Annotated in this window: 50 protein-coding genes and 7 pseudogenes (1 of these 57 running past the window's edge); 23 read left to right on the top strand and 34 right to left on the bottom strand. The window is 50.6% G+C overall.

What is annotated here, in order from left to right:
* Nucleotides 1–511, bottom strand: partial view of a dTMP kinase gene (locus CRI63_RS13490; RefSeq protein ID WP_135519779.1) — the 5' portion only. The gene continues 203 nt to the left of window position 1, outside the view; 511 of the gene's 714 nt are visible here — the first part of the coding sequence; its start codon is at nt 509–511; the stop codon falls past the left edge of the window.
* A gap of 173 nt (nt 512–684) precedes the next feature.
* On the opposite strand from CRI63_RS13490, the gene CRI63_RS13485 reads away from it, so the two are divergent.
* Nucleotides 685–1,377, top strand: a complete 693-nt coding sequence (locus tag CRI63_RS13485; protein ID WP_135487245.1) for a dTMP kinase — start codon at nt 685–687, stop codon at nt 1,375–1,377.
* A 47-nt stretch (nt 1,378–1,424) separates the two neighbouring features.
* Here CRI63_RS13485 and pitB read toward each other — a convergent pair whose 3' ends face one another.
* Nucleotides 1,425–2,924 (bottom strand): inorganic phosphate transporter PitB, encoded by a 1,500-nt coding sequence (gene pitB, locus CRI63_RS13480; RefSeq protein ID WP_130218134.1) that lies wholly within the window; start codon nt 2,922–2,924, stop codon nt 1,425–1,427.
* A 302-nt stretch (nt 2,925–3,226) separates the two neighbouring features.
* Nucleotides 3,227–5,086, bottom strand: coding sequence for a bifunctional glutathionylspermidine amidase/synthase (gss, locus tag CRI63_RS13475; RefSeq protein ID WP_135519777.1), 1,860 nt, complete (start codon nt 5,084–5,086; stop codon nt 3,227–3,229).
* 204 nt (nt 5,087–5,290) lie between these two features.
* On the opposite strand from gss, the gene yghU reads away from it, so the two are divergent.
* Nucleotides 5,291–6,157, top strand: a complete 867-nt coding sequence (yghU, locus tag CRI63_RS13470; RefSeq protein ID WP_135519775.1) for a glutathione-dependent disulfide-bond oxidoreductase — start codon at nt 5,291–5,293, stop codon at nt 6,155–6,157.
* Between the two features lie 122 nt (nt 6,158–6,279).
* Here yghU and hybG read toward each other — a convergent pair whose 3' ends face one another.
* The 10 genes and pseudogenes from hybG to yghX all read right to left on the bottom strand — a co-directional run bounded on the left by hybG (nt 6,280) and on the right by yghX (nt 14,308).
* Complete coding sequence (gene hybG, locus CRI63_RS13465; protein ID WP_000334896.1) at nt 6,280–6,528, bottom strand: hydrogenase maturation factor HybG; 249 nt, start codon at nt 6,526–6,528, stop codon at nt 6,280–6,282.
* 12 nt (nt 6,529–6,540) lie between these two features.
* Nucleotides 6,541–6,882 carry a hydrogenase maturation nickel metallochaperone HypA gene (gene hypA / locus CRI63_RS13460; RefSeq protein ID WP_000544957.1) on the bottom strand — a complete coding sequence of 114 codons (342 nt, stop codon included), beginning with the start codon at nt 6,880–6,882 and terminating at the stop codon, nt 6,541–6,543.
* A complete protein-coding gene (gene hybE / locus CRI63_RS13455; RefSeq protein ID WP_000134014.1) occupies nt 6,875–7,363 on the bottom strand; it encodes a hydrogenase-2 assembly chaperone in 489 nt (162 codons plus the stop codon). The genes hypA and hybE overlap by 8 nt, the downstream gene beginning before the upstream one ends.
* Nucleotides 7,356–7,850, bottom strand: a complete 495-nt coding sequence (locus tag CRI63_RS13450; protein WP_001221940.1) for a HyaD/HybD family hydrogenase maturation endopeptidase — start codon at nt 7,848–7,850, stop codon at nt 7,356–7,358. Before CRI63_RS13450 ends, hybE begins: the two co-directional genes overlap by 8 nt.
* Nucleotides 7,850–9,553: a hydrogenase 2 large subunit gene (gene hybC, locus CRI63_RS13445; protein WP_000083065.1), complete on the bottom strand. Its 1,704-nt coding sequence runs from the start codon at nt 9,551–9,553 to the stop codon at nt 7,850–7,852. The genes CRI63_RS13450 and hybC overlap by 1 nt, the downstream gene beginning before the upstream one ends.
* Nucleotides 9,550–10,728: a Ni/Fe-hydrogenase cytochrome b subunit gene (gene hybB / locus CRI63_RS13440; RefSeq protein WP_000017694.1), complete on the bottom strand. Its 1,179-nt coding sequence runs from the start codon at nt 10,726–10,728 to the stop codon at nt 9,550–9,552. Before hybB ends, hybC begins: the two co-directional genes overlap by 4 nt.
* Nucleotides 10,718–11,705: pseudogene (gene hybA / locus CRI63_RS13435) on the bottom strand (hydrogenase 2 operon protein HybA). Before hybA ends, hybB begins: the two are co-directional and overlap by 11 nt.
* A 2-nt stretch (nt 11,706–11,707) precedes the next feature.
* On the bottom strand, nt 11,708–12,826 hold the full coding sequence (gene hybO, locus CRI63_RS13430) for a hydrogenase 2 small subunit (protein WP_130208025.1): 1,119 nt from the start codon (nt 12,824–12,826) through the stop codon (nt 11,708–11,710).
* Between the two features lie 188 nt (nt 12,827–13,014).
* Nucleotides 13,015–13,302 (bottom strand): DUF2623 family protein YghW, encoded by a 288-nt coding sequence (gene yghW / locus CRI63_RS13425; RefSeq protein ID WP_001059136.1) that lies wholly within the window; start codon nt 13,300–13,302, stop codon nt 13,015–13,017.
* A 118-nt stretch (nt 13,303–13,420) separates the two neighbouring features.
* The gene (gene yghX, locus CRI63_RS13420) at nt 13,421–14,308 is read right to left on the bottom strand and encodes a YghX family hydrolase (RefSeq protein ID WP_135519773.1); all 888 of its coding nucleotides are present in this window, start codon (nt 14,306–14,308) and stop codon (nt 13,421–13,423) included.
* A 156-nt stretch (nt 14,309–14,464) separates the two neighbouring features.
* Between yghX and gpr the strand changes: the two genes are divergently transcribed.
* Nucleotides 14,465–15,505 carry an L-glyceraldehyde 3-phosphate reductase gene (gpr, locus tag CRI63_RS13415; protein ID WP_135410457.1) on the top strand — a complete coding sequence of 347 codons (1,041 nt, stop codon included), beginning with the start codon at nt 14,465–14,467 and terminating at the stop codon, nt 15,503–15,505.
* Between the two features lie 39 nt (nt 15,506–15,544).
* On the opposite strand, the gene CRI63_RS13410 is transcribed toward gpr, so the two are convergent.
* The gene (locus CRI63_RS13410; protein ID WP_000439331.1) at nt 15,545–16,039 is read right to left on the bottom strand and encodes a TIGR00645 family protein; all 495 of its coding nucleotides are present in this window, start codon (nt 16,037–16,039) and stop codon (nt 15,545–15,547) included.
* A gap of 190 nt (nt 16,040–16,229) precedes the next feature.
* On the opposite strand from CRI63_RS13410, the gene yghA reads away from it, so the two are divergent.
* On the top strand, nt 16,230–17,114 hold the full coding sequence (gene yghA, locus CRI63_RS13405) for an NADP(+)-dependent aldehyde reductase (protein WP_135519771.1): 885 nt from the start codon (nt 16,230–16,232) through the stop codon (nt 17,112–17,114).
* Between the two features lie 158 nt (nt 17,115–17,272).
* Here the strand turns inward: yghA and exbD are convergent, their stop codons facing one another.
* Together exbD and exbB are read right to left on the bottom strand one after the other, a co-directional pair.
* A complete protein-coding gene (gene exbD, locus CRI63_RS13400; RefSeq protein WP_130208035.1) occupies nt 17,273–17,698 on the bottom strand; it encodes a TonB system transport protein ExbD in 426 nt (141 codons plus the stop codon).
* Nucleotides 17,699–17,704: 6 nt separating this feature from the next.
* Nucleotides 17,705–18,439, bottom strand: a complete 735-nt coding sequence (gene exbB / locus CRI63_RS13395; RefSeq protein ID WP_130208037.1) for a tol-pal system-associated acyl-CoA thioesterase — start codon at nt 18,437–18,439, stop codon at nt 17,705–17,707.
* Between the two features lie 251 nt (nt 18,440–18,690).
* Between exbB and metC the strand changes: the two genes are divergently transcribed.
* Nucleotides 18,691–19,878, top strand: coding sequence for a cystathionine beta-lyase (gene metC / locus CRI63_RS13390; RefSeq protein WP_130223967.1), 1,188 nt, complete (start codon nt 18,691–18,693; stop codon nt 19,876–19,878).
* A gap of 139 nt (nt 19,879–20,017) precedes the next feature.
* A complete protein-coding gene (yghB, locus tag CRI63_RS13385; RefSeq protein ID WP_064529651.1) occupies nt 20,018–20,677 on the top strand; it encodes a DedA family general envelope maintenance protein YghB in 660 nt (219 codons plus the stop codon).
* A gap of 39 nt (nt 20,678–20,716) precedes the next feature.
* Here yghB and yqhC read toward each other — a convergent pair whose 3' ends face one another.
* Nucleotides 20,717–21,616, bottom strand: coding sequence for a DNA-binding transcriptional regulator YqhC (yqhC, locus tag CRI63_RS13380; protein WP_205713415.1), 900 nt, complete (start codon nt 21,614–21,616; stop codon nt 20,717–20,719).
* Nucleotides 21,617–21,809: 193 nt separating this feature from the next.
* On the opposite strand from yqhC, the pseudogene yqhD reads away from it, so the two are divergent.
* The 4 genes and pseudogenes from yqhD to yqhH all read left to right on the top strand — a co-directional run bounded on the left by yqhD (nt 21,810) and on the right by yqhH (nt 25,340).
* Nucleotides 21,810–22,975, top strand: a pseudogene (gene yqhD, locus CRI63_RS13375) (alcohol dehydrogenase).
* A 103-nt stretch (nt 22,976–23,078) separates the two neighbouring features.
* Nucleotides 23,079–23,906 (top strand): 2,5-didehydrogluconate reductase DkgA, encoded by an 828-nt coding sequence (dkgA, locus tag CRI63_RS13370; RefSeq protein ID WP_130218154.1) that lies wholly within the window; start codon nt 23,079–23,081, stop codon nt 23,904–23,906.
* 199 nt (nt 23,907–24,105) lie between these two features.
* Nucleotides 24,106–25,032: a YbjP/YqhG family protein gene (locus CRI63_RS13365; RefSeq protein ID WP_135519767.1), complete on the top strand. Its 927-nt coding sequence runs from the start codon at nt 24,106–24,108 to the stop codon at nt 25,030–25,032.
* Between the two features lie 50 nt (nt 25,033–25,082).
* Entirely contained in the window at nt 25,083–25,340 is a 258-nt protein-coding gene (gene yqhH / locus CRI63_RS13360) for a lipoprotein YqhH (RefSeq protein WP_060634551.1), read from the top strand.
* 42 nt (nt 25,341–25,382) lie between these two features.
* On the opposite strand, the gene CRI63_RS13355 is transcribed toward yqhH, so the two are convergent.
* Nucleotides 25,383–27,602 carry a YgiQ family radical SAM protein gene (locus CRI63_RS13355; protein ID WP_000095187.1) on the bottom strand — a complete coding sequence of 740 codons (2,220 nt, stop codon included), beginning with the start codon at nt 27,600–27,602 and terminating at the stop codon, nt 25,383–25,385.
* Nucleotides 27,603–27,850: 248 nt separating this feature from the next.
* On the opposite strand from CRI63_RS13355, the gene CRI63_RS13350 reads away from it, so the two are divergent.
* From CRI63_RS13350 to CRI63_RS13320, 7 genes and pseudogenes are all read left to right on the top strand, one after another.
* The gene (locus CRI63_RS13350) at nt 27,851–28,600 is read left to right on the top strand and encodes a FadR/GntR family transcriptional regulator (protein ID WP_135519765.1); all 750 of its coding nucleotides are present in this window, start codon (nt 27,851–27,853) and stop codon (nt 28,598–28,600) included.
* A 324-nt stretch (nt 28,601–28,924) separates the two neighbouring features.
* Nucleotides 28,925–30,397, top strand: a complete 1,473-nt coding sequence (locus CRI63_RS13345; RefSeq protein ID WP_135519763.1) for a mannitol dehydrogenase family protein — start codon at nt 28,925–28,927, stop codon at nt 30,395–30,397.
* Nucleotides 30,394–31,411: pseudogene (locus tag CRI63_RS13340) on the top strand (zinc-binding alcohol dehydrogenase family protein). Before CRI63_RS13345 ends, CRI63_RS13340 begins: the two are co-directional and overlap by 4 nt.
* 10 nt (nt 31,412–31,421) lie before the next feature.
* A pseudogene (locus CRI63_RS13335) lies at nt 31,422–32,430 on the top strand (Ldh family oxidoreductase).
* Nucleotides 32,431–32,502: 72 nt separating this feature from the next.
* On the top strand, nt 32,503–33,486 hold the full coding sequence (locus CRI63_RS13330) for a TRAP transporter substrate-binding protein (RefSeq protein WP_130218168.1): 984 nt from the start codon (nt 32,503–32,505) through the stop codon (nt 33,484–33,486).
* A gap of 41 nt (nt 33,487–33,527) precedes the next feature.
* Nucleotides 33,528–34,010, top strand: coding sequence for a TRAP transporter small permease (locus tag CRI63_RS13325; RefSeq protein WP_135519761.1), 483 nt, complete (start codon nt 33,528–33,530; stop codon nt 34,008–34,010).
* A gap of 10 nt (nt 34,011–34,020) precedes the next feature.
* Nucleotides 34,021–35,325: a TRAP transporter large permease subunit gene (locus CRI63_RS13320; RefSeq protein WP_135519759.1), complete on the top strand. Its 1,305-nt coding sequence runs from the start codon at nt 34,021–34,023 to the stop codon at nt 35,323–35,325.
* An 88-nt stretch (nt 35,326–35,413) separates the two neighbouring features.
* Here the strand turns inward: CRI63_RS13320 and ftsP are convergent, their stop codons facing one another.
* The 6 genes and pseudogenes from ftsP to ygiW form a co-directional block, all read right to left on the bottom strand.
* On the bottom strand, nt 35,414–36,826 hold the full coding sequence (gene ftsP, locus CRI63_RS13315; RefSeq protein ID WP_130218174.1) for a cell division protein FtsP: 1,413 nt from the start codon (nt 36,824–36,826) through the stop codon (nt 35,414–35,416).
* Nucleotides 36,827–36,899: 73 nt separating this feature from the next.
* Entirely contained in the window at nt 36,900–37,637 is a 738-nt protein-coding gene (gene plsC, locus CRI63_RS13310; RefSeq protein ID WP_000965725.1) for a 1-acylglycerol-3-phosphate O-acyltransferase, read from the bottom strand.
* A 234-nt stretch (nt 37,638–37,871) separates the two neighbouring features.
* A complete protein-coding gene (gene parC / locus CRI63_RS13305) occupies nt 37,872–40,121 on the bottom strand; it encodes a DNA topoisomerase IV subunit A (protein WP_135519757.1) in 2,250 nt (749 codons plus the stop codon).
* Between the two features lie 137 nt (nt 40,122–40,258).
* Nucleotides 40,259–41,236 (bottom strand): annotated as a pseudogene (locus CRI63_RS13300) (ABC transporter substrate-binding protein); the annotation flags it as partial.
* A gap of 24 nt (nt 41,237–41,260) precedes the next feature.
* Entirely contained in the window at nt 41,261–41,743 is a 483-nt protein-coding gene (locus tag CRI63_RS13295; RefSeq protein ID WP_135519755.1) for a GyrI-like domain-containing protein, read from the bottom strand.
* A gap of 51 nt (nt 41,744–41,794) precedes the next feature.
* Entirely contained in the window at nt 41,795–42,187 is a 393-nt protein-coding gene (ygiW, locus tag CRI63_RS13290) for an OB fold stress tolerance protein YgiW (RefSeq protein ID WP_096251400.1), read from the bottom strand.
* Nucleotides 42,188–42,338: 151 nt separating this feature from the next.
* Between ygiW and qseB the strand changes: the two genes are divergently transcribed.
* The 4 genes and pseudogenes from qseB to CRI63_RS13270 all read left to right on the top strand — a co-directional run bounded on the left by qseB (nt 42,339) and on the right by CRI63_RS13270 (nt 45,380).
* Nucleotides 42,339–42,998 carry a quorum sensing response regulator transcription factor QseB gene (gene qseB / locus CRI63_RS13285; RefSeq protein WP_130223937.1) on the top strand — a complete coding sequence of 220 codons (660 nt, stop codon included), beginning with the start codon at nt 42,339–42,341 and terminating at the stop codon, nt 42,996–42,998.
* A pseudogene (gene qseC / locus CRI63_RS13280) lies at nt 42,995–44,345 on the top strand (quorum sensing histidine kinase QseC). The gene qseB and the pseudogene qseC overlap by 4 nt, the downstream one beginning before the upstream one ends.
* A 109-nt stretch (nt 44,346–44,454) precedes the next feature.
* Entirely contained in the window at nt 44,455–45,036 is a 582-nt protein-coding gene (gene mdaB, locus CRI63_RS13275; protein WP_000065441.1) for an NADPH:quinone oxidoreductase MdaB, read from the top strand.
* 30 nt (nt 45,037–45,066) lie between these two features.
* Nucleotides 45,067–45,380: pseudogene (locus CRI63_RS13270) on the top strand (putative quinol monooxygenase).
* A 44-nt stretch (nt 45,381–45,424) separates the two neighbouring features.
* Here the strand turns inward: CRI63_RS13270 and CRI63_RS13265 are convergent.
* From CRI63_RS13265 to CRI63_RS13245, 5 genes are read right to left on the bottom strand one after another with little or no spacing between them, the layout of a single operon-like run.
* Entirely contained in the window at nt 45,425–46,312 is an 888-nt protein-coding gene (locus CRI63_RS13265; protein WP_000614953.1) for a MurR/RpiR family transcriptional regulator, read from the bottom strand.
* Complete coding sequence (locus CRI63_RS13260; RefSeq protein ID WP_135519753.1) at nt 46,309–47,268, bottom strand: iron-siderophore ABC transporter substrate-binding protein; 960 nt, start codon at nt 47,266–47,268, stop codon at nt 46,309–46,311. The genes CRI63_RS13265 and CRI63_RS13260 overlap by 4 nt, the downstream gene beginning before the upstream one ends.
* Nucleotides 47,268–48,305 carry an iron ABC transporter permease gene (locus tag CRI63_RS13255; protein WP_135519839.1) on the bottom strand — a complete coding sequence of 346 codons (1,038 nt, stop codon included), beginning with the start codon at nt 48,303–48,305 and terminating at the stop codon, nt 47,268–47,270. Before CRI63_RS13255 ends, CRI63_RS13260 begins: the two co-directional genes overlap by 1 nt.
* A gap of 8 nt (nt 48,306–48,313) precedes the next feature.
* Complete coding sequence (locus tag CRI63_RS13250; protein WP_135519751.1) at nt 48,314–49,297, bottom strand: iron ABC transporter permease; 984 nt, start codon at nt 49,295–49,297, stop codon at nt 48,314–48,316.
* Complete coding sequence (locus tag CRI63_RS13245) at nt 49,294–50,103, bottom strand: ABC transporter ATP-binding protein (protein WP_135519749.1); 810 nt, start codon at nt 50,101–50,103, stop codon at nt 49,294–49,296. Before CRI63_RS13245 ends, CRI63_RS13250 begins: the two co-directional genes overlap by 4 nt.
* A 373-nt stretch (nt 50,104–50,476) precedes the next feature.
* On the opposite strand from CRI63_RS13245, the gene CRI63_RS13240 reads away from it, so the two are divergent.
* The gene (locus tag CRI63_RS13240; RefSeq protein WP_135519747.1) at nt 50,477–52,618 is read left to right on the top strand and encodes a TonB-dependent siderophore receptor; all 2,142 of its coding nucleotides are present in this window, start codon (nt 50,477–50,479) and stop codon (nt 52,616–52,618) included.
* A gap of 63 nt (nt 52,619–52,681) precedes the next feature.
* Here CRI63_RS13240 and parE read toward each other — a convergent pair whose 3' ends face one another.
* Genes parE through nudF form a run of 5 tightly spaced genes read right to left on the bottom strand, consistent with a single transcriptional unit; the run spans nt 52,682 to nt 57,088 of the window.
* The gene (gene parE / locus CRI63_RS13235) at nt 52,682–54,574 is read right to left on the bottom strand and encodes a DNA topoisomerase IV subunit B (RefSeq protein WP_130218204.1); all 1,893 of its coding nucleotides are present in this window, start codon (nt 54,572–54,574) and stop codon (nt 52,682–52,684) included.
* A gap of 28 nt (nt 54,575–54,602) precedes the next feature.
* Nucleotides 54,603–55,184, bottom strand: a complete 582-nt coding sequence (gene yqiA / locus CRI63_RS13230; RefSeq protein ID WP_000105733.1) for an esterase YqiA — start codon at nt 55,182–55,184, stop codon at nt 54,603–54,605.
* Nucleotides 55,184–56,011, bottom strand: coding sequence for a 3',5'-cyclic-AMP phosphodiesterase (cpdA, locus tag CRI63_RS13225; RefSeq protein ID WP_130218206.1), 828 nt, complete (start codon nt 56,009–56,011; stop codon nt 55,184–55,186). Before cpdA ends, yqiA begins: the two co-directional genes overlap by 1 nt.
* 24 nt (nt 56,012–56,035) lie before the next feature.
* Complete coding sequence (locus CRI63_RS13220) at nt 56,036–56,458, bottom strand: DUF1249 family protein (RefSeq protein WP_000833390.1); 423 nt, start codon at nt 56,456–56,458, stop codon at nt 56,036–56,038.
* Entirely contained in the window at nt 56,459–57,088 is a 630-nt protein-coding gene (nudF, locus tag CRI63_RS13215) for an ADP-ribose diphosphatase (RefSeq protein WP_021564655.1), read from the bottom strand.
* A gap of 204 nt (nt 57,089–57,292) precedes the next feature.
* Here nudF and CRI63_RS13210 point away from each other — a divergent pair.
* Nucleotides 57,293–57,671, top strand: a 379-nt coding sequence (locus CRI63_RS13210) for a TolC family protein (RefSeq protein WP_167852312.1), incomplete at its 3' end; no start/stop codon positions are given.

Raw genomic sequence — 57,671 nt, 5'->3', positions numbered from 1 at the left:
CGGGCAAATAAGACGCCATCCATTGGTACAGCTTCAGCTCGCGCTGCCTTAACATTTTTACCCAGCCATTACCGCCTTCAGTTTTAGCCAGTTGTGGGCCATCAAAACGAAAGCCAGGGACTTCAACCTGCGGGTAGCGGTCGGTAATCAACAAAAAGCCATGCTGGCTTTTTCTCAACATTTTTCGAAACTTGTACGCGCGCCAGCAGGAAAGCAAATAGATAACCAGCGCGGTAATATTGCCAGGCGGTGTTGAGGGCTTTTCATGTACATGAGCTGCCTTACCCCGCAGATAACGCCCAAAAGGGGCGCCAATTATAGGGAACTGTGAAATCCATTCGCCAATTCGTCCGGAAGACTGCCCGAGATAAATGTGTTCTGTTGGCATTATTGCTGCCAGTTCATTCACCAGGCTTGCCGTGAGGGTCGATTTACCTGAACCATCACATCCCACAATGGCAATAACACGCACTGGCATGGAATTAATTATTGACATATTACGTTGATTCACGAAAAACCCGGCAGCAAATAATGTATTGAATATTACGTGGTCCGTGCTCAGAATATCCGTTCAACCTTATTGTGACAATGGTTAATTGTGACATTGACCTGAATTACGCTTTCATTAAAACATATTAACCAGATAAATATTTGGGATGGATATTTAAATTTAAGGATATATTCATGCAGTCTATAACACCTCCATTAATAGCCGTTATTGGTAGTGATGGTTCAGGCAAGTCAACGGTTTGTGAACATCTCATTACCGTTGTCGAAAAATATGGTGCCGCAGAAAGAGTTCATTTAGGAAAGCAAGCCGGAAATGTCGGTCGTGCAGTGGTAAAACTACCCTTAATGGGAAAATCGCTTAATAAATCAATTGAACGCAATAAAGTGAAAACAGCGAAAAAATTGCCTGGGCCAGTTCCGGCGCTGGTAATTACAGCGTTTGTCGCCCGCCGCTTACTGCGCTTTCGTCATATGCTTGCCTGTCGTCGTCGCGGGTTAATTGTTTTAACCGACCGTTATCCACAGGACCAGATTCCTGGCGCTTACGATGGTACGGTGTTCCCGCCTAACGTTGAAGGTGGTCGTTTTGTCTCATGGCTGGCAAGTCAGGAACGTAAAGCATTTCACTGGATGGCGAGCCATAAGCCTGATCTAGTCATCAAACTCAATGTCTCCCTGGACGTGGCCTGCGCGCGTAAGCCTGACCACAAAAGGGAATCGCTGGAAAGGAAGATAGCCATAACGCCACAGTTAACCTTTGGAGGCGCACAACTGGTTGATATCGATGCCAATCAACCGCTGGAACAAGTGCTGGTTGATGCGGAAAAAGCGATAATGGATTTCATGACAGCGCGAGGTTATCACTAGTCAGAAGTGATAATGCCCGATCGCAGGACCGGGCATTAACAGGAAGGTTAGATAAGCTGCAATGCAATCCAGTACAGACTACCAGACAGAAAAATTGCCGCCGGTAAGGTAAACACCCACGCCATCAGGATACTGGTTACCGTTTTACGCTGTAACCCACCGCCATCTACCACCATCGTCCCCGCCACCGCAGAAGAGAGTACGTGAGTTGTGGAAACAGGCATCCCAATATAGCTGGCAAGACCGATTGATACCGCCGCCGTCATCTGCGCCGCCATCCCTTGCGCATACGTCATGCCGCGCTTACCAATTTTCTCACCGATGGTCATCGCTACACGGCGCCAGCCAATCATGGTGCCAATACCGAGTGCTAAAGCCACCGCCATGATTATCCACACTGGAGCATATTCAATGGTGCTTAACATATCGCTGCGCAGTTTTTTCAGCAGGCTCTGGTCTTCTTTGCTAACGCCTGGCAGTTTCGCCAGCTTCGCAGAGGTATCAGAGATACAAAGCATAATACGGCGCAGCTGACTGCGTTGACTTACGTTTAACGGCTCGTAGCTTTCCATATTGCCCGGCAGCATCGTTTTAACGCGCGCAATCGCATCAAAGGTATTTGCCGGATGACAGTGAAACTCCGTCGCTTGCGTGCCATCAGTCGATGCCGCAGGCAATGGAGGTTCCATCGCAATTAACTTCTGCGGCAGTTCAGGATGCTGTTGCAGATAGTGTTCGAAGTTAGTCACTGCATCGCGGGTACGGGTAATTTCATAACCAGACGCATTCATATTGACGACGAAACCAGCGGGCGCTATCCCCACCAGCACCAGCATCACCAGGCCGATCCCTTTCTGCCCGTCGTTCGCACCGTGCGAAAACGCCACGCCCGCAGCGGAAACAATCAGCGCAATACGTGTCCAGAATGGCGGCTTACGTTTGCCTTTTTTCTTTTTGCGATCTTCAGGAATTCGGTGAATACGGTCACGCTTTTTCGTCCCGCTCCAGAAACGGCGCAGCAGGAAAATCAGACCACCCGCAATGACCAGGCCGACGATGGGGGAGACAATTAACGAGGAGAAAATCTTGGTCACTTCACGCAGGTTTAACGCATCCATCACCGACGAGCCGGTCAATAGCGCGTTGGTTAAGCCGATGCCGATAATCGCGCCAATCAATGTGTGCGAACTGGAGGCCGGTAAACCAAAGAACCACGTTCCCAGGTTCCAGATAATCGCCGCCAGCAGCATGGAAAAGACCATCGCCAGACCGTGGGTTGACCCCATATTCAGCAACAAATCAGTTGGCAACATATGGACGATGGCATAGGCGACGCTAAGTCCGCCAAGCAATACGCCAAAAAAGTTAAAAAATGCCGCCATCACCACGGCAAGTTGTGGCTGCATGGCACGAGTATAAATAACGGTTGCCACCGCATTCGCCGTGTCATGAAAACCATTGATTGCTTCGTAGAACAACACAAATGCCAGAGCAAGTAATAACAAAAGCCCTGTGTATATATCAAGGCCAACAAATAAATTTAGCATATATTAGATTACGCCATTTTGAATTTACGAACGGACGCATTATCAGTGACTTTAACGGCGCGGGCAAAGTGAAATATCATTTTTTAACGATAAAAAGAGTGTTATTTCTTTAGTATCAGATAATAAGTTGCCATTCAAAGTTTTAAGAAATAATTAATGGCGAATCATTTCAATCATTAATACATTCATATAGTGAATTTGTTGACTTAATGTATTCCAATGTTCAATATTTTGAGCATTCCATGAACGATTCTCCGTGCTGATTATTTTTGATAATCAGCACGGGTTTGCGAAAAAGTCTATTACTCTTTCAGCACAATTAACGGTTCAATATCACTCTCTTTTTTGATGACCAGAGATTCATCGCCGCGCAAACACGTCCCGCCGTAGTTGCCGCCCACGGTGAAGGTACATACCTGAATGTATTTACCGTCCACTTTTGGCAGGCACCACAGTTGCTGGTAGATGTTTTTCTGCTCGGCAAATTTACCGCTGGTTTGGTCGAGCACCTCTTCATGATGGCTGACCAGGTCGATATTGCTACCACAGCGACCGGCAATCGGTTTCACGGCGTAACCAGTTTTCACCAGTTCATCATTAACAGTGAAATCGGTATCCAGCAGATAACGATGATGCGGGAACAGCGACCAAAGAATTGGCAGAATCGCTTTGTTGCCAGGGATCACCGTCCAAAGCGGTTCAAAGACCAGCACTTCCGGGCGTAGCAGAACGTCGATCAGGCGCACTTCATTTTGCGGGTGACCAGTGCGAATCGGGACCGCAGCAAATTCACGGTCACTGACTTCACGAATCTGATCAAACGCCGTTTCCCACGCCCAGGTCTTCCACACGCAGTTAACCAGTCGTCCTTCCCCATCAATCAGTTGTCCGGCAGCATCCCAGCCCAGTTCATCTAGCCCGCGCAAGATACGCGTTTCAAAGCCCGCCTGTTGCAGCGCCTGCTCCATAAACTGCGCGTGATAGTTTTCCTCGATATCTTTGTCCTGCATGATATGGACAAACGGACGCGCGCGACTGTGTTTCCACGCGCCAGCCAGTTCGTTAATCAGCCCTTCCGCCGGATTGAAGCCATTGCCTTTATAGCCCTGCTCCGCCCAGCGTTCGAGGATCAAGCCCGCTTCAGTATGACAAGAGGCTGAATCGGCGTTGTATTCATAGACCTTCAGGCCACGTTCATCCATACAGAAATCCATACGACCGGTGATCATATGGTGGCGACGACGCTGCCAGGAGAGGCGCAAACGCGGCCAGAGGATTTTCGGAATGTCGAACAACGCCAGCAGGTTGTCATCTTTCAGCACTTTATCGGTGGCGTGAAGATACATCAGGTGCAGCTCGTTGGTGGCTTTAACCAGTTCCTGTTCGGCGCTCTCCGTAATGGTGTAGTAATGATACGGATCCTGATTAATCACCTGACCGTTGGCCTGCACATAGGCGTTTTGCAGCGGATCTTTTTCATCCAGCCATTTACCGTCAAACTGGCCTTTGTTTTCCAGGCGCGCTCCGCTGATTTTCAGCAGCTCGCCTGCAATTTCCGGCTGCGGTAAGCTGTATTCAGTATCTTCCGTCTGGATCATCCAGCCCAGAATAGTGGTGTCATCGAAGGTGTCTTTGAGGGTATAGCAGCCGTTTTCTACCACCATCTCCAGCTCGCGCGTCCACTGTTGCCCTTGCGGCAACGGGGAATGAATCACGTTCTGTTCGGCAATACGGACTTTGTTGCCATGTAATTGCGTAATAATGGCGACATGGCCGGTGTCTTTAAATTCACCGCCTTTATCCCAGATAAGAAGCGCGCCCGCGACCGGCGCACGCGGCGAACCGTTAGGAAATGCCTGCAATGGCAGAATGTTGTCATTAACCACTTCACGCAGGAAGCGCAGCGAGAAAATCTCCCACGCCATGCCCACGTCAGTGAAGACCACACCGTAGTTCAGAAAGAGAAAACGGCGAGCAAACTCAACGCATTGCCATTTGTGGCCCATATATTCGTCGTCGATATAGCTACGGAATACGGCGTCATCTTCGTATTCCTGCGGATCGAGAGAACTGTAATCTGAAGAGTAGATTGCTACACCACCGGGGGCGTAGCCCAATAACGTCCCGAACGGGGCATCCTGGCTGGTCGTTCCTTTGCTCATCACTTTACCTTTAACAATACAACCTAAGCAGTTGGCGTAATTGTTGTGCTCTGATTACCTGCTCAGCGACATTAACCGGACAGAGGTTAGACTTATCATACACCTCAACGCAGCGGCTGGCGCAAAGGGTTAAAAAATTCACATTCTGTACAGCAAGTGACCTGCTACACTGCTTCAACACTACCACTCAGAAGGCAACTCACTATGGCAGACAATACTTATCAGCCCGCGAAAGTCTGGACGTGGGATAAATCCGCTGGCGGCGCGTTCGCCAATATCAATCGCCCGGTTTCTGGTCCGACACATGAAAAAACGCTGCCCGTTGGCAAACACCCATTGCAACTCTATTCGCTGGGAACGCCGAACGGTCAGAAAGTAACGATTATGCTTGAGGAGCTGCTGGCGCTGGGCGTCACCGGCGCAGAGTACGACGCGTGGCTGATTCGCATTGGCGATGGCGATCAATTCTCCAGCGGTTTTGTCGAAGTGAACCCGAACTCGAAAATTCCCGCTCTGCGCGATCATACACATAACCCGCCGATCCGCGTGTATGAGTCAGGATCGATTCTGCTTTATCTGGCCGAGAAATTTGGCTACTTCCTGCCGCAGGATCTGGCGAAGCGAACTGAAACGATGAACTGGTTGTTCTGGTTACAGGGCGCTGCGCCGTTCCTCGGTGGTGGTTTTGGTCACTTTTATCATTACGCGCCAGTGAAAATTGAGTACGCCATTAACCGCTTTACCATGGAAGCCAAGCGCCTGCTCGACGTGCTGGATAAGCAACTGGCGCAGCACAAGTTTGTTGCGGGAGACGAGTACACCATTGCGGATATGGCGATCTGGCCGTGGTTTGGCAACGTGGTGTTAGGCGGCGTGTATGATGCCGCAGAGTTTCTTGATGCGGGCAGTTATAAGCACGTGCAACGCTGGGCGAAAGAAGTGGGCGAACGTCCGGCGGTGAAACGTGGGCGTATTGTTAACCGCACCAACGGGCGGCTGAACGAGCAGTTGCATGAGCGCCATGACGCCAGTGATTTTGAGACAAATACAGAAGATAAGCGCCAGGGGTAAGGGTTAGCGTGCGTCGCAGCAAGCCATCCAGGCCGTATAAGACGTTCACGCCGCATCCGGCAATCGAGCACAATGCCTGATGCGACGCTGCCGCGTCTTATCAGGCCTACGAAAGCTAATCATCACGCGCTGGTAATGTCGTAATCCATTTGGCGCAGTGCGTCTAATGTGGCTTTGGCTTCGTCTTCGTCGATGATGCTCATGGCAAATCCGACGTGTACCAGTACCCACTGGCCCAGCAGATCGGCAGGGTTACCTTCGCAAATCAGGGCGATATTCACGTCGCGCTTGATACCACATACTTCAACCTGCGCAAGCTGGTGAATATCTTCACCGACAGCCAGCACCTGGCCTGGAACGCCAATACACATTGTTAACTCCGGTTATTCAACTTCAATACTTTTGACGATCAGCGAATCGCCGGTATCGACACGCAACCGCTCGCCGTGACAGAGCGGACACTGCGCATCGTGCTGATGAATCTCCACCACCTGGCTGCAATCCCAGCACCAGGCCTGGGCGGGTTTATAGACGATATGTAAATCGCACCCTTGCGCCACCGTTCCCTGGCAGACAATTTCAAAACTAAAACGGACGGCGCTCTCCTCAACGCAGGAGAGCGCGCCAATTTCCAGCCACACGGCGGTGACGCGCTTAACATCGTGCTGCTCCGCCTGCCGTTGGATAATTTCAACGGCACTCTGGCAAAGCGACAACTCATGCATTTTCGCCACTCCTGCGACCAAACAGCAGGGCGCGACGCCCTGCATGTGGTACATCCGGATTAGTAACTGGCAGCGAAAGGATCATTCGCGCGCAGTCATCCGTCAGGCGTTGGCCCTCTTCAATCGACATGCTGTGCGAAAGCGGCGACATCAGCGAACAGGAGAGGTATTGCGACACACCGTCCAGTTCGCCAACGGTAAAGGTCATAGTGCCATACGGCAGTTGCAGACCGATTTTTTCACTCACCTTGCGCAGCGGCCAGAGTTGATCCGGGCCGGGGAAGATAACTGCACTCAGCATCCACGGGGTGATCACACACCCCGTCCACTGACCTTCGAACAGCGTAAAGTCGGAAACATACACCGGCATTGAAGGATGCAGAAAAGAGAGATCGTGCATCGAACGCCGGGCAATTTCTTCAAACGCTGCCTGTACTTGCGCCTTCGGGGAGGTCTGGAAACCTGCTATCTCTTCAGTCATGAGTCGCCTCCCGTGGGATAGCTTCCACACCTGATTCGCGCAGCGCAGCCAGAACCTGCTCAAGCGCAGGTTCAATCATTGCTTCAACCGTCGGCGTTAAGCCGATGTGCGGCTCCAGCGATTCCGGGATCACGCCGACCAGGGTCAGCTTTTTCGGAAACTCACCGGTGAAGCGCAGGGCCGACAAGACGTCGGCCAGGCCAAGCTGATGCGGAGAGATTTTGTTGGTAAACAACGCCGGAACTTCTTCATCCCGCAGGATCATCATCGTTCCCGGCGCGTTCTTTTTCGAGACAATGGCATCCGCAATAATCAGATGATCGCGATTTGCCATGTCGCCAAGCAGCTCCATTCCCGCCGTGCCGCCATCGAGGATCTCAACATAATCCGGCAGAATGTATCGTTGCTCTAACGCTTCAACAATCCGCACACCGATGGCTTCATCGGTCAGCAAAATATTGCCGACCCCTAAGACTAAAATACGCATTACAGAACCTTCACTGAAACCACTTCGTTGCCGTCGGCATCCACTACGTGTACCGCACAGGCCATGCACGGGTCGAAGGAGTGAATGGTACGCACCACTTCCAGCGGTTTATTCGGATCGGCAACCGGTGTACCCACCAGCGACTGCTCGTAAGGACCGACGTCATCATTGAAGTTACGCGGACCAGAGTTCCAGGTTGATGGAACAACTGCCTGGTAGTTGCTGATGATACCGTCTTTGATCACCATCCAGTGAGAGAGCATACCGCGCGGCGCTTCGAGGAAGCCAACGCCTTTGAACTCGCCCGTTGCCGGAATGTTCGGCTTCACAAAGGTGGTGTGATCGCCTTTGCCGATATTGGTGATCAGTGCACTGTATTGGTTTTGCAGGATATCCTGCAATTCACAGCAGTGAACGGTACGACCAATAATACGGCCCAGCGTGGAGTGCAGTTGCGCCACTTCCAGCGTGTTGCCAGTCAGTTTCTGATAAATCGCAACGATTTCATTCAGTTTGTTCTGGGTAGATTCGCGACCTGCCGCCAGTTTCACCAGCATATTAGCCAGCGGACCCACTTCTACCGTTTTGCCGTAGAAAGTCGGCGATTTCACCCAGGAGTATTTACCGTCGTCAGACCAACCGTCGTAAGCCGGAATGGTGGTGCCTTCCCACGGTGCCTGTGGCGCTTCGTCTTTATACCAGGAGTGCTTCGCGCTTTCCTGAATCCCTTTGATCAGGTATTCATCGGAATGGGAAGTGATCGGACGATACGAGGACAGATCCGCATTCTCAATGTAACCGCCCGGGAACAGGAAGCTACCGTTTTTGCTGTCGGTCGGGAATTCCGGCACGCTCAGGTAGTTCACAGCACCTTTACCGCGCGTCAGCCATTCCGGATAGAACGCGGCGATAACGGCGGTATCAACCTTGTAAACCTGCTCAACAAAGTCGCTCAGCTTGTCAATGAAGGACTTGATGTACATCAGGCGCTCAAGGTTCAGCACACCCAGACCGTCGAGGTTGATCGGGTTCGCGACACCACCTACCGCCAGGTTCTGAATGTGCGGCGTTTTACCGCCCAGCAGCGCCACGACGCGGTTAGCGTCACGCTGGCACTCCAGCGCCTGCAGGTAGTGCGCTACCGCAATCAGGTTCACTTCCGGCGGCAGTTTCATCGCCGGGTGACCCCAGTAGCCATTGGCGAAAATACCCAACTGACCGCTGGCAACCAGATCTTTGATCTTGTTCTGAACTTTGGTGAACTCTTCCGGGCTGTTCAGATGCCAGGTCGAAACGCCTTTCAGCATTTCGGAGGCTTTGGTTGGATCAGCTTGCAGTGCAGAAGTGATGTCCACCCAGTCCAGCGCCGAAAGCTGATAGAAATGAACGATATGGTCATGCGTGGTGTGCGCAGCCAGAATGATGTTACGGATGTATTGCGCGTTAACCGGAACGTCGATATTCAGCGCACTTTCTGCCGCACGGACGGAAGACAGCGCGTGAGTAGTAGTACATACGCCACAGATACGTTGCACAATCATCCATGCATCGCGCGGATCGCGGTTTTTCACGATCTCTTCCATGCCGCGCCACATGGTACCGGAAGCCCATGCTTTCGAAACGACGCCATTTTCGATTTCGCAATCGATGCGTAAATGCCCTTCAATTCGGGTTACCGGATCAATAGTAATTCTCTGGCTCATGCTTTGCTCGCCTCATGACGATTATGATCGTTTTGTTTTAAAGGAGGAAGTATCGGCAGTAGACGAATGAGTACGATGTAAGCGCAAATCTCAATAGCCACAAAACCAATAGAAATCAACAGTTCTTCCCAGGTCGGGAAGTAGGCGTAACCGCCGCCCGGGTTGAATGCCACCAGCGAATAGGTCAGACGCCAGGTTGCACAACCTAACAGCGCGCTCAGTGCCGACAGGAACAGCATGCGGGAATCATTACGCAGCTTCGCCACACGCAGAACCACCAGCGGGAAGAGCATCAGCAGGACTTCAATCCAGAACATCACGGAGTAGAAGTCACCGGCAAACGCTAACGACAGCTTGTCGCGATAGATAAGCTCGCCAAAGCGCAGCACGATGAAAATCGCCAGCAACACACTGATGGTGTTGGTCAGCTTGACGAACAGACTCTTTTCATCCGGACCGTTGCCACGCAGACCCGCCTGCACCAGCGAACCTTCAAAGATGACAATCGAGAAGCCCATGATGAACGCCGTCAGCAGCGAGAACAGCGGCAACATTTCATAGCTCTGCCACAGCGGATGCACCTTGTAGCCCGCCGAGATCATCAGCGACCCCATTGAAGACTGGTGCATAGTTGGCAGCAGCGCACCGAGCGCGATGATGAAGAACATCACCTTGTTCAGACGCTTGAGCGACACTTTCCAGCCCAGACGTTCAAACAGTGCCGGAGCAAACTCCAGTGCCATCACGCCGATGTAGATGGTCATACAGACCGCCGTCTCGAACAGTACCGAGTTCACGTTGAAGTGACCCGGAATGTAGAAGTACGGCAGGTTCCAGTAGCGACCAACGTCGATGGTGATCGACAAACCACCCAGTGAGTAACCAAACAGACTCGCCAACAGCGCCGGACGCACCAGCGGATGGTATTGCCCACGGTTAAAGACGTATACCGCCCACGCCAGCGCCCAGCCGCCACAGGCAAAGCCGGTGCCGATCAACAGGTCAAACGCGATCCACACGCCCCACGGGAAGCCGCCGTTCAGGTCAGAGACAGAGCCCAGACCGAACACCAGACGCTTCACAATCAGGAGCATACAGATGACGATTAACGGTCCAAAAATCATGACCGGTTTACTGATGATTTTGCCGCCCAGCGGTTGTGGATCATGACTCATGATCGTCTCCTCCGTCGTGATGGTCGTTTTTGGTGTTGCGACGAACCAGCACGGTTAAGCCCGCCAGCACGGCCAGTGGTAGCATCATGCCTTTATACAGGGTGTGTTGAATATTTTCGGAACGCGCACCGGTAGAAAGATCGTCCAGTTTCGGCAGGTCGAGATTTTCATAAGGCACACCCGTCAGTACCAGAACCTGAGTACCGCCGCCTTCTTTCTCGCCGTACAGATGCGGATAATATTTCGGCACCGTGTGCAGGTAAGTGTCGCCAGATTTCAGCGTCTGACGCGGATAGTGGTATTCGCTGCCAGGCTTCAGCGCCAGACGTTTTTTTCGCCTCCGCCATCAGCTCTTCACGCGTACCAAAAATCACCGCGCCCGCCGGGCATACTTCTACACAGCCAGGCAGACCGCCTTTATCGAGACGTTCCACACCTTTCTGGTTGCACAGCTCGCACTTATGCAGCGCACCAAACGGGTTGTTGTAGTCGTACTTCGGCACGTTGTACGGACAGGCAACCATGCAGTAACGGCAGCCGGTGCACACGTCTTTGTCGTAATGGACAATGCCGGTTTTCGGATCTTTTTTCAGTGCAGAGACCGGACACACGGAGACACAGTTCGGATCGACGCAATGCATACACTGTTTCTTAATGTACGCGTAGCCGTTCTCTTCCTGGTCTTTGTTGACGCCCGTGCCGCTGGTCCACACCTGAATGATGTTATTGGTATACGGCGACAGTTTGTCGTTGTTCGACCAGGTCTGTTCCCCTTGCGGGTTACGTTCAGGGAAGTTGATATCCTGACACTTGGTGACGCAAGCCTGACAGCCTACGCACAAGGTCGAGTCGTACAACATACCCAGCGATCCCGGAATTGGCGGGCGGTTTTCAGCAGCCGCATGACTGACAGACGGCAGTGCGCCCGTCAGCAATGCCCCGCAGGAGGCTGCTTTAATAAAATTACGTCTGTTCACGGTTATTCTCCCCGTGAGTCAGCGTTATCTTTCTTTTGCTGACGACCCAGTTCACGCACCGCCATCACGCTGACACCGGCAACCAGCCCAACCACACCGCCGAGCAAACCAATAGCGCCCGCAGAGACGTTGCCGCCTTCTTTAGCGTTGACATCCGGTTTTTGTGAACGCGGCGTCTGGTTTTCGACGTTGGCAAGCTGATGGATGCCTTTATGGAAGCCGACACCTTCTTCGTTACAGCCATAGCATGGGTGACCAATTGCCACCGGCCACACGCCGCCAACGTCGCAGAATTGCAGCGTTGAGCAGTTGCCGTAAGTTTCTGGCCCTTTACAGCCGAGGTGGTACAGGCACCAGCCTTCGCGGTGGCCTTCATCGCCGAACTCTTTGGCAAAACGACCAGCATCGAAGTGCGGACGACGTTCGCAATGTTCGTGAATCAGACGACCATAAGCGAAGGTCGGGCGGTTTTTGTTATCCAGCTTCGGCGGTTTACCGTAAGTGATGATGTGCGCAACGGTCGCGAGGAAGTTGTGCGGGTTCGGCGGGCAGCCTGGAATGTTAATAACGGTTTTGCCTGGCAGAACTTCTTGCAGGCTGACCGCGCCAGTCGGGTTAACCCCGGCAGCGGCGACGCCGCCCCACGCGGAGCAGGAACCGATAGCGATAATGGCTGCTGCGCCTTCTGCCGCTTTGCGGATGTGGTCCACAATCGGCTCACCGGCAACCATGCAATAAATACCGTTATCTTTTAATGGGATGGAACCATCCACAACCAACACATACTGCCCTTTGTATTTCTCGAGCGCGTTGTGTTTGTTCTCTTCAACCTGATGGCCGAAGGCGGCAGAAAGCACTTCGTGATACTCCAGAGAGATAGTCTCCAGCACGAGGTTTTCTACCGTTGGATGCGTCGCACGAAGCAGAGATTCCGTACAACCGGTGCATTCCTGCGCGCCAATCCAGATAACCGGCGGGCGCTGCGGGTTAGTGACCGATTCGGCCATCTCTGCGGCGGCTTTGCTACTTAACCCCATGGTGGCGGCTAATGCTGCACAAAGCTTCATGAAATCACGACGATTAATGCCGTGAGAATGGATGAGGGTGTTATCTCCAGTCATTTATAGTTATTCCGTTGCGAAGACCTGGCATATATTTTGCCTCAACCGCAAAATCAATAATGCGATCGATGCGCCATTTACCACACATTTATTATGGTTATCATTACAATGATACTGCGGCGGGGCGCTAAAACGAAGGGAATAAGCATTAGTGTAATTAATTAAAGCAAGATAATACGTATGTTTGATCAATTTTCGAGGCGATAACCCGCCATAAAAAAGCGCAACGTAGAACAGGAATTATTCTCACGAAAGAAATCCATTACCATCTCTTTATCCAGCCCATAACGGCGCGTCAGAATACCCGCTTCCCAGGCGCTGAGCTGGCGATCGCCGGTCTTTTCATACATCCGGTGCGAGTAGCCTAATACAAAACCACGTTTATAATCGGCGCAAAATTTAGTCACATTAACTGCACTGTCGGCATGCGTTGCTTTTAATCCCGCCATTAAGCCTTTACCGAAATGGTTATTCATCGTTTACCTCAGACGCTATATATCAGTATATATAGCGATATTTTAGGCAAACTCCGACTTTTACGCACGCTATTTTTTCCTGCACATGTAGGACGTTATCCTTTAAGGGATAAACACATCAGGAAAGATATTTATCGAACCATGTCAGCGTCCTTTGCCAGGCAAGATCGGCGGCTGATTTGTCATAACGTGGCGTGGAATCATTATGGAATCCATGGTTAACCCCCGGATAAATATACGCTTCATAGACTTTGTTATTGGCCTTCAACGCCGCCTCGTAAGCGGGCCAGCCCTCATTGATTCGGGTGTCCAGTTCAGCATAGTGGAGCAGTAAAGGCGCTTCGATCTTCGCCACATCGGCAGTAGGTGCCTGGCGACCATAAAAAGGCACCGCACAGGCCAGTTCCGGATACGCCACGGCAGCAGCGTTCGAGACGCCGCCGCCATAGCAAAATCCGGTTATGCCAACTTTGCCCGAGGCTTGGGGATAGCGTTGCATAAACTCAATTGCGGCAAAGAAATCATTCATCAGTTTGGTTGGATCAACCTGCTGTTGCAGTTCGCGGCCTTTATCATCATTTCCCGGGTAACCACCAACGGAACTTAAACCGTCGGGTGCCAGAGCAATGTATCCCGCTTTAGCCACCCGCCGTGCTACATCTTCGATATACGGATTCAGCCCACGATTTTCATGCACGACCACCACAGCGGGTGTTTTGTCGCTCATCTTCGCAGGCTTCACCAGATAACCACGTACCTCGCCGTGACCATTTGGCGAATGATACGTGATGTACTCAGCGACAATCTCCGGGTCGGTAAACTCCACCTGGGTCGCCCACGCGTAATTTGGCTTGAGCAAATCAAACAACGCTAACGCCGTCATCCCGCCCACCGCGTACTTCGCTGCCAGGTTGAGGAACTCACGTTTCGATATTTTCCCGTGAGCGTAATAGTCGTAGTAATCCAGCAACTCTTGCGGAAAATCTTTGGCGGTCAAACGCGGCATCGTTTTACTCCTCAACTGTTGTTTTTTTAAGCAAAGCATAAGCGTGTGTTTTTGCCCAGTTTTTCGTCACTCTGTGAGCGATGCTACGGGATACGTCCTGGTAAATCGCTAGACTAGAAACATTGTTTCGAAATTGAATGGTGGAAAGGAGATGTCATGGTCTGGTTAGCGAATCCCGAACGTTACGGGCAGATGCAGTACCGGTATTGCGGAAAAAGCGGTTTACGCCTGCCCGCGTTATCGCTCGGTTTATGGCACAATTTCGGTCACGTTAACGCGCTGGAATCACAGCGTGCGATCCTGCGTAAAGCGTTTGATTTAGGCATTACGCACTTTGATTTAGCCAACAATTACGGGCCACCTCCAGGAAGCGCAGAAGAGAACTTTGGTCGCCTGCTGCGGGAGGATTTTGCCGCTTATCGCGATGAACTGATTATCTCTACCAAAGCCGGATACGATATGTGGCCCGGCCCGTACGGCTCTGGCGGCTCACGTAAATACCTGCTCGCCAGCCTCGACCAAAGCCTGAAGCGTATGGGGCTTGAGTATGTCGATATCTTTTACTCTCATCGCGTCGATGAAAATACGCCAATGGAAGAAACCGCCTCTGCGCTTGCCCATGCGGTGCAAAGTGGTAAGGCGCTGTATGTTGGGATCTCTTCATACTCGCCAGAGCGGACGCAAAAAATGGTCGAGTTGCTGCGCGAGTGGAAAATTCCGCTGTTAATTCATCAGCCTTCATACAATTTACTGAACCGCTGGGTGGATAAAAGCGGCCTGCTGGATACCCTGCAAAATAACGGCGTGGGCTGCATTGCCTTCACTCCACTGGCCCAGGGATTGCTGACCGGAAAATATCTCAACGGCATTCCTGAAGATTCACGGATGCATCGCGAAGGTCATAAAGTGCGCGGCCTGACACCGAAAATGCTCACCGACGCTAACCTCAACAGCCTGCGGTTATTGAATGAAATGGCGCAGCAGCGCGGTCAGTCGATGGCGCAAATGGCGTTAAGCTGGTTGCTGAAAGATGAGCGAGTGACGTCGGTATTGATTGGTGCCAGTCGTCCAGAGCAACTGGAGGAGAACGTGCAGGCATTGAATAATCTGGCGTTTAGTGCCGAAGAACTGGCGCAGATTGACCAGCATATTGCCGATGGCGAGCTAAACCTGTGGCAAGCATCTTCCGATAAATAACAAGTTCATACCGGGCGCGAGAACCGCGCCCGAATCAGATCAGTGATTATGACGAGTTAGTCGGTCAAGATAGCCCATCACAAATGCAGAAAGCACAAACGTCAGATGGATAATGACGTACCACATCAGTTTGTTATCCGGGACATTTTTCGCATCCATAAAGACGCGCAGTAAGTGAATGGAAGAGATTGCCACAATCGACGCTGCCACTTTGTTTTTTAGCGACGTTGCGTCCATTTTCCCCAGCCAGTTCAGTTTCTCTTTGTTCTCGGAGATATCCAGCTGCGAGACGAAATTCTCATAACCGGAAAACATCACCATCACCAGCAAACCGCCAACCAGCGTCATATCCACCAGCGACAGCAACACGAGGATCAAATCTGATTCTGCCATTGAGAAGATATTCGGCAGGACGTGAATAATCTCCTGAAAGAACTTCAGCGCCAGGGCAACCAGCGCCAGCGAAAGGCCAAAGTACACGGGGGCAAGCAGCCAGCGAGAAGCATACATTGCATTTTCAAGAAAACGTTCCATACATTCCTGTCGTGTAGTTAAAACGGGCAACAGTATATCGCAATTGAGTTAACAGCACGCAACAGCAAATCAACATATACGTTAAACCGTTGTCGCATAATTCTGAGATTTAGGGATCTTCCTGGTTCCCTGATTACCGTGGCGCGTGCGTCTACCCTTAAAGGACGTTGAACCTGAAGGGAGAAAAGCGATGTCTCATTTAAAAGACCCGACCACACAGTATTACACTGGTGAATATCCCAAACAGAAACAACCAGCGCCCGGCATTCAGGCGAAGATGACGCCCGTGCCAGATTGCGGCGAGAAAACCTATGTTGGTAGCGGTCGCCTGAAAGATCGTAAAGCACTGGTGACAGGGGGCGATTCCGGAATCGGTCGCGCTGCCGCCATCGCTTACGCGCGTGAAGGCGCTGACGTGGCGATCAGTTATCTTCCCGTGGAAGAAGAAGATGCTCAGGATGTGAAAAAGATCATTGAAGAATGCGGACGCAAAGCCATTCTGCTGCCGGGCGATTTAAGCGATGAGAAATTTGCCCGTTCACTGGTTCACGACGCGCATAAGGCGTTAGGCGGGCTGGATATTATGGCGCTGGTCGCCGGGAAACAGGTTGCCATTCCTGATATTGCAGACCTCACCAGCGAACAGTTTCAAAAGACCTTTGCCATTAACGTTTTCGCGCTGTTCTGGCTAACCCAGGAAGCAATTCCCCTGCTACCGAAAGGCGCCAGTATCATCACCACTTCCTCAATCCAGGCCTACCAGCCAAGCCCGCATTTGCTGGACTATGCGGCTACGAAGGCGGCGATTCTGAACTACAGCCGTGGCCTGGCAAAACAGGTCGCGGAGAAAGGTATTCGGGTGAATATTGTCGCGCCAGGCCCTATCTGGACAGCACTGCAAATTTCCGGCGGACAGACGCAGGATAAGATCCCGCAGTTTGGTCAGCAAACGCCGATGAAACGTGCGGGGCAACCGGCGGAGCTGGCCCCTGTATATGTTTATCTGGCAAGTCAGGAGTCGAGCTATGTCACCGCAGAAGTGCACGGCGTGTGTGGCGGCGAACATTTAGGCTAAAAAATACCCGGTTGTGTGATAGCAACCGGGCATCATTGTGCTTTTAACCTTGCCGGATGCGGCGTAAACGCCTTATCTGGCCTACAAACTTATGAAAACTCAATATGTTGCGATAGATTTTGTAGGCCTGATAAGCGTAGCGCATCAGGCAATTCTCTTTACTTCGCTTTGGCTGTTTCTTCGCCGACCAGACCAATCTTCAGGTAACCTGCCTGATGCAGCTTATCCATTACCTTCATCAACATCTCGTAGTCGACGGTCTTATCTGCACGGAAGAAGATGGTGGTGTCTTTCTTACCTTCGGTTAACGCATTCAGCGCCGTAACCATCGTTTCATCGGTGACCGGATCGTTACCGATAAACATTGAGTTGTCCGCCTTCACCGACAGATAAACCGGTTTTTCCGGGCGCGGCTGCGGCGTGCTGGTAGAAGCAGGCAAGTTCACCTTCACATCTACCGTCGCTAACGGTGCCGCCACCATAAAGATAATCAGCAGAACCAACATCACGTCGATAAACGGCGTCACGTTGATATCATGCATTTCGCCGTTATCATCGAGGTTTTCGTTAAGATGCATTGCCATCGGACATTATCCTGCGCGTAATTTTTGTGCAACACGAACCGGATGCGCAGCGGCGCTGGCTTCCAGATCCAGGTCACGGCTTTGCAGCAACAATACCTGCGCTGCGACATCGCCAAGCATCGCTTTAAAGCCGCCAATCTGGCGTGCAAATACGTTATAGATAACGACCGCCGGAATCGCTGCCACCAGACCGATTGCCGTTGCCAGCAACGCTTCTGCAATACCCGGTGCAACCACTGCCAGGTTGGTAGTTTGCGTTTGCGCGATACCAATAAAGCTGTTCATGATGCCCCAGACCGTACCAAACAGACCAACGAACGGCGAAATTGCGCCGATGGTAGCAAGATAACCGTTACCGCGGCCCATTTGACGACCTACTGCGGCGACCCGACGCTCAAGGCGGAAACTGGTACGCTCTTTAATACCTTCGTTATCGTCGCTGCCTTCTGACAGTTCCAGCTCGTTCTGCGCTTCATTGAGCAAATGCAGGCTTAAGCTTTTGCTACCAAAATCAGCGGCGATATCGCTGGCCTGGTTTAAAGAGCGTGCTTCAGCCAGCAGTTGCTGCTCGCGCTTCAGGCGACGCTTCTGGTTGAAGAACTCTACGCTCTTACTGAAAAAGATTGCCCAGGTGACTACGGAGGCCAAAATAAGCCCAATCATCACGCACTTAACGACAATATCGGCGTGCTGATACATACCCCAGACGGAAAGGTCCGTCTGCATTAAATTATTACCCACTGTGTATCTCCAGGACGCAAGTCACAAAATCTGCGCACAATAATATCAAAACGACGTCGAATTGATAGTCGTTCTCATTACTATTTGCATACTGCCGTACCTTTGCTTTCTTTTCTTTGCGTTTACGCAGTAAAAAAGTCACCAGTACACCTTTTGCGAAATTTTTCTGCTTTATGCCAATTCTTCAGGATGCGCATAACCTCATTCGTGCTAGTTTAGACATCCAGACGTATAAAAACAGGAATCCCAACATGGCAGACAAACAACTTGATACTCAACTGGTCAATGCAGGACGCAGCAAAAAATACACTCTCGGCGCGGTAAATAGCGTGATTCAGCGCGCCTCTTCGCTGGTCTTTGACAGTGTGGAAGCCAAAAAACATGCGACGCGCAATCGCGCCAATGGCGAGTTGTTCTATGGACGGCGCGGAACGTTAACCCATTTCTCCTTACAAGAAGCGATGTGCGAACTGGAAGGTGGCGCAGGTTGCGCGCTGTTTCCTTGCGGGGCGGCAGCGGTTGCCAATTCCATTCTTGCTTTTGTTGAACAGGGCGATCATGTGTTGATGACCAATACCGCCTACGAGCCGAGCCAGGATTTCTGTAGCAAAATCCTCAGCAAGTTGGGCGTAACGACATCATGGTTTGATCCGCTGATTGGTGCCGATATCGTTAAACATCTGCAGCCAAACACTAAAATCGTGTTTCTGGAATCGCCAGGCTCCATCACCATGGAAGTCCACGACGTTCCGGCGATTGTTGCCGCCGTACGCAGTGTGGTGCCGGACGCCATCATTATGATCGATAACACCTGGGCTGCCGGAGTGCTGTTCAAAGCTCTTGATTTTGGTATTGATGTTTCTATTCAGGCCGCCACCAAATATCTGGTAGGGCATTCAGATGCGATGATTGGCACTGCCGTGTGCAATGCCCGTTGCTGGGAGCAACTGCGGGAAAATGCCTATCTGATGGGGCAGATGGTCGACGCAGATACCGCCTATATGACCAGTCGTGGCCTGCGTACACTGGGCGTGCGTCTGCGCCAACATCATGAAAGCAGCCTGAAAGTGGCAGAATGGCTTGCCGCACATCCGCAGGTTGAGCGAGTTAACCACCCTGCTCTGCCAGGCAGTAAAGGCCATGAATTCTGGAAACGAGACTTTACAGGTAGCAGCGGACTATTTTCCTTTGTCCTGAAGAAAAAACTTAATGACGAAGAACTGGCGAACTATCTGGATAACTTCAGTTTATTCAGCATGGCCTTCTCATGGGGTGGGTATGAATCCTTGATCCTCGCGAACCAGCCAGAACATCTCGCCGCCATCCGCCCGCAAGGTAAGATCGATTTTAGCGGCACCTTGATTCGCCTGCATATTGGTCTGGAAAACGTCGACGATCTGATTGCCGATCTGGACGCCGGCTTCGCGCGAATTGTGTAACATTGCCAAATTTGGACAATTTTGCAGACATTTAATTGTGAATAGTCTTAAATTGTTGCGTCCGGGATCAAGGCGTCCCGGACGATTCAGGAGTACAATAGTCAAATTAAGGCTTAAACGCTGTTCCACAGGAAAGTCCATGGCTGTTATTCAAGATATTATCGCTGCGCTCTGGCAACATGACTTTGCCGCGCTGGCGGACCCTCACATTGTTAGCGTTGTTTACTTTGTCATGTTTGCCACGCTGTTTTTAGAAAACGGCCTGCTGCCCGCCTCATTTTTGCCTGGCGACAGCTTGTTGATTCTGGCTGGCGCATTGATTGCCCAAGGGGTTATGGATTTTCTGCCAACAATCACGATACTGACTGCCGCAGCCAGCCTGGGTTGTTGGTTGAGTTATATTCAGGGACGCTGGCTGGGTAATACCAAAACGGTGAAAGGCTGGCTGGCACAGCTTCCGGCCAAATATCACCAGCGCGCCACCTGTATGTTTGACCGCCACGGTCTGCTGGCGCTGCTTGCTGGACGTTTTCTCGCCTTTGTCCGCACGCTGCTGCCAACCATGGCGGGGATTTCCGGACTGCCAAACCGCCGCTTCCAGTTTTTCAACTGGTTAAGCGGGTTGCTATGGGTCAGCGTGGTAACCAGTTTTGGCTATGCCTTAAGCATGATCCCGTTTGTAAAACGCCATGAAGATCAGGTGATGACGTTCCTGATGATCCTGCCGATTGCCTTGCTAACCGCTGGCTTGTTAGGCACGCTGTTCGTGGTGATTAAAAAAAAGTACTCTAGTGCCTGACGATTTCCTCCGTTCCCGGTGGCCATGCCGGGAACGCATTTAACTCCCCTGCATCGCCCGCATTCTGGCTGCATCTTCTCCCGGCGTCACACCGAAATAACGTTTAAACTCACGGCTAAATTGCGACGCGCTTTCATAGCCGACGCGCATCGCCGCCGCGCTGGCCTTCATGCCGTCGTGGATTATCATCATTCGCGCCTTATGCAGACGGAAATTCTTCAGATACTGCAACGGCGAGGTACTGGTGACAGACTTAAAATTATGGTGGAACGCTGAAACGCTCATATTGGCTTCTGCTGCCAGTTGCTCAACGCTCAGGTTTTCGGTGTATTTATTCTCAATTCGTTTCAGCACGCGGCTAATCAGGCTGAAATGCGTCTGGCGACTTACCAGTGCCAGTAACGCGCCGCCGCAAGGCCCCGTCAGCACATAGTAAAGAATTTCGCGGATAATCTGTTTACCGAGAATGCGCGCATCCAGCGGTCGTTCCATCACATCCAGTAACCGCTCCGCCGCGCATAAAATCTCTTCAGACAATGTAGCGGAATTAATACCGCTGGCAGCCATCGACGGCTGGAAATGTTCATCTTCGCCAATGTCCATCAACAGCTCTTGTAACTGCAAAATATCAACATTGAGACGCACCCCCGCCAGTGGCACCTCTGGCGTGGCATAGGTTTCGCACTCAAACGGCAACGGCACCGTCAGCAACAGGTATTCATTGGCGTCATAGCGAAACACGCGTTCATTGATATAACCGATTTTATGCCCAGAAAAGAGAATTATGATGCCAGGTTCATACATCACTGGCGTACGCGCACCGGGGGTCTCGCCATACAATAAGCGCACATCAGGCAACATATCTGACAAACTATTTTCTTTATCTTTCAGTCTATTAATTTTATCCGTCAGTAGGCGGCATATCTCTTCACGTTTCATATCGCGTAATTTCTTAGGAATAATGCGGCAATTTGATTGTGCGCAATTTTGTACCATTTCTCCAGCACTCTGGAGAAATAGGCAAGACATTGGCAGAAATGAGCATTGAGAGCCACGACGCAGGCGACCACAATGAAAAACATCAGGCAGACCGATCTCTGCCCTCATATTGACCCAGCAAAGGGAGCAAGTAATGAACAACTTTAATCTGCACACCCCAACCCGCATTCTGTTTGGTAAAGGCGCTATCGCTGGTTTACGCGAGCAAATTCCTCATGGCGCCCGCGTATTGATTACCTACGGCGGTGGTAGTGTGAAAAAAACCGGCGTCCTCGATCAAGTTCTGGATGCACTGAAAGGTATGGACGTGCTGGAGTTTGGCGGTATCGAGCCAAACCCGGCTTATGAAACGCTGATGAACGCCGTAAAACTGGTTCGCGAACAGAAAGTGACTTTCCTGCTGGCGGTTGGCGGCGGGTCCGTGCTGGATGGCACCAAATTTATCGCCGCAGCGGCAAATTATCCTGAAAACGTCGATCCGTGGCATATCCTGCAAACTGGCGGCAAAGAGATTAAAAGCGCTATCCCGATGGGCTGTGTGCTGACACTGCCAGCGACCGGTTCTGAATCTAACGCGGGAGCGGTTATCTCCCGTAAAACCACTGGCGACAAGCAGGCGTTCCATTCTGCCCATGTTCAGCCGGTATTTGCCGTACTCGATCCGGTTTATACCTATACCCTGCCGCCGCGCCAGGTGGCTAACGGCGTAGTGGACGCCTTTGTGCACACCGTAGAACAGTATGTGACCAAACCGGTTGATGCCAAAATTCAGGATCGCTTCGCAGAAGGTATTTTGCTGACGCTGATCGAAGATGGTCCGAAGGCCCTGAAAGAACCAGAAAACTACGATGTGCGCGCCAACGTCATGGTGGGCGGCGACCCAAGCGCTGAACGGTTTGATCGGCGCTGGCGTACCGCAGGACTGGGCAACGCATATGCTGGGCCACGAACTGACTGCGATGCACGGTCTGGATCACGCACAAACTCTGGCTATCGTCCTGCCTGCACTGTGGAATGAAAAACGCGACACCAAGCGCGCGAAACTGCTGCAATACGCTGAACGTGTCTGGAACATCACCGAAGGTTCCGACGACGAGCGCATTGACGCTGCGATTGCTGCTACCCGTAACTTCTTCGAGCAATTAGGCGTGCCGACACATCTTTCCGACTACGGTCTGGACGGCAGCTCTATCCCGGCATTGCTGAAAAAACTGGAAGAACACGGCATGACCCAACTGGGCGAAAATCAATGACATTACGCTGGAAGTCAGCCGCCGCATCTACGAAGCCGCCCGTTAAGCTTTTTACGCCTCAAACTTTCGTTTTCGGGCATTTCGTCCAGACTTAAGTTCACAACATCTCACCGGTGCCTGCTCCGGTGAGTTCATATAAGGAGGAACGTATGGCTAATCCAACCGTTATTAAGCTACAGGACGGCAATGTCATGCCCCAGCTGGGACTGGGCGTCTGGCAAGCAAGTAATGAGGAAGTTATCACCGCTATTCAAAAAGCGTTAGAAGTGGGTTATCGTTCGATTGATACCGCCGCAGCCTACAAGAACGAAGAAGGTGTCGGCAAAGCCCTGAAAAATTCCGCACTTAACAGAGAAGATCTGTTCATCACCACGAAACTGTGGAACGACAACCACAAGCGCCCTCGCGAAGCCCTACTCGACAGTCTGAAAAAACTCCAGCTTGATTATATCGACCTCTACTTAATGCACTGGCCCGTTCCCGCAATCGACCATTATGTCGAAGCATGGAAAGGAATGATTGAGCTGCAAAAAGAGGGATTAATCAAAAGTATCGGCGTCTGCAATTTCCAGATCCACCATCTTCAGCGCCTGATTGATGAAACTGGCGTGGCGCCTGTCATTAACCAGATAGAACTTCACCCGCTGATGCAGCAACGTCAGTTGCATGCCTGGAACGCCACACACAAAATCCAGACCGAATCCTGGAGCCCATTAGCCCAGGGCGGGAAAGGCGTATTCGATCAGAAAATCATTCGCGATCTGGCAGATAAGTATGGCAAAACCCCGGCGCAGATTGTTATCCGCTGGCATCTGGATAACGGTCTGGTCGTAATCCCGAAATCGGTCACCCCTTCACGAATTGCCGAAAACTTCGATGTCTGGGATTTCCGTCTCGACAAAGACGAACTTGGTGACATTGCAAAACTCGACCAGGGTAAACGCCTCGGCCCCGATCCCGACCAGTTCAGCGGCTAACGCACAAATTCTCCCGGTAGCGGTAATGTTCCGCTACCGGACTTTTCAGAAATCATTTATTCCCCTCGCCTCCCGCCCGTTGTTACTCTCCCCTGTTCAGGAACACCAAATATAAGGACATCATCATGCGGAGCTGGAAGCTCTTAAAGGAACAACTCATCTACACCAGGGATAAACGCGACGGAGAGGTGAAAAACAGATGAAAATAATGATTCTGTTTTTGGCAGCCTTTTTAAGTTTTACCCTCCAGGCGCAATCCCCCTCGCTAACCGCTGAACAAACAGTCAGGCAGATTTATCAACACTATACCGGTGGGGCTAGCGTTCCTTATTTCGCTGATAACAGTGAGCAAGCAATAACATCAACGCGAATGCAAAAGGCGCTAACCTTGAATGACAATCTCACACTGCCGGGTAATATTGGCTGGCTGGATTACGATCCGGTTTGCGATTGTCAGGATTACGGCGATCTGGTGTTAGAAAGTGTCGCTGTTACTCAAACGGATGCCGATCACGTGGATGCCCTTGTGCGCTTTCGTCCCTATAAAGACGATAAAGAAAAGACCACGCAAACACTGAAGATGGTGGCAGAAAATGGTCGTTGGGTGATTGATGATATTGTCAGCAATCATGGCAGCGTCTGGCAGTCGGTTAATGGTGAGAATGAAAAAATATTGGCGGTACTGGCATCGCTGCAAAAAGAGCAGCCTGAAGCCTTTGTCGCCGAGTTGTTTGACCATATCACTCATTATAGCTGGCCCTGGACGTGGGTTGTTTCCAACACCTATCGCCAGGCTGTTAATGCCTTCTATAAAACCACCTTCAAGACTGACAGTAACTCCGATGAAAATATGCAATTAGAGCGGCAATTTATCTACGACAACCCAATCTGTTTTGGCGAAGAGTCGTTATTTTCACGCGTTGATGAAATTCGTGTGCTGGAGAAAACTGCCGACTCCGCTCGTATTTATGTTCGTTTTGCATTGACCAATGGCAACAGCGAAGAGCAAGAATTTGTTTTACAGCGGCGTGAGGGTAAGTGGGAGATTGCCGATTTTATCCGCCCGAACAGCGGCAGCCTCCTTAAACAGATTGAGGCGAAAACCGCCGCCAGATTAAAGCAATGAGCTGAATTAAATAACAATTAGCCGGAACAATAAATAAAAGGGAACACTATATGAAAACGATTTTCACCGTGGGAGCTGTTGTTCTGGCAACCTGCTTGCTCAGTGGCTGCGTCAATGAGCAAAAGGTCAATCAACTGGCGAGCAATGTGCAAACATTAAATGCCAAAATCACCCGACTTGAGCAGGATATGAAAGCATTACGCCCGCAAATCTATGCGGCAAAATCTGAAGCTAACAGAGCTAATACGCGTCTTGATGCACAAGACTATTTTGATTGCCTGCGCTGCTTGCGTATGTACGCAGAATGATAAAAAAATCCCCGGCAGCGTGTCAGTTGCCGGGGATTGTTTTTAACGTCCGACCGCCGCTTTAGGGCGTTTCTTCGCGCCAGCATTCACCGGACGAGATTGCGTAGACGACGCTTTTTTTGCCGTAGCAGGCGTCTGACGCTGGGTCGCCATCGGCGTATGTTTGGTCAACGCCGGACGGGTATTGCGGTTCTGACGGCGAGCTTCGCGCATCTCTTCAATGGTTGGCGCAGGCACTAAGCAATCGCGACGGCTGCCAATCAGATGCTTTTTACCCATTGCTTCCAGCGCCTGGCGGATTAACGGCCAGTTTGCCGGATCGTGGTAACGCAACAACGCTTTATGCAAACGACGCTGTTTGTCGCCCTTCGGTACGAAGACGTCTTCACTCTTATAACCAATCTTCGCCAGCGGGTTTTTGCCGGTGTAATACATGGTGGTCGAGTTAGCCAGCGGCGATGGGTAGAAGTTCTGTACCTGGTCGAGACGGAAACGATGCTTTTTCAGCCACAGCGCCAGGTTCACCATATCTTCATCACGCGTACCGGGGTGTGCAGAGATGAAATATGGGATCAGATACTGCTCTTTACCTGCCTGTTTGGAATAGGTGTCGAACAGCTCTTTAAAGCGGTCATAGCTGCCCATGCCCGGCTTCATCATCTTCGACAACGGCCCTTCTTCGGTATGTTCCGGGGCAATCTTCAGATAACCGCCGACGTGATGGGTCGCCAGCTCTTTGATATAGCGTGGGTCTTCCACGGCAATGTCGTAACGCACGCCGGAGGCGATCAGGATCTTTTTAATCCCTTTCAGATCGCGAGCACGGCGATAGAGATTGATGGTCGGTTCGTGGTTAGTGTCCATATGCGGACAAATATCCGGATAAACGCACGACAAACGACGGCAGGTTTGCTCAGCGCGTGGCGATTTGCAGCGCAACATATACATGTTGGCAGTTGGCCCACCGAGATCGGAAATCACGCCAGTAAAGCCAGGAACGGTATCGCGGATCGCTTCGATCTCATTGATGATCGAATCTTCGGAACGGCTCTGAATAATGCGCCCTTCATGCTCGGTAATAGAGCAGAAAGAGCAGCCGCCAAAGCAGCCGCGCATAATATTGACCGAGAAACGAATCATTTCGTAAGCCGGAATACGGGCATTACCGTAAGCCGGATGCGGCACGCGCTTGTACGGCAGCGCAAAGACGCTGTCCATCTCTTCGGTAGAAAGCGGAATAGCAGGCGGGTTGATCCACACATAGCGGTCGCCATGTTTTTGCATCAGTGCGCGAGCGCAGCCTGGGTTAGTTTCGTGGTGCAGAATACGCGAAGCATGAGCGTACAGCACTTTGTCGCCCTTCACTTTCTCGAAAGAAGGCAGCAACACGTAGGTTTTTTCCCACGGTTTCGGGCGCGGCGGCTGCACGGTAACGGCTTTGGCTTCTTGTTTTTTCGGCGCCACCGGTTTGTTATCCGCGCACGGCAGGTCTTCACCATACGGATGCGGGATCGGGTCGATTTTCCCCGGGGTATCGAGACGGGTGGAATCCACGCCGCTCCAGCCAGGCAGTGCTTCTTTCACGATAATCGCGGTATTACGCACATCGCGGATTTCACTAATCGGCTCGCCCATCGCCAGACGATGCGCCACTTCCACCAGCGGACGTTCACCGTTACCGAACATCAGCATGTCGGCTTTCGAATCCACCAGCACGGAACGGCGCACGGTATCGGACCAGTAATCATAATGCGCGGTACGGCGCAGACTAGCCTCAATACCGCCTAGGATCACCGGCACATCTTTCCACGCCTCTTTACAACGCTGGGTATAAACCAGTGTGGCGCGATCCGGGCGCTTACCCGCGACGTTATCCGGTGTGTAGGCATCGTCATGACGCAAACGGCGATCGGCAGTGTAACGGTTGATCATCGAGTCCATATTGCCTGCGGTAACGCCGAAAAACAGATTCGGTTTACCCAGACGCATAAAATCGTCTTTGCTGCTCCAGTCCGGCTGGGCGATGATCCCAACGCGAAAGCCCTGCGCTTCCAGCATACGACCGCAAATCGCCATCCCGAAGCTTGGGTGATCGACATACGCGTCGCCAGTAACCAAAATGATGTCGCAGCTATCCCAGCCAAGTTGATCCATCTCTTCACGAGACATCGGCAAAAACGGTGCCGGTCCAAAACAGGCGGCCCAGTACTGCGGCCAGGAGAACAGGTCGCGATCCGGTTGGATCAGGGAGATAGAGCTCATTTTGCTTCCAGAAATGGTAAAAAAATAATCAAAGGCCGGGGATTATACGCTGTATCGCGCGCGGAAATGAAGTGATGTTGATAAACGGTGACAAAATACCTGGTGAAGTTTTCACTGCCGATCGAGGCAAACACATTTAAGGCTAGCGGTAGCGTGGCAACTGCCGCTACTATTTATGCCGATCAGCAACGTTCAGGTCATGTTGCACGACGATCAGCTAACCGAGGACACCCACAGTAAGGCAAGGTATGGAACAGGTTATTACAAAGCGCCGCTATTACGATATTGGTCTACAGATTGAAGAGCTGCTGTATTCAGGCGTATTTAAAGCCGGAGAGCGCTTACCTTCAGAACGTGAACTGAGCGAGCGGTTTAATACCAGCCGGACTACCATTCGTGAAGCTATCATTATGCTGGAACTCAAAGGCGTGCTGAATGTGAAGCAAGGGTCAGGGATCTTCTTTGTCGATTCCACCGATAAGCTCAATCAGAAATCATTAATGCCTTATTCAGAAATTGGCCCGTTTGAACTGTTGCAGGCACGTCAGGTAATTGAGAGCAATATTACCGGTTTTGCTGCCAGCCAGATCAGCTTTAACGAGTTACAAGAGTTGAAGAAAATCATTGGATTACAGGAAAAAGCCATCGCTGCGGAAAGCGATAAATTTGAAGAACTGGATCATCGTTTTCATAGCCTTATTGCCGAAGCGACGCAAAATCGGGTACTCATCAAACAAGCCGCCGAATTATGGCGGGCAGTGCGCACAGAAAACCCCCGCTGGAAGAAGCTGAACTACAAATACCTTCACGAAAAGCATTTGCGTCTGCAATGGCTGGAAGATCACCAGGCTATTTTCCTTGCGCTGCAACAGAAAGATTCAGAGCTTGCCAGGGAAGCATCCTGGAACCATCTGGAAAACAGCAAAAATGAACTGATCAAAATCTTCAAACAAGACGCTTCCATCAGCGACTTTGATGACTTTTTCTTCGCTCGTTAACCTTCATTAGTCCAGAGCTGACGTAAAAAATGACGCTGGCTCTGCGTTCCGCCCTCCACTGGTACACGCTCTCTTTTTAATTGGTCTAATAAATCGATTATCATCAGATATCTTAGATTAGCGGCAATTATCCCAAAAACTGACACCTAAAAAACTTTCCTTTCAATTTATTCTTATAACTCATTGATATAGACATAAATAACACCTCGTTGTTCTGTTCCGTACTTTTACCTTTCTCTGCAAGCGTGATGCATCTCTCTGTTTTTGGTCTAGTGAATTATGTAAATTGGTCTATACACACCAGCTACCAGGAGTAAGAGCATAATGTCAGGGAACGAAAGCATCGCTGTCGCCAACTATGATCAGGTAACCATCTGGCCTCGGGACAGGTTACAGGCAGATATTGTCCATATTGGTTTTGGCGCGTTTCATCGCGGACACCAGGCTGTCTACACGGATCTCACTAATCAGCTCTCGGACACCCGCTGGGGGATCTTTGAGATCAACCTGTTTGGTGATGCTCAACTGATTGAAAACTTAAATGCGCAAAATGGGCTGTTTTCGGTGGTGGAAACGTCTGCATCGCAATCTACCTCACGCCTTGTGCGTTCGGTGACTGGCGGTATTCATACCCCCGTGGATGGCATTACCGCAGCAATCCAGAAATTGACTGAACCTCAGGTAAAAATCGTTTCATTAACCATCACCGAGAAAGGCTATTGCCTCGATTCGCAAACGCGATCACTTGATCTCACCAATGGATTAATCAAACACGATCTACAAAACCCGGATGCGCCTCAGTCGGCTATTGGCTTGATCGTCTGTGCTTTGCAACAACGTAAAGCGGCAGGACTCGCCGCTTTTAGCGTGCTCTCCTGCGACAACTTGCCAGACAATGGGCATCTGACGCGAAATGCCGTTCTCGGTTTTGCCCGACAACTGGATCAGCCCCTGGCTCAGTGGATCGAAGAAAATGTCTCATTTCCAGGCACGATGGTAGATCGCATTGTTCCGGCAATGACCGAATCGCAATTCGCCTTACTGGAAACTAAAACCGGTTATGCCGATCCCTGCGGGATTGTCTGCGAATCATTTCGTCAGTGGGTGATCGAAGATAATTTTGTTCACGGGCGACCACAATGGGATAAAGCAGGCGCGATGTTTGTCAGCAATGTTCAGCCTTATGAAGAGATGAAGTTACGCATGTTAAACGGTAGCCATTCATTTCTGGCTTATAACGGCTCACTGGCAGGCTATGAATTTATCTGGCAATGCATGGAAGACGCTGATTTTCGTTCCATTACCCGCCAGTTGATGATTAATGAACAAGCCCGAACACTTAATCCAGACTTAAATATCGATGCCCAGGAATACGCCGACCTGTTAATTGAACGCTTTAGCAACCGTAATGTTGCACACCGTACCGGGCAAATCGCTATGGACGGTTCGCAAAAGCTTCCCCAGCGTGCGCTGACTCCCTGGCTGAAATTGCATCAGCAAAAACAAAACAATGCTGTTCTGTCACTGCTCGTTGCTGGTTGGTTGCATTATGTCATTGAAGCTGTTGAGAAAAGCCAGTCTGTCGCTGATCCAATGAGTGAACAATTTCATGCGCTAATTAAGGAACAACAAGACGCATGGCAACAGGCGCTCGCATTACTGCACCTTAGCGCCATATTTGGTGAATTAAGCAATCATCAACCATTTATAAATGAAATAAAAATCGCTTTTGCGAATATAAAAAACAAAGGCATCAAGGCCACCATCAGCCAGTTATTATCGGATAAGCAAAAATGAAAACATTAATTTGTCAGCAGCCTGGCGTTATGGAATATGTGGAAAAGGATATTCCCACACCAGCAGATAATGAAGTGCTATTAAAAATCAAAGCTGTGGGTATTTGTGGTACTGATATTCACGCATTTGCCGGGAGACAGCCTTTTTTTTAGCTACCCACGTGTATTAGGTCATGAAATATGCGCCGAAGCGGTTTCGCGAGGCAGTCAGTGCCAGATTGCACAATCAGGCCAGCGCTATTCCGTTATCCCATGCATTCCATGTGGTGAGTGCGCCGCCTGTCGGGAAGAAAAAACAAACTGCTGTGAACGTGTTTCGCTATATGGCGTGCATCAGGATGGGGGTTTTAGTGAGTATCTTGCGGTACGTGAAGACAATCTTGTGCCGCTCCCTGACGAGGTCAGCGACAGCGCCGGCGCATTGGTTGAATGCTTCGCCATTGGCGCACATGCCGTTCGTCGGGCTGAGATCGCGTCTGAACAAAACGTACTGGTGATTGGCGCCGGGCCAATTGGTCTGGCTACCGCATCCATCGCTCGGGCTAAAGGGGCACAGGTTGTTGTTGCTGATATTGATAGTCAACGTCGCCAGCACGTTGTGGATAATCTTGCTATTAATGCCTTCGATCCCACACAGGAAGATTTTATTACCGCGCTTAGTGAAGTGTTTGGCGGCGAACTGGCTTGCGTCGTACTTGATGCTACGGGAAATAAAGCCTCGATGAGTCAGGATGTAAATCTTATTCGTCATGGCGGCAAAATTGTTTTCATCGGTTTGTATATCGGTGAACTCGTTATTGACGATCCAACCTTCCACAAAAAAGAGACAACGTTACTCAGCAGTCGTAATGCCACACGGGAAGATTTCGCGTTAGTTATTGAACTGATGCGCAGCAATAAAATTCACGAAAACTTAATGAAAAACCAGGAGTTTAATTTCTTTAATGTTGGCGAAAATTACCAGCGTAACGTTGTAGAAAATAAAAATATGATCAAGGGTGTGATCACTTTTTGAGGGAACAAAGATGACAACTGTTTATGTCAGTGAAGCAAATTTAAAATCACTGGTACACCACAAATTATATACTGCCGGGCTGGATACTAACACCGCACAACAAGTTACGGATGTTTTAGTACATGCCGATATTACCGGTGTGCATTCTCACGGTGTTATGCGTGTCGAACATTATTGCACTCGCCTTGCTGCCGGAGGGTTAAATAAAACCGCGCAATTTAGTATTGAGCAAATATCACCGTCAGTGGCCATTCTCGACTCTGATGACGGGATGGGGCATTCAGCATTAATTAGTGCCACAGAGCACGCCATCAAACTGGCACAGGAAGAAGGTCTTGGGTTTGTTAGCGTTAAAAACGCCTCTCACTGTGGCGCGTTATCTTATTTTGCAGAGATGGTCACCAACCAAGAATTGATTGCTATCGTAATGACGCAAACCGATACCTGTGTGGCTCCTCATGGCGGTGCCGAGCGCTTTTTAGGAACGAACCCCATCGCCTTTGGTTTCCCGGTGGAAAACAGCCATCCGATGATTGTTGATATGGCGACCAGTGCCACGGCTTTCGGCAAAATACTTCATGCAAAGGAAACCGGAAAACATATTGGTGAAGGACTGGCGATAGATAAAGACGGTAATGGCACCACTGATCCGCATAAAATTGAAAACCTGTTACCTTTCGGTCAGCACAAAGGTTCAGGCATTGCGCTGGCTATAGATGCACTGACTGGCGTGCTGATGAATGCGAATTTTGGTAACCATATTGTTCGCATGTATGGCGATTATGACAAGATGCGTAAGCTGGCAAGTTTGGTTATTGCCATCGATCCGAAAAAGCTCGGCAATCCTGTTTTGCAAAACTATGGCGCAAATGGTCACGGAACTTCATGCCGTTAAACCGGTTCCCGGCGTCGAAAAAGTGTTAGCGCCGAATGATCCACAAATACACTACAAAGAAAAATGTCAGCAGGAAGGCATTCCCGTTCCGGCAGGGATTTTCCATTATCTGACAACGAATTAATAACCACTTTTTATTATAACGATAGAAAAGCGCTGTATTTATCGTTTCTGTTATATTAACCAGGAGCAGGATATGAAAGCACTTCGTCCTCTGACGGCATCGCTTATGCTGTTGACCAGTTGTTTATTAATTTCCAATACCACACTGGCAAAAACAACATTAAAACTCAGTCATAATCAGGATAAAAGCCATGCTGTCCATAAAGCATTAAGCTATTTAGCTGATAAAACCAAAGAATATTCTAATGGTGAACTAGTTATTCGTATTTACCCAAATGCGACATTGGGTAACGAGCGCGAATCACTGGAACTAATGAACTCTGGCGCATTGCAGATGGTGAAAGTGAATGCTGCGTCACTGGAATCTTTCGCCCCGGATTACAGTCTTTTCAGCCTGCCTTTCTTATTCCGTGACCGTGATCATTATTATCGCGTTCTGCAAAGTGATTTAGGTAAAAAAATACTCAAATCATCAGAAAGCAAAGGCTTCGTCGGTATCACATATTATGACGGCGGAGCGAGAAGTTTTTACGCCAATAAACCAATTACTAAACCTGAAGATTTAGCAGGAATGAAAATCAGGGTTCAGCAAAGCCCCAGCGCCATTGCAATGATGAAAGCACTTGGCGGTGTCGCCACACCTATGGCCCAGGGTGAACTCTATACCGCCCTTCAGCAAGGCGTGGTTGATGGCGGAGAGAACAATACCGTTGTCTATTCTGATATGCGTCACGCCGAGGTGGCAAAAGTCTATTCACGTGATGAGCACACCATGGTGCCTGATGTGTTAATTATCAGCACCAATGTGTTGAATAAACTTGGCGACAAAGAGCGTACGGCATTATTAAAGGCAGCCGATGAGTCCATGATGCAAATGAAAGATGTCATCTGGCCTGCCGCTGAAAAAGAAGCCTACGACAAAATGAAAGAGATGAACGCAACAGTGGTTGATGTTGATAAATCCGCTTTCAAAGAACGCGTAAAACCGCTATACGATGAATTCAAGGCGAAAGATGCACAATCGGCTAAAAACCTTGAGCAAGTAGAAAGTATGTAACCTTAATGGGCAGGTAATTCCTGCCCTTTCATGGAAGACTTATGCGAACACTCACTCATATTCTTAACAAGATCCTTTCCGGATGTTGCAGCATCATTCTTGCCATTATGGTGTTCTGCGTAACCTGGCAAGTTATTGCTCGTTTTATTTTTAATGCTCCCAGCACCGTGCTTGATGAATTTACCCAAATTTTATTCATGTGGATGATTTTATTAGGCGGTGTATATACAGCCGGTTTAAAAAAACATCTGGCTATTGACTTATTGGCGCAAAAACTTCCTACGGCATCTGTTCTGACACTTGACAGTTTTATCCAAATTATCATTACCGTCTTTGCAGTTATTTTCATGATCTATGGCGGAAATATTGTTGTTGAAAAGGCCCAACATGTTGGACAAATTTCCCCTGTATTAAAGTGGCCGATGGATAAAGTCTATTGGGTTATGCCTGCCAGTGGGCTTATTCTGGTCTGGTATTCAGTGATGAATATTATTGACAACTATCGTAAACGGAATTCTCATTAACGAGGGAAGTATGGACTTTGAATATATCTACCCCGTCTTAATTTTATTTGGCAGTTTTGCCGTCATGCTGGCAATAGGCGTGCCAATTACTTTTGCTATTGGCCTTTCTTCACTGTTATCTATTATTACTGCCTTACCTCCCGATGCCGCCATTTCTGTGATTTCGCAAAAAATGACAGTGGGACTGGATGGCTTTACGTTATTAGCCATTCCATTTTTCGTGTTAGCCGGAAACATTATGAATACCGGAGGCATCGCCCGGCGGCTGGTTAACCTGGCGCAAGCATTAGTTGGGCGTCTGCCAGGCTCACTGGCTCATTGTAATATCCTTGCAAACACGCTGTTTGGTGCTATTTCAGGTTCTGCTGTTGCGTCAGCCGCCGCGGTAGGTGGGATTATGTCACCACTGCAGGAAAAAGAGGGCTATGATCCGGCGTTCTCTGCGGCGGTTAATATTGCCTCTGCACCTATTGGCCTGATGATCCCACCGAGCAATGTGTTGATTGTCTATTCACTCGCCAGCGGAGGGACTTCTGTTGCTGCATTGTTCTTAGCCGGATACTTGCCAGGCATTCTCACCGCTATTGCTTTAATGTTTGTGGCTGCACTTTATGCGCGACGTAACCATTATCTGGTGGCAGAACGCATCAATTTTCGTCAGTTTTTGCAGGTATTCCGCGAATCAATTCCCAGCCTGATGCTTATTTTTATCATTATTGGCGGTATTATCGCAGGGGTATTCACGCCCACAGAAGCATCAGCAATTGCGGTAATTTATAGTTTAGTCCTGGCAATGATTTACCGTGAAATCACCATCAAGAAACTCAATGACATTCTGTTAGACTCCGTAGTAACCAGTTCAATTGTTCTGTTACTAGTAGGCTGTTCAATGGGGATGTCATGGGCCATGACGAATGCTGATGTTCCTGAGTTGATCAACGAACTGATTACCAGTGTTTCGGATAACAAATGGGTCATTCTATTTATTATTAATATTATTCTGTTGATCGTCGGTACCTTTATGGATATCACGCCGGCGATCCTGATATTTACACCTATTTTCCTGCCGATCGCCCAACATCTGGGGATTGATCCCATTCACTTCGGCATAATTATGGTTTTCAACTTAACCATTGGCCTTTGCACACCACCTGTCGGCACCATTCTGTTTGTGGGGTGCAGCATTGGTAAGGTCAGTATCGACAGGGCAATAAAACCATTACTGCCGATGTTTCTGGCATTGTTTGTAGTAATGGCAATTATTTGTTATTTCCCGCAGCTTAGTCTGATGCTGCCAGGATTATTTTCAACCTGACAAACAGACGGGCCTGAATGATTCAGGCCCGTCTGTTTACGTCTTTCCTCACCGTGACTGCATATCGCCAGGAGATTTAATTGGTCCATTACGGTATCGGATTGACCAACAGTTGCCCAATCGAGCCACGGTCCGCCATTTCCAGCGTCTGGCTATTAAAGTAGAACGGGAAGTGCGCCCAGGAAGGCTGACCGAAATAGACAAGCAGCTCCACTTGTCCGTCGACCCAAACGGTATCTTTCCAGCCTCTGTCTTCCGGGAACGGCATTGCGCCGTTAACGTTACGGATCTGGAACATCACGCCTTCAATATGGAACGCTTGCGGTTCGTCCGCGCGTACCGTCCAGCGCTCCCACGTTCCTTGCTGCGCGGTGACATCAATACGGTTGACGTCCCACAACTTCCCATTGATACCAGGATCGTCACCCAGGCTAATATCACGACTACGAATCGGTGAACCGGCCATAATTTCAGTCGGCAACAGGCGCATCGGCAGGCTGTCAGTGACCAGTGGCAGTAGCCCAGTTGGGCGCAGCGTTAGCACCAGCGTAGAAACCAGAATGCTGGATGGCTCAAAGAAGCCACGAATACGATCAACAATACTCGCCGCTTCGCCACAGGTGATCGACACTTCATCACCGTTGCTCATATCCACCAGAATCTCACGACGCTCGCCCGGTGCCAGCGAAAGTTGCTTCACCGATACAGGAGCAGGCAGGAATCCCTGATCGCCAGAAATCACATGTAACGGGCGACCATCGCTCATCTGTAGTTGATAGCGACGAGAGTTCGACGCGTTCAGCAGTCGCAAGCGCACCCAGCCACGCGAGACTTCAACGTACGGGCTTTGCACACCGTTAACCAGCAGCGTATCACCAACAAAGCCGCCGCTTCCCGGTTCGTTGTATTCTGGCGTACCAAAGTTATCCAGCCGTTTATCCTGAATAATGACCGGAAAATCATCCACACCATAATGGTTGGGAATAGGCAGCGACTTGCTGACTTCATCTTCCACCAGCCACATCCCGGCAAGGCCGTTATAGACCTGCTGAGCCGTGCGGTTGGGAGTATTGGCGTGATACCACAGAGTAGCTGCGTTCTGGCGAATAGGCAGTACGGGCGCCCAGTCAGCGTTTGGCGACATCATCCGTGCCGGACCGCCCATCAGCGGGCCTGGTACCTGTAGCCCGGCCACCGTCATTGAGACATTTTCTGTCAGGCGGTTGCTGTAAATAAGCTTAACATCGTCGCCCTTCCAGACGCGGATAGTCGGCCCCAGGTAACGGCCATTGATTCCCCAGACCGACGCGCGCGTTCCTGGCGTAAATGACCAGTGCGCACGTTGTACAGTCATAAACAGCGGTTGCCCACGGCGAGATTCAAGCAGCGGCGGAACGGGTAGCGGTTGCTGTTGCCCGGCTGCGCTGGCCTTCAGGGGAACAGCGCCTGCACAAAGTGCAATCCCCGATGCCTGAATGAACTGACGCCGACTGAGTGACATATTTGCTCCATGTAAAACTGGCTAAAGTAATACCGTGCAGGAAAGTGTTCCCGCAAAAATACAGATTGCCGACTTAAACTTTTCCGGCGGCTTCGCGTTCTGCGACTTCTTTATCGAGCTCGGCGATTTTTTGTTCCATTATCGAACGACAATGGGCCGCCAGCTCGCGAACCTGATCTTTACCATATTGACTGACATCAATTGGCGGCAGCATTTCTACGATCACTAAACCATTATTCAGTCGGTTAAGATTAATCTTATTCGAAGTCGTGGAAACACACACGGGAATAATCGGCACACCTGCTGCAATTGCCGCGTGAAATGCCCCGGTCTTGAACGGTAGCAGGCCGCGACCACGACTGCGGGTACCTTCCGGGAACATCCAGATGGAAATACGGCGTTTTTTGAAGTGATTCACCACTTCCGCGATAGTGCCGTGTGCCTTAGTACGGTTGTTTCTGTCGATCAATAAGTTACCGGTTAACCAGTACAACTGCCCAAAGAAGGGGATCCACAGCAAACTCTTTTTACCTACAGTGACTGTCGGCGGCTGCACGATGTTTGATGCCGTCACCATGTCATAGTTGTTCTGATGGTTAGCAATATAGATAGCATTACCGTAGCTTTCGGCATCAGCAGGTTTGCGACATTCGACCTTCAGGCCGTACAGCGGCGCAAGACGACCAAACATATGCCCGAAGGTAGCCACATGCTTCGGATTACGCGGGCTGAAAAGGCAGTAAATGGAGCCGAATACACAGACTAAGATGCTGTAAATAACGGTAATAATAAGACGAAAGATATATAGCATAACACCCTCTGAAGATCTGAGAGACTGGCATTGTACGTCACCTGAAATCAGGTTAGGGCATTGTTAAAAGCCGCTCTCTGGAAAAACGTATTGTTAATCGCAACGCATGAATAAACAACGGTTTCAAGGGAATTTTTATTGTTTATACAGACTAAATGCGGCACCGGATGACGACTTCAACGTTTCATCCGGTTCACCTTTTTGACAGGAGAAGGTACGGCCCTCTCCTGCATTTTACTCTTCGCTGACAGCACGCCGCGGGGAGTCAATCTCGACACGGTCAATACGCTGCAAACCACGCATCAATGTGCCGCGACGGCCACGCTCACCGGTCACTTTCAGCAACTCTTCCGGGCGCAGTTTGATTTTGCGTTTCCCGACATGAATCGTCAGCGTACTTTGTGGGGGCAGGACATACAGATGTGCAAGACCATCCTCGCCACGAGCGGCTTCTGCCGACGGGATGTTAATGATCTTGTTGCCTTTACCCTTCGACAGTTGCGGGAGCTCACTGACCGGGAACATCAGCATACGTCCAGCCAGAGTAATCGCCAGCAACATATCGGAAGGATCCTGAATCACCACTGGCGGCATAACATGCGCGTTTTCTGGCAGATTAATCAGTGCTTTACCTGCACGGTTACGCGCCACCAGATCGTTAAAGGTACAGACGAATCCGTAACCTGCATCGGAAGCCATCAACAGTTTCTGATCGTCGCTTTCCATTAGCATGTGATCAACGGTAGCGCCTGGCGGCAACGTCAGTTTACCGGTGAGCGGTTCGCCCTGACCACGCGCTGAAGGCAGCGTAATGGGGTCGATGGCGTAGCTGCGTCCAGTAGAGTCTACAAACACCACAGGCTGGTTACTCTTACCTTTCACCGCAGCTTTAAAGCTGTCACCTGCTTTGTAATTCAGACCAGGGGCGTCGATATCATGACCTTTGGCACTACGCACCCAGCCCATCTGCGACAACACAATGGTAACCGGCTCAGACGGCAGCATGTCGTGCTCGCTCATCGCTTTCGCTTCTTCGCGTTCCTGCAGCGGCGAACGGCGATCGTCGCCATACGCTTGTGCGTCGGCCTGTAGCTCTTTCTTCAGCAGGTTATTCATTTTGCGCTCGGAAGCCAGAATGCCCTGCAACTGATCGCGCTCTTTTTCCAGCTCGTTCTGCTCACCGCGAATCTTCATCTCTTCCAGTTTGGCGAGGTGACGCAGTTTCAGTTCGAGGATCGCTTCCGCCTGAGTTTCCGTAATGCCGAAGCGCGACATCAGCGCCGGTTTCGGTTCATCTTCATTACGAATGATCTCAATCACTTCGTCGATGTTGAGAAATGCCACCAGCAAACCTTCGAGGATATGCAGGCGCTTGAGGACTTTCTCCAGACGATAGTTCAGACGGCGGCGTACGGTATCACGACGGAACACCAGCCATTCACAGAGGATTTCCCGCAGATTTTTCACCGCAGGACGCCCATCCAGACCGATCATATTGAGGTTAATACGATAGCTCTTTTCCAGATCGGTGGTGGCGAAGAGGTGATTCATCACCTGCTCCATATCCACGCGGTTGGAACGCGGCACGATCACCAGACGGGTCGGGTTCTCGTGGTCAGATTCATCGCGCAGATCATCAACCATCGGCAGCTTCTTGTTGCGCATTTGCGCAGCAATCTGCTCCAGCACGCGCGCGCCAGAAACCTGATGCGGTAGTGCGCTGATAACCACCGCGCCATCTTCTTTCTTCCACACCGCGCGCATACGCACAGAACCGCGACCGTTCTCGTAGATTTTGCGGATCTCGGCACGCGAGGTAATGATTTCCGCTTCGGTCGGGTAGTCCGGCCCCTGCACGATATCCAGTAACTGGTCGAGCGTGGTATTGGGCTGCTCAATTAAGGCGATTGCCGCCTGCGCGACTTCACGCAGGTTGTGCGGCGGAATATCCGTCGCCATGCCGACGGCAATGCCGGTGGTGCCGTTAAGTAAAATATTCGGCAAGCGGGCGGGGAGCATTTTCGGCTCTTGCAACGTGCCATCGAAGTTTGGCACCCAATCCGCCGTTCCTTGCCCCAGTTCACTTAATAAAAGCTCGGAATATTTCGACAGGCGGGATTCGGTGTAACGCATTGCTGCGAACGATTTCGGATCGTCCGGCGCCCCCCAGTTCCCCTGCCCGTCCACCAGCGGATAACGGTAAGAGAATGGCTGCGCCATCAGCACCATCGCTTCATAGCAGGCGCTGTCGCCATGCGGATGGTATTTACCCAGTACGTCACCGACAGTACGAGCCGACTTTTTAAATTTGGCGGTCGCATTCAGGCCCAGTTCTGACATCGCATACACAATGCGGCGTTGAACGGGTTTCAGACCATCACCAATAAACGGCAACGCACGGTCCATGATCACGTACATGGAGTAGTTTAAGTAGGCGTTCTCCGTAAACTCATGCAGCGCAAGGCGCTCTGCCATATCGCTCATTAATTCTGATTCCTCAACTTATTCGCCAGCCTTCAAAGGGGCAATATTGCTGGAGATACTACATTATCTGCCGCGTCGAGTCACAGGAGATCAGCGTCATTAGCGCCGCCGGACGTGCTCCGGCGGCGCTAAAGGCATCAATGTGCCTTGATATACAACTCTTTGCTGTAGACATAATCCTGAGGATTATGCAGCGGGAAACCGCCAACGTAGGGTTTAAGCAGTTTGATCAGCGGTTGATAGTAGATGGGAATGAGCGGAGCCTGCTGGTTGATAATGGCCTCGGCCTGTTGATACAGCACGTTACGTTTCCCCGCATCGGTGGTTTGCACCGCCTGATTCAATAACGCGTCATACTGCGTGTTTTTCCAGTGACCGACGTTCTCTTCACTATCGCTTTTAAGCGTGTTCAGGAAGGTGGAAGCATCATTATACGTCGCATCCCACGACTGCCGCGACAACATGAAATCACCGCTACGCCGGGCATCAAGATACGTTTTCCACTCCATCGTGCGCAGCGTCACCTGTGCTCCAAGCCATTTTTTCCATTCGGAAGACAAGGCTATCGCCGTTTTCTCATGCAGATCGTATTTGTTGTAGAACAGTTCAAAGCGTAGCGGGTGAGAGGCGTCGTATCCCGCCTGTTTCAGCAATGCTTTTGCCGTCGCCACGCGCTCACTCATTGGCTGTTGCAGTTCATCGAACGTCGGCGCGTTAAAGCCTTCAACTTCTGGCGGCGTCAACGTCGTTGCAGGGGTTCGCAGCCCAAGTACCTTTTGCGCGATTAACTGTCTGTCGACCGTCAGGTATAACGCCCGCCGCACACGCACGTCGTCAAACGGCGTTTTCTGCATATTGAAGTTGTAATATTCGCTGTTCAGACGCGGGATAATCTGCAACTCGCCTGGCAACGATTTTTCGATAGCAGGAATTTGCTGCGCCGGAACCCAGGTCAGATCAACCTCTCCCGCGCGATAGCGGTTATAGCCAGTGACCGAATTATCCAGCGCCAGATACTCGACCTGCTGCAAAACGGTATGCTCTGCATCGCGGTACTTAGAATTTTTGCGAGCAGTAATCTTTTCGTGAACCACCCATTTATCAAGCACAAAGGCACATTTGGCTCACAAGATTCCCCATCACACCAACGGCACATAAACATCTGTTTCCAGTCGCTGCTCTGTCATCCCTTCGGCAAGATTGGTGTAGTGAAACAGGAGCGGTGCTTTACGCATTTTCTCACCACTTTCAGGAAGCCAGCGGCGAATGATGGCCCAGATGGTATGAGATATGTTATCCGGATCGCCAACATGGCGGGCAACGGCATAGCGCCCCGAAGTAAGTTCACCATTACTCACGCCATAACGATTCTCCGGAATCGGTTCGTTAACACTGCCGCAGATATCAAAGCGAAACGCATCTGGTGCGGTGGTGGCAGGATCGTCCCAGGCGACGCCAAAGGTCTGGCTTTGATTAACAGGGGAAAGCCCCGTCTCTTTGCGCCACATGATAAATTTCGCCACGCTGTAGTTGAGCAACTCAGGGCTACAGCGATGTGGCAACATCGCCACAGGGATTGATGGGAAATCGATAATGTTTACATCCAGTGTCAAGTTTGTCATTTTGCCTCCCTGCGAAATTATTCCCGGGAACGCGTCCCGGGAGCAGTAAAATTACGGGTTTACTTTGCGGATCTGTTTAACGTCAATTTCAACAGAGTTCCAGTCTTTATCCACTTCGCCCTGAATCTCAACCGTATCTTTCGGCGTTACCGTCACACCGTTCCAGCGTTTGTGGTCGATATCTACATTGATGGTGCCGCTGGCATCTTTGAACAGATACAGATCGTCAGAGATGCGCTCAACGATATTGCCACGCAGAGTTACCCAGGTGTCGTCACGCAGAGATTTCGCGTTTTCTACGTTAGTTACGCTGCCGTTCGGCCCCTGGAATCCTCCGGTCTGACTTTGTGTTGCCGATGGGCCAGAAAACCCCCCCTGCTCTGCTGCCATTACCGGTGCGCTACACAGGGCCATTACTGCAATTGCTGCTGCGAATTTTTTCATGTTTGTTACTCCCTTTAATTTCTGTTTCCGAGTATTAAACAAGATAGTCCTTAACAACTTCTTAAGGAAAAAAAAGAAAATTTAGGGCTGTACAGAGCACGTTACAACACGGTTTACTTGCAACAAATACAGTTATCGCAGGGATGAAAAGATGCGAATTTTACTGATAGAAGATGACATGCTGATTGGCGATGGCATCAAAACAGGTCTGAGTAAGATGGGTTTTAGCGTCGACTGGTTTACGGAAGGTCGTCAGGGAAAAGAGGCGCTTTATAGCGCACCTTATGACGCGGTGATCCTTGATCTCACCTTACCGGGAATGGATGGTCGCGATATTTTACGCGAGTGGCGGAGTAAAGGTCAGCGTGAACCGGTACTGATTCTCACTGCTCGCGACGCTCTGGCCGAACGCGTGGAAGGTTTGCGCCTGGGAGCCGACGATTATCTGTGCAAACCTTTTGCATTGATAGAAGTGGCCGCCAGGCTGGAAGCTCTGATGCGCCGAACCAACGGCCAGGCCAGCAACGAGCTGCGCCACGGTAACGTCATGCTCGACCCCGGCAAACGTATCGCCACGCTGGCTGGCGAACCCTTAACGCTGAAACCAAAAGAATTTGCCCTGTTGGAATTACTGATGCGTAACGCTGGTCGGGTACTGCCACGCAAACTGATTGAAGAAAAACTGTATACCTGGGACGAAGAGGTCACCAGCAATGCCGTTGAAGTGCATGTGCATCATCTGCGGCGCAAACTTGGCAGTGACTTTATTCGTACCGTTCACGGTATAGGCTACACATTAGGTGAGAAATGAAATTTACCCAACGCCTTAGTCTGCGAGTCAGGCTGACGCTAATCTTTTTAATTCTGGCCTCGGTGACCTGGTTACTTTCCAGCTTTGTCGCCTGGAAGCAAACAACGGATAACGTCGATGAGCTGTTCGATACCCAACTGATGCTGTTTGCCAAACGGTTAAGTACGCTCGATCTCAACGAGATTAACGCTGCGGATCGTATGGCACGGACACCAAATAAATTAAAACATGGTCATGTGGATGACGACGCGTTGACCTTTGCCATCTTTACCCACGACGGCAAAATGGTGCTCAATGATGGCGATAACGGAAAAGACATTCCCTACAGCTATCAACGTGAAGGATTTACTAACGGTCAACTGGTAGATGAAGATGATCCCTGGCGTTTTGTCTGGATGACGTCGTCTGATGGTAAATACCGCATCGTTGTAGGTCAGGAATGGGAATACCGCGAAGACATGGCGCTGGCGATTGTCATCGGACAACTGATCCCGTGGCTTATCGCGCTGCCCATTATGTTAATCATCATGATGGTACTACTGGGGCGTGAACTCGCACCGCTGAACAAACTGGCGCTGGCGCTACGTATGCGTGACCCTGACTCGGAAAAACCACTCAATACTACTGGCGTACCCAGCGAAGTACGTCCACTGGTCGAGTCGTTGAATCAACTGTTCGCCCGCACACATGCGATGATGGTCCGTGAGCGCCGCTTTACCTCTGATGCAGCTCACGAACTGCGTAGCCCGTTAACAGCACTGAAAGTACAAACCGAAGTCGCACAGCTTTCTGACGATGATCCGCAGGACACGGAAAAAAGCACTGATGCAATTACATTCGGGGATCGATCGCGCCACACGCCTGGTTGATCAGTTGCTCACCCTGTCGCGGCTCGACTCACTGGATAACCTTCAGGACGTCGCGGAGATCCCGCTTGAAGACCTCCTGCAATCGTCGGTGATGGATATTTACCATACGGCGCAGCAGGCAAAAATTGACGTGCGGCTGACACTCAATGCCCACGGCATCAAACGCACCGGACAACCGCTATTGCTAAGTCTACTGGTACGAAATCTGCTGGATAACGCAGTACGTTACAGTCCACAGGGCAGCGTGGTGGACGTCACTCTAAATGCAGATAATTTCACCGTAAGAGACAACGGCCCCGGTGTGACACCAGAGGCACTGGCGCGAATTGGTGAACGTTTCTACCGCCCACCAGGACAAACCGCTACCGGCAGCGGGCTTGGGCTATCGATTGTCCAGCGAATCGCCAAATTGCATGGCATGAATGTTGTGTTTGGGAATGCGGAACAAGGTGGATTTGAGGCGAAGGTGAGCTGGTAGTGGTGATATTTTTGCAAAATTCGCAAAAGACTTTGCACATTTTGCTAATTTCACCGCACCGCTCTGTGACGTACTATAGTCGGCAAACGTCTCACCTTGAGGATAAAAAATGAGCAACATCCTGATTATCAACGGCGCGAAAAAATTCGCCCACTCCAATGGTCAACTGAACGACACCCTGACCGAAGTCGCGGATGGTACGCTGCGCGACCTCGGGCATGATGTCCGCATCGTTCGCGCCGAGAGCGACTACGATGTCAAAGCCGAAGTACAAAACTTTCTCTGGGCTGATGTGGTGATCTGGCAGATGCCAGGTTGGTGGATGGGCGCACCGTGGACGGTGAAGAAATATATCGATGATGTGTTCACCGAAGGTCACGGCACGCTGTATGCCAGCGATGGTCGTACCCGCAAAGATCCGTCAAAAAAATACGGCTCCGGCGGCCTGGTACAAGGCAAAAAATATATGCTTTCCCTGACCTGGAACGCACCAATGGAAGCCTTCACCGAAAAAGACCAATTCTTCCACGGCGTTGGCGTTGACGGCGTGTATCTGCCGTTCCATAAAGCAAACCAATTCCTGGGTATGGAACCGCTGCCGACATTTATCGCTAATGATGTGATAAAAATGCCTGATGTTCCCCGCTATACTGAAGAATATCGCAAGCATCTTGTAGAGATTTTTGGTTAACTAGGGCTCTGGCTTTAGAAGGAGTTAACCATGATTACAGTAATCGCAGAAATCCGTACTCGTCCTGGTCAACATCACCGTCAGGCGGTATTGGATCAGTTTGCTAAAATCGTTCCAACCGTACTGAAGGAAGAAGGTTGCCACGCTATGCGCCGATGGTGGATTGCGCTGCTGGCGTGAGTTTCCAGTCTATGGCGCCGGACTCTATCGTGATGATTGAGCAGTGGGAAAGCATCGCGCATCTTGAAGCGCATCTGCAAACCCCGCACATGAAGGCGTACAGCGAAGCCGTAAAAGGCGACGTGCTGGAGATGAATATCCGTATTCTGCAACCGGGGATTTAACATTCCTGAAAAGAGGCCGGTGTTGCAACCGGCCTCAGGTCAGATTAGCCATTCTTTCTTCCCGTTTTCAAACCCCGATGGAAATCGTTGATTCGCTTAATGGTTTTAACCGCACGCTGCGGCATCGCGGAAGCCACCGACCAGACAATCATTTCCAGGCACAACAATACCGTACCATGTAGCGGCGTTTTCCCCTTTTCATCCCCGCGCGGAACATGAATCACGATACTGGCGTCTTTGCTAAAACGTGAATCCAGCGCGTTTGTCAGCAAAATAACAGGGATCCCCAGCCGTCTCGCTTCACGCAGCGTTGTCAGTCCTTCCCGGTGCGCAGATTTTTGCGCCATCATGATCAGAACATCGCCACGTTGAAGCGCGATCAGTTGCTCGGCAAGGCCAATACCCGTACGGTTTAGCGCCGTGGCTGGCAAGCCTATGCGGTTGAATAGTCGTGCGGTATAGTCCGCCAGAATACCCGAAGCGCCAATGCCAAAAATTGCGACTTGCCGTGCCTGCACCAACAACGCTACCGCTTGCGCAAGCGCGTGGCGGTTTTCAGGCTCTGACAGGACATTACAGGTATACAAATGCCCTTCAAGAACAAAGTCGATTGCGGTGTTAACATCGCTCGTCAAGTTACTCACCGTCGTAGACATCTTTTCGCTGGAGCTAAGGGCTGGACCAAGCCACTGTTCCAGAGTGCGTTTCAGATCACGCAGCCCGGCAAACCCCAGGGCCTGTATAGCCCTGATAACTGTGGCATCGGAAGTGTTCAACGTGGCCGCAATTTCCATCGCCGTTTGCTCGAGTACCACTTCACGATGCTCATTAATGTAGCTGGCGACAGCTCTTAACCCAGGCGTTAACTGACTCGCGCGAGTGCGAAAACGCTCACCATAAATATCAACCCGCGTTTTGTCTTTCTGGATCATTTAGCCTCCGGTAGAGGTCGTCCCGCAATTTGTGATTGTATCTGCGCAGCCATTAGCCCCAGAGATGCAAAGGAGTTAGAAATCGCCTCTTCACGAGAAATCAGCACATAGCGCCCGGAACGACAGGCCGTCAGAAACTGACACCATCCCGGCATGACTTTTTCCATTGCTGCCAGCTCATCCTGAGGTTTACCACCGGTGTCACCGCGCCAGGTTGCAAAAACAAAATCGGCATCCAGTTCAGGTAAACGCTCCGCGCTCACATCCATTCGTCCACCTTCAGGAATGCTCTCAATCAGCGGCGGAAAGCGAAAACCAGCATCGCGTAATACCCGCCCCAGCGAATGATAGCTATGCATCACATTAATTTTTCCCTGATTTGCCTGAATCACCGATACCGTTATTTTTTGGCTGTCCAGCGTCGCCTTCAGCGCATTGATTTGTGCCTGATAGCGGCGTTCAAGTATCGCCAGCTGCGACTGCGTTCCTGTAAGTTCTGCCAGCTTGCGGTAGATTTCTGGCGCGCCCCCTTTGAGATGATCAATGCTCACCGTGGGCGCAATTTTTTCCAATTGTTCAATGGGCGTATTACGGGTCGGTTCTGTGATGATCAGGTCAGGCTTTGCCGCCACAATCGCTTCAATATCAATATCAGCGGTGCCAATAAAAGCGATCGATGAATTATCAAAGTCGACACCTGTCAATAACGCGCCTGATCGAATGAAATGGCTACCGTCAGGCCGGGTTCGCCCGTGGCTGGCGACAGGTGGTACACCGAGCTCAATCAGAGGAATAGTGATATCAAGATCGTGTAAAGAGACAATTCTCTTTGGATGAGCAGGAACAGTGACTTTGCGCCCTAAATCATCAGTAAAGACCTGAACAGGTTCTGTCGCGCGGGCAAAGAATGACAACAGTATCAGCAGAGAAAAAAATAAAACGCATATAACTCCCATTAAAAACTGTTCCTGCGCTGCCAGAGCAGTAGCAAAAAGAATGGTCCACCAATCAATGAAATAATGATTCCGGCAGGCAGTTGCAAAGGCAAAAAAGCCAAACGACCAATGCTATCCGCCAGGATGACTAACAACGCCCCCGATACGGCGCTCCCCAGCAGTAATGTCGTCTGCCCGCCACGTAGAATAAAACGTGATATATGGGGTGCTATCAATCCGACAAAACCGATGTTACCAACACACGAAACGCAGACGGCTGTCAGGATTATTGGTGCGGCGACACGTAACAACGCCAGACGAGAACTATTCACCCCTAACCCGGTTGCAACCTGCTGACCAAGCAGAGCGATATCCGCCGTCCTGGCGGTGAACAGCAATAAAAGAGCGGCTGGCAACATCCAACAGGCTGAAATACCGACTAACATCCAGTTAGCTGCATGCAGGCTTCCCGATAACCACATCAATGCAGTTTGTACATCTCGAACATCTGCAGTGGTCATAAATACACCGATACCGGCGGCGAAAAACCAGGAAACACCAATACCAATCAGAACAAATCGCGGGCGGGAAATATCGCGCGCACAAAAAATCACGATTAAAGCCACCAACAAGCCACCAGCAAGACCAGCCACTGGACGCCAGAACATTCCCAGCATTGGAAACTGGAAAATCAGCCACAGCACCGCCACGCTACATCCTTCTTTGACGCCGATTAAACCAGGATCGGCAAGGCCGTTACGCGCAATGGATTGCATTGCGGCTCCCGCCATACCTAACATGGCCCCGCATAGCAATGCCATGATGGCTCTCGGCAAGCGAATATCCTGCACAATATAACGTGCGTCTGTGCTTACGTTTTCAGGAGAGAACAATGCTCGTCCTACTTCCGATGCCGGGACGGAGAAAGAGCCATGCATCAGACCGAATATCAGTATTCCAACCGCAAACAGAAACAGCCCACCAAGCAACACCAGATTTTTAGGGCGTACCAGTGTCGAAAACTTACCAACACGTAGTGGGCGTAGCCCGACGTTCATTATCCGACTCATTTGAACATCCTCGTCGCCATAATGACAAAAACAGGCGCACCAACTAACGCCGTCATGACACCGGTTGCCAGCTCATGGGGCGTGAAAAGCGTCCGGGCAATAATATCTGCCAGTAATAGCAGTAAGGCACCGACACAGGCTGAAAGAGGGAGCAGGACTCGCAGATCCACTGATACCAGACGCCGGACAATCTGCGGTACTAGCAGGCCGACAAAACCAATGGGGCCAGCAATCGATACGGCTGCGCCACAGAGCAACGCGATCGCAAGCAGGGTGAATGTTCGCGTGCGGAGTACCGAGACGCCCAGCCCCTGCGCCATGCGATCGCCCAGTGCCAACATGTTAAGAGAGGGCGCAAGGTAAAGGGCTAACACAAATCCCCCCAGAGAAAACCAGGCGGACGTACCCAGCGTCGCCCAATCCTGCCCCGCTAAATCACCTGCTAGCCATGTCCGCATCGCCAGCAGCGTTTGTTCGTCAAGAATCAGGATTGCAGCCGTTATTGAGGACACGAACGCCGATAGCGCCACGCCGCATAAAGTAACTTTCATTGGCGTTAACCCTGAACGCCCTGCGGAGGAAAGCAGCAATATCAACAGGAACAATAACGCGCCTCCCGTAGATGCCAGCAGTGGGCGCCCAACCGGAAAGGCCAACCCAAGCGCACTGGCAGCAACGACAGCAAGAGCGGCTCCGGCATTTAAGCCTAAAATATGTGGCTCCCCCAATGGGTTACGAATGACAGCCTGCAACAAAGCACCAGCAACTCCAAGAGAAGCACCGGTAAGCAATGCTGCCGCTAAACGCGGCAAACGGAGTCTTACAATTACGTTGTGATCGAAGTTTTGCGGATCAAAATGAAGAAATGCCTGCAACACCGTTTGTGGTGCAATAAATCGGGCACCAATCCCTGGATATACCACGCATCCCACCAGCAGTAAGGCGAGGAAAATTACAGTAACCAGCCCTGTGCGCATCATACTTTTTCTACACCACGAAACGGCATGAAGAACGGTTTTCCCGTCAGAGGATTTATTGATGCGTGAACATCAACGTCAAAGACAGCTTTTACCAGCTCAGGCGTGCAATGCTCCCCCTCATTCAACACACGCACCACTTTCCCCTGGCGTAAAAATATCAGCGTATCGCCATAATTCACGGCAAAATTCAGATCATGCAACACCACGACGACAGTACGCCCGTGATGACGCGTTAAATCATGTAATAACTCAAGAATTTCAACCTGATAACGTAAATCAAGCCAGGTTGTGGGTTCATCCAGCAGGATATAAGGCGTCTTTTGCGCCAACACCATCGCAATCCAGCAACGCTGGCGCTGCCCACCAGAGAGTTTTTCAACAGGTAAATGTGCAAACTCCTGCGTACCGGTTAATTTCAGGGCCTCTTCTACCGCCTGCTCATCGGCGTCGCTCCATTGACGTATGAAATTTTGCCAGGGAAAACGCCCACGCGACACCAGTTCATAAACGGTTAAGCCCTCCGGCAATAATGGCGACTGCGGCAAGATCCCAAGTCTACGGGATAACGCTTTCGTTGGTTGCTCGTGAATCGCTTTACCATCCAGCAATATCGCGCCGCCCATGGGTTGCAAGATACGTGCAATGGTGCTGAGCAACGTCGACTTTCCACAGCCGTTTGCCCCAACCAGAACGGTCATTTTTTCTGTGGGAACGGAGAAAGAAACACCATCAACAATGATTTTCTTGTGATACCCGGCAGAAACAGTGTCGAGGATCAGCCCCTGCCCTTTTGCGTTATGTGCCACGTGTACGCCAACTTAATCAAAGACAAACAAAAATAAAACTCATTCTCCTTTGAGAGTTTGACGTCACAAAATGTAGTAGTCAAGAAGTTAAAAGCCATACAAAAACAAGGTAAATAACAGGTGAAATATTTTTAAATACAAAAATAAAACTATTAAATATTAATAAATTACCATCAATTTAATTGCATTAACCTCTCATAAAAACACATGTAGCAATTTTTTGTTATTTCTCATTTACTACTACATCACCTCATGATTGAATGATTCTCAATTACATATCCGATGGCGAAATAACAAACGGATAGTGCTTAGTGAGCAACAAGAAACAATTTTCACTCACGACAATCCGTGAGTTTTTGGGATAACAGACTAAATGGCTAAGTTCACACCTTCATTCTCAGGAATCAAAGGTCGGGCGCTCTTTTCACTGCTCTTTGCAGCACCAATGATTCATGCAACCGACACTGCAACGACCAAAGATGGCGAAACAATCACTGTTACAGCGGATGCAAATACCGCAACTGAGGCGACCGATGGTTATCAACCTCTGAGCACCTCCACGGCGACATTAACCGATATGCCGATGCTGGATATCCCGCAAGTGGTCAATACGGTTAGCGATCAGGTTCTGGAAAATCAGAATGCGACGACGCTGGATGAAGCGCTTTATAACGTCAGTAACGTGGTACAGACCAATACATTAGGCGGAACTCAGGACGCCTTTGTACGTCGTGGGTTTGGTGCTAACCGGGATGGCTCCATCATGACCAACGGCCTGCGAACTGTACTTCCTCGCAGTTTCAACGCCGCCACAGAACGTGTGGAAGTGCTAAAAGGTCCGGCCTCCACGCTGTATGGCATTCTCGATCCTGGTGGATTGATTAACGTCGTGACCAAGCGCCCGGAAAAAACATTCCATGGTTCTGTCTCAGCCACGTCCTCCAGTTTTGGCGGAGGCACTGGGCAACTGGATATCACAGGTCCCATTGAAGGCACTCAGCTGGCATACCGCCTGACGGGGGAAGTGCAGGATGAAGATTACTGGCGGAATTTCGGTAAAGAGCGCAGCACATTTATTGCCCCATCACTCACCTGGTTTGGTGATAATGCAACAGTAACCATGCTCTATTCACATCGGGATTATAAAACGCCGTTCGATCGTGGAACGATTTTCGACCTTACGACGAAACAGCCCGTAAACGTTGATCGAAAAATACGTTTCGACGAACCGTTTAATATTACAGATGGTCAGTCCGATCTGGCGCAACTCAACGCAGAATATCATCTCAATAGCCAGTGGACAGCGCGCTTTGATTACAGCTACAGCCAGGATAAATACAGCGATAATCAGGCTCGTGTTACCGCGTATGATGCAACGACAGGAACGCTGACACGGCGTGTTGATGCAACTCAGGGATCTACACAGCGTATGCATTCTACTCGTGCGGATCTGCAAGGGAATGTTGATATTGCTGGGTTCTATAATGAGATTCTGGGTGGGGTGTCATATGAATATTATGATCTTCTGCGCACAGATATGATTCGCTGTAAAAACGCTAAAGATTTCAATATCTACAACCCCATTTATGGCAATACCAGCAAATGCACAACGGTTTCGGCGTCGGACAGTGATCAGACGATCAAACAGGAGAGCTACTCAGCTTATGCACAGGACGCACTCTATCTGACCGATAACTGGATTGCCGTCGCCGGGATCCGCTATCAGTATTACACGCAATATGCGGGTAAAGGCCGTCCTTTTAATGTCAATACTGACAGCCGCGATGAACAATGGACGCCCAAACTGGGGTTGGTCTACAAACTGACGCCATCGGTATCCTTATTTGCTAATTATTCGCAAACATTTATGCCGCAGTCGTCAATTGCCAGCTACATTGGCGATCTTCCACCGGAATCATCTAATGCTTACGAAGTCGGGGCAAAATTCGAGCTGTTCGATGGTATAACCGCAGATATTGCGCTGTTTGATATCCATAAACGTAACGTGTTGTATACCGAAAGTATTGGTGATGAAACCATCGCCAAAACGGCAGGCCGCGTTCGTTCAAGAGGGGTAGAAGTCGACCTTGCGGGAGCATTAACCGAAAACATTAATATCATTGCCAGCTACGGCTATACCGATGCAAAGGTTCTGGAAGATCCTGATTATGCAGGAAAACCATTGCCGAATGTTCCTCGTCATACCGGTTCGCTATTCCTGACCTATGATATTCATAACATGCCAGGCAATAACACACTGACGTTTGGCGGTGGCGGACATGGCGTAAGCCGTCGTTCGGCAACCAATGGGGCTGACTATTATCTGCCAGGCTATTTTGTTGCCGATGCCTTCGCCGCATACAAAATGAAATTGCAGTATCCGGTCACACTGCAATTAAACGTCAAAAACCTGTTTGATAAAACGTATTACACCTCTTCCATCGCCACAAATAATCTGGGTAATCAGATTGGCGATCCGCGTGAAGTGCAATTCACGGTGAAAATGGAATTTTGATAAAAAAAGCCCGGTATACACGTGTATACCGGGCTATGTTTTATTCTCCTGACGGGAAGATTATCAGACCTCAATCTCCGCCATGTCACCTTTCTCTTGCAACCAGTTACGGCGATCTTCCGAGCGTTTCTTCGCCAACAGCATATCCATCATCGCGTCGGTACGCTGATCGTCTTCATCATCGATAGTCAACTGCACCAGACGGCGAGTGTTCGGGTCGAGCGTGGTTTCACGTAGTTGCAGCGGGTTCATTTCACCCAGACCTTTAAAACGCTGGACATTTGGCTTGCCTTTCTTGCGTTTTAATTGTTCGAGCACGCCCTCTTTCTCTTCTTCCGTCAAGGCGTAATAGACCTCTTTGCCAAGGTCAATGCGGTAGAGCGGTGGTAGCGCTACATATACGTGACCATGTTTCACCAGCGTACGGAAGTGTTTTACAAACAAGGCGCAGAGCAACGTGGCAATGTGCAGACCATCGGAGTCAGCATCCGCCAGGATACAGATCTTGCCATAACGCAGTTGGCTAAGATCATCGCTGTCAGGATCGATACCGATCGCTACCGAAATATCGTGCACTTCCTGCGAAGCCAGCACTTCGTCGGAAGAGACTTCCCAGGTGTTAAGGATCTTACCTTTCAGCGGCATGATCGCCTGATATTCACGATCGCGCGCCTGCTTGGCAGATCCGCCTGCGGAGTCACCTTCCACGAGGAACAGTTCGGTACGGTTAAGGTCCTGCGCGGTACAGTCTGCCAGTTTGCCAGGCAGTGCCGGGCCGCTGGTCAGCTTTTTACGCACCACTTTTTTGGCCGCACGCATACGGCGCTGGGCGCTGGAAATCGCCATCTCCGCCAGCAGTTCAGCCGCCTGAACGTTCTGGTTCAGCCACAAGGTGAAGGCATCTTTCACCACGCCCGAAACGAATGCCGCGCACTGACGCGAAGAGAGACGTTCTTTGGTCTGCCCGGCAAACTGCGGATCCTGCATTTTTACTGACAGCACATAGGCGCAGCGATCCCAGATATCTTCCGCCGACAGCTTCACGCCGCGCGGCAGAATGTTGCGGTATTCGCAAAACTCACGCATCGCGTCCAGCAGCCCCTGACGCAGACCGTTAACGTGCGTACCGCCCTGCATCGTTGGGATCAGGTTGACGTAACTTTCGGTCAGCAGTTCGCCACCTTCCGGCAGCCACAGCAGCGCCCAGTCAACGGCTTCCGTTTCACCGTTAAAGTTACCGATAAACGGTTTTTCCGGCAGTGTCGGCAGGCCGTTTACCGCTTCCGCCAGGTAATCATTCAGACCGTCCTGATAGCACCAGCGTTGTTCGGTGTTGTTGATCTCATCTTTAAAAGTGATTTCAACGCCGGGGCACAGTACCGCTTTGGCTTTCAGCACATGTGTCAGGCGTGAAACAGAGAAGCGCGGGCTGTCAAAGAAGGTTTCATCCGGCCAGAAGTGCACGCTGGTACCGGTATTGCGTTTACCGCAAGTGCCGACAACCTGCAAATCCTGCACCTTTTCGCCATTTTCAAAGGCGATGTTATAAATCTGACCATCGCGGCGCACGTTAACTTCTACGCGCTTTGACAGGGCGTTAACCACCGAGATCCCCACGCCGTGCAGACCGCCAGAGAACTGGTAGTTTTTGTTAGAAAATTTACCGCCCGCGTGCAAACGGCAAAGAATCAGTTCTACCGCCGGAACACCTTCTTCCGGGTGAATATCCACCGGCATCCCACGGCCATCGTCAATCACTTCCAGCGACTGGTCAGCATGTAAAATAACGTCCACGCGTTTTGCGTGACCCGCCAGTGCTTCATCCACACTGTTATCAATGACTTCTTGCCCCAAATGGTTAGGGCGAGTGGTATCGGTATACATCCCCGGACGGCGGCGAACCGGCTCAAGCCCGGTGAGTACCTCAATGGCATCAGCGTTATAAGTTTGCGTCATGGTTTAAGTTAGTAATTCGAGTTGATCGTCAGAGATGGTGCAGACCAAGAAAATCGACGATCGGGTTGAAATAATCTTCGAAGCCCGTGAATGCGTGGTTGCCGCCTTCTATAACAGTCTGGCGGCAGGAAGCGTAGTACGCCACCGCCTGGCGGTAATCCAGCACTTCATCTCCCGTCTGTTGCAGCAGCCAGATCAAATCCGGCGCTTCCAGCGGGTCAATCTGCATGACTTTGAGATCGTAAATATGGCGTGACTCTAGCACATATTGCTGCCCGGTGTAGGGGTTCTCGTTCTGACCGAGATAGTCCGTCAGCAGTTCAAACGGGCGCACCGCCGGGTTTACCACCACTGCGGGCAGCATAAAGCATTGCGACAACCAGGTGGCGTAATATCCCCCCAGTGACGAACCGACAATACCCAGCGAATCGCCGCCATGTTCCAGGACAATGGATTCCAGCAGTTCTGCCGCATCGGAAGGATACGGCGGTAACTGCGGAATAATCATCTCAACGTCAGGGTGATGTTCCGCCAGCCAGTTTTTCAACAAGCTCGCTTTCGCAGAACGCGGCGAACTATTGAAACCGTGTAAATAAAGAAGCGTCGACATCAGTAACCTTCTGAAGCGGTATCTGGTTGGAAACGGGAGTCTGCCAGGCGGTGTACTTCTGTGGTCAGCGTACCATCGGCATGGAGTTCCAGCGTACGCCAACCGGGCGCGATGGTGTCCAGCGTGAAGTTGGAACAGTGCGGCTTAAACTGCACGCAGGTCGATGGCGTTGCCAGCAGGCGACGACCGTTCCAGTCGAGATCCAGTTCCTGATGGATATGGCCGCATAACAGATATTTGACGTGCGGAAACTTCACCAGCACGTTATCCAGTTCCCCCGCGTTACGCAGGCTGTGTTGGTCAAGCCAGCTACAGCCCGCAGGCAACGGATGATGATGCAGCAGAAGCAAGGTATGGCGCTCTGGCGCATCAGCCAGTTTACGTTCCAGCCACTCGAGTTGAAACTCGCTTAGCTCACCGTGCGGTACGCCAAACACCTGGCTATCCAGCAGCAGGATTTGCCACTGCTCACCGATAAACACGCGTTTCGCTGAAGATATACCCGCGTCCTGTAGCGCGCTGTACATCGCAGGCTGGAAATCATGGTTGCCCGGCAGCCAGACGCAGGGCGCACGAAAACTTGCGATGCCTTCAGCGAAGTGCTGATAGGCCGCAGCCGTTTGATCCTGCGCTAAATCACCTGTCGCGACAATCAGGTCGAATTCGTGCTGGTGTGGGCGAATCGCCTCCAGCACCGCCTGGTAACTCTCCCAGGTGTTCACCCCTAACAGGGCTTCGTGCTTTTGCGCAAACAGGTGAGTATCGGTAATTTGTAAAATCCTGACTCTGGACTCACCAGCCAGAGGAAGGGTTAACAGGCTTTCCAAATGGTGTCCTTAGGTTTCACGACGCTAATAAACCGGAATCGCCATCGCTCCATGTGCTAAACAGTATCGCAACCAGTCCGCTAAAAACTGATTAATTTGATGCTTTTCGTCGCGTTGATGCAACTTTTTATTAGGATAATCATACCGCGCTTTGAAGCGAAAAATCTGCTGACTTGAACACACTTCAGCCACCATCGCGTCATGATACAGACGCACCGTCATCGACGGAAGGCTCCAGTAACTGATCGCTGGCGCAATCTGTTCAATAGTCACCAGGGTAGTGTATCGGGTCGATTCCACAATCGTCAGCCGATATTGTGCGTTTGCCACCTGATAGCTTACAGTTTCACCGGGTGCGTCATTGCGCGGTAACAAACGGCGCAATTGTGAAAAGTTCATCTCGCACAGGCGCATCATTTCAGGAAAGTCAGGTGTGTAACGCTTCATTTATGCCCACTCATTTTTTAACGCTTGATGATGCAGTTGCAGCCATTGCAAAGCGATGACCGACGCTGCGTTGTCGATTTTCCCCTCTTCTACCCATTGGTATGCCTGTTCCCGACTTACCACATGAACGCGAATATCTTCGTTTTCATCAGCCAGACCGTGAATACCGCTTGCGGTCGTGGCGTCCACTTCGCCCACCATAATTGACGAACGCTCGCTGGTGCCGCCCGGGCTTGCCAGGAAACTTAACACCGGTTTGGTCCGTTTCACTTTTAGTCCCGCCTCTTCAATCGCTTCGCGACGGGCAACATCTTCCACACTCTCACCTTCTTCAATCATCCCGGCAACCATTTCCAGTAACCAGGGCGTTTCGCTGGTGTCATACGCGGCGATTCGTATCTGCTCAATCAGTACAACTTCATCGCGCACTGGGTCAAAGGGTAGCAAGACTGCGGCGTGACCGCGTTCAAAAATTTCCCGTCGGACCTCATGACTCATTTGTCCGTTGAATAGACGATGGCGAAATCTATAAAGATCTAATGAAAAAAAGCCGCGATAAAGTGTTTCTCGTGCAATAATTTCTACATCGTTTTTGCCAAATGTAACGGGCAGGTTGTCTGGCTTAAGCATGGCTAATGTCCTGGCACTAATAGTGAATAAAATGTGAATTTCAGAGACGTTTGACTGCCGTTTGAGCAGTCATGTGTTAAATTGAGGCACATTAATGCCCTATGGCACGTAACGCCAACCTTTTGCGGTAGCGGCTTCTGCTAGAATCCGCAATAATTTTACAGTTTGATCGCGCTAAATACTGCTTCACCACAAGGAATGCAAATGAAGAAATTGCTCCCCATTCTTATCGGCCTGAGCCTTTCTGGGTTCAGTTCGTTGAGCCAGGCCGAGAACCTGATGCAAGTTTATCAGCAAGCACGCCTTAGTAACCCGGAATTGCGTAAGTCTGCCGCCGATCGTGATGCTGCCTTTGAAAAAATTAATGAAGCTCGCAGTCCATTACTGCCACAGCTAGGTTTAGGTGCAGATTACACCTACAGCAACGGCTACCGCGACGCGAACGGCATCAACTCTAACGCAACCAGTGCGTCCCTACAGTTGACCCAGTCCATTTTCGATATGTCGAAATGGCGCGCACTGACTTTGCAGGAAAAAGCTGCCGGTATTCAGGACGTCACTTACCAGACCGATCAACAAACTT

This window comes from Escherichia sp. E2661 (genome assembly GCF_004745185.1).
Taxonomy (GTDB): domain Bacteria; phylum Pseudomonadota; class Gammaproteobacteria; order Enterobacterales; family Enterobacteriaceae; genus Escherichia.
The sequence above is the reverse complement of the archived record's forward strand: the minus strand, read 5'-3'. Positions and strand labels throughout refer to the sequence as shown.

Bases quoted from the DNA above. Each gene is read 5' to 3' on its own strand.
- yghX (WP_135519773.1), bottom strand. From the start codon at position 14,308: ATGCCGCGTTTGACCGCCAAAGATTTTCCGCAAGAGTTGCTGGATTAC.
- CRI63_RS13265 (WP_000614953.1), bottom strand. From the start codon at position 46,312: ATGATCCAGAAAGACAAAACGCGGGTTGATATTTATGGTGAGCGTTTT.
- CRI63_RS13485 (WP_135487245.1), top strand. From the start codon at position 685: ATGCAGTCTATAACACCTCCATTAATAGCCGTTATTGGTAGTGATGGT.
- CRI63_RS13450 (WP_001221940.1), bottom strand. From the start codon at position 7,850: ATGCGTATTTTAGTCTTAGGGGTCGGCAATATTTTGCTGACCGATGAA.
- CRI63_RS13255 (WP_135519839.1), bottom strand. From the start codon at position 48,305: ATGAACGTCGGGCTACGCCCACTACGTGTTGGTAAGTTTTCGACACTG.
- exbD (WP_130208035.1), bottom strand. From the start codon at position 17,698: ATGGCAATGCATCTTAACGAAAACCTCGATGATAACGGCGAAATGCAT.
- CRI63_RS13410 (WP_000439331.1), bottom strand. From the start codon at position 16,039: ATGGAACGTTTTCTTGAAAATGCAATGTATGCTTCTCGCTGGCTGCTT.
- parC (WP_135519757.1), bottom strand. From the start codon at position 40,121: ATGAGCGATATGGCAGAGCGCCTTGCGCTGCATGAGTTTACGGAGAAC.
- mdaB (WP_000065441.1), top strand. From the start codon at position 44,455: ATGAGCAACATCCTGATTATCAACGGCGCGAAAAAATTCGCCCACTCC.
- yghW (WP_001059136.1), bottom strand. From the start codon at position 13,302: ATGAATAACCATTTCGGTAAAGGCTTAATGGCGGGATTAAAAGCAACG.
- CRI63_RS13330 (WP_130218168.1), top strand. From the start codon at position 32,503: ATGAAAGCACTTCGTCCTCTGACGGCATCGCTTATGCTGTTGACCAGT.
- qseB (WP_130223937.1), top strand. From the start codon at position 42,339: ATGCGAATTTTACTGATAGAAGATGACATGCTGATTGGCGATGGCATC.
- hybE (WP_000134014.1), bottom strand. From the start codon at position 7,363: ATGACTGAAGAGATAGCAGGTTTCCAGACCTCCCCGAAGGCGCAAGTA.
- ygiW (WP_096251400.1), bottom strand. From the start codon at position 42,187: ATGAAAAAATTCGCAGCAGCAATTGCAGTAATGGCCCTGTGTAGCGCA.
- hybB (WP_000017694.1), bottom strand. From the start codon at position 10,728: ATGAGTCATGATCCACAACCGCTGGGCGGCAAAATCATCAGTAAACCG.
- CRI63_RS13325 (WP_135519761.1), top strand. From the start codon at position 33,528: ATGCGAACACTCACTCATATTCTTAACAAGATCCTTTCCGGATGTTGC.
- yqhH (WP_060634551.1), top strand. From the start codon at position 25,083: ATGAAAACGATTTTCACCGTGGGAGCTGTTGTTCTGGCAACCTGCTTG.
- yghU (WP_135519775.1), top strand. From the start codon at position 5,291: ATGGCAGACAATACTTATCAGCCCGCGAAAGTCTGGACGTGGGATAAA.
- gss (WP_135519777.1), bottom strand. From the start codon at position 5,086: ATGAGCAAAGGAACGACCAGCCAGGATGCCCCGTTCGGGACGTTATTG.
- parE (WP_130218204.1), bottom strand. From the start codon at position 54,574: ATGACGCAAACTTATAACGCTGATGCCATTGAGGTACTCACCGGGCTT.
- yghB (WP_064529651.1), top strand. From the start codon at position 20,018: ATGGCTGTTATTCAAGATATTATCGCTGCGCTCTGGCAACATGACTTT.
- CRI63_RS13250 (WP_135519751.1), bottom strand. From the start codon at position 49,297: ATGATGCGCACAGGGCTGGTTACTGTAATTTTCCTCGCCTTACTGCTG.
- CRI63_RS13320 (WP_135519759.1), top strand. From the start codon at position 34,021: ATGGACTTTGAATATATCTACCCCGTCTTAATTTTATTTGGCAGTTTT.
- yqhC (WP_205713415.1), bottom strand. From the start codon at position 21,616: ATGAAACGTGAAGAGATATGCCGCCTACTGACGGATAAAATTAATAGA.
- CRI63_RS13345 (WP_135519763.1), top strand. From the start codon at position 28,925: ATGTCAGGGAACGAAAGCATCGCTGTCGCCAACTATGATCAGGTAACC.
- yqiA (WP_000105733.1), bottom strand. From the start codon at position 55,184: ATGTCGACGCTTCTTTATTTACACGGTTTCAATAGTTCGCCGCGTTCT.
- CRI63_RS13365 (WP_135519767.1), top strand. From the start codon at position 24,106: ATGAAAATAATGATTCTGTTTTTGGCAGCCTTTTTAAGTTTTACCCTC.
- ftsP (WP_130218174.1), bottom strand. From the start codon at position 36,826: ATGTCACTCAGTCGGCGTCAGTTCATTCAGGCATCGGGGATTGCACTT.
- hypA (WP_000544957.1), bottom strand. From the start codon at position 6,882: ATGCATGAGTTGTCGCTTTGCCAGAGTGCCGTTGAAATTATCCAACGG.
- dkgA (WP_130218154.1), top strand. From the start codon at position 23,079: ATGGCTAATCCAACCGTTATTAAGCTACAGGACGGCAATGTCATGCCC.
- gpr (WP_135410457.1), top strand. From the start codon at position 14,465: ATGGTCTGGTTAGCGAATCCCGAACGTTACGGGCAGATGCAGTACCGG.
- plsC (WP_000965725.1), bottom strand. From the start codon at position 37,637: ATGCTATATATCTTTCGTCTTATTATTACCGTTATTTACAGCATCTTA.
- pitB (WP_130218134.1), bottom strand. From the start codon at position 2,924: ATGCTAAATTTATTTGTTGGCCTTGATATATACACAGGGCTTTTGTTA.
- CRI63_RS13240 (WP_135519747.1), top strand. From the start codon at position 50,477: ATGGCTAAGTTCACACCTTCATTCTCAGGAATCAAAGGTCGGGCGCTC.
- hybC (WP_000083065.1), bottom strand. From the start codon at position 9,553: ATGAGCCAGAGAATTACTATTGATCCGGTAACCCGAATTGAAGGGCAT.
- CRI63_RS13260 (WP_135519753.1), bottom strand. From the start codon at position 47,268: ATGGGAGTTATATGCGTTTTATTTTTTTCTCTGCTGATACTGTTGTCA.
- CRI63_RS13350 (WP_135519765.1), top strand. From the start codon at position 27,851: ATGGAACAGGTTATTACAAAGCGCCGCTATTACGATATTGGTCTACAG.
- nudF (WP_021564655.1), bottom strand. From the start codon at position 57,088: ATGCTTAAGCCAGACAACCTGCCCGTTACATTTGGCAAAAACGATGTA.
- CRI63_RS13355 (WP_000095187.1), bottom strand. From the start codon at position 27,602: ATGAGCTCTATCTCCCTGATCCAACCGGATCGCGACCTGTTCTCCTGG.
- hybO (WP_130208025.1), bottom strand. From the start codon at position 12,826: ATGACTGGAGATAACACCCTCATCCATTCTCACGGCATTAATCGTCGT.
- CRI63_RS13295 (WP_135519755.1), bottom strand. From the start codon at position 41,743: ATGACAAACTTGACACTGGATGTAAACATTATCGATTTCCCATCAATC.
- metC (WP_130223967.1), top strand. From the start codon at position 18,691: ATGGCAGACAAACAACTTGATACTCAACTGGTCAATGCAGGACGCAGC.
- yghA (WP_135519771.1), top strand. From the start codon at position 16,230: ATGTCTCATTTAAAAGACCCGACCACACAGTATTACACTGGTGAATAT.
- CRI63_RS13220 (WP_000833390.1), bottom strand. From the start codon at position 56,458: ATGAAGCGTTACACACCTGACTTTCCTGAAATGATGCGCCTGTGCGAG.
- hybG (WP_000334896.1), bottom strand. From the start codon at position 6,528: ATGTGTATTGGCGTTCCAGGCCAGGTGCTGGCTGTCGGTGAAGATATT.